The 57,550-nt window shown below is 71.9% G+C and carries 48 protein-coding genes (2 of these 48 only partly in view); 28 read left to right on the top strand and 20 right to left on the bottom strand.

Annotation, left to right across the window (positions count from 1 at the left end; genetic code table 11):
• The 3 genes in view from FLW16_RS45930 to FLW16_RS13790 are tightly spaced (at most 23 nt apart) and all read left to right on the top strand, a layout consistent with a single transcriptional unit that may run on beyond the window.
• Positions 1-4,651: the 3' portion of an SDR family oxidoreductase gene (locus FLW16_RS45930; protein ID WP_142560386.1), read on the top strand. The gene continues 950 nt to the left of window position 1, outside the view; the window shows 4,651 of its 5,601 coding nt (coding positions 951-5,601); the start codon falls outside the window, past its left edge; its stop codon occupies positions 4,649-4,651.
• A 23-nt stretch (positions 4,652-4,674) separates the two neighbouring features.
• A complete protein-coding gene (gene lat / locus FLW16_RS13795) occupies positions 4,675-6,009 on the top strand; it encodes an L-lysine 6-transaminase (RefSeq protein ID WP_142560385.1) in 1,335 nt (444 codons plus the stop codon).
• Positions 6,009-6,731, top strand: a complete 723-nt coding sequence (locus FLW16_RS13790) for a thioesterase II family protein (RefSeq protein WP_142560384.1) — start codon at positions 6,009-6,011, stop codon at positions 6,729-6,731. Before lat ends, FLW16_RS13790 begins: the two co-directional genes overlap by 1 nt.
• Here FLW16_RS13790 and FLW16_RS13785 read toward each other — a convergent pair.
• From FLW16_RS13785 to FLW16_RS13775, 3 genes are read right to left on the bottom strand one after another with little or no spacing between them, the layout of a single operon-like run.
• Positions 6,728-7,192 (bottom strand): hypothetical protein, encoded by a 465-nt coding sequence (locus FLW16_RS13785; protein WP_142560383.1) that lies wholly within the window; start codon positions 7,190-7,192, stop codon positions 6,728-6,730. The genes FLW16_RS13790 and FLW16_RS13785 overlap by 4 nt on opposite strands.
• Positions 7,189-7,896 carry a response regulator transcription factor gene (locus FLW16_RS13780; RefSeq protein WP_142560382.1) on the bottom strand — a complete coding sequence of 236 codons (708 nt, stop codon included), beginning with the start codon at positions 7,894-7,896 and terminating at the stop codon, positions 7,189-7,191. The genes FLW16_RS13785 and FLW16_RS13780 overlap by 4 nt, the downstream gene beginning before the upstream one ends.
• Positions 7,893-9,113 carry a histidine kinase gene (locus FLW16_RS13775; RefSeq protein WP_142560381.1) on the bottom strand — a complete coding sequence of 407 codons (1,221 nt, stop codon included), beginning with the start codon at positions 9,111-9,113 and terminating at the stop codon, positions 7,893-7,895. The genes FLW16_RS13780 and FLW16_RS13775 overlap by 4 nt, the downstream gene beginning before the upstream one ends.
• Positions 9,114-9,295: 182 nt before the next feature.
• Between FLW16_RS13775 and FLW16_RS13770 the strand changes: the two genes are divergently transcribed.
• From FLW16_RS13770 to FLW16_RS13760, 3 genes are all read left to right on the top strand, one after another.
• Positions 9,296-11,527: an MMPL family transporter gene (locus tag FLW16_RS13770; RefSeq protein WP_142560380.1), complete on the top strand. Its 2,232-nt coding sequence runs from the start codon at positions 9,296-9,298 to the stop codon at positions 11,525-11,527.
• A 133-nt stretch (positions 11,528-11,660) separates the two neighbouring features.
• On the top strand, positions 11,661-12,629 hold the full coding sequence (locus FLW16_RS13765) for a hypothetical protein (RefSeq protein ID WP_142560379.1): 969 nt from the start codon (positions 11,661-11,663) through the stop codon (positions 12,627-12,629).
• A gap of 106 nt (positions 12,630-12,735) precedes the next feature.
• Positions 12,736-13,680: a hypothetical protein gene (locus tag FLW16_RS13760; protein WP_142560378.1), complete on the top strand. Its 945-nt coding sequence runs from the start codon at positions 12,736-12,738 to the stop codon at positions 13,678-13,680.
• Positions 13,681-13,697: 17 nt separating this feature from the next.
• Here the strand turns inward: FLW16_RS13760 and FLW16_RS13755 are convergent, their stop codons facing one another.
• Complete coding sequence (locus tag FLW16_RS13755; RefSeq protein WP_142560377.1) at positions 13,698-14,624, bottom strand: TIGR03564 family F420-dependent LLM class oxidoreductase; 927 nt, start codon at positions 14,622-14,624, stop codon at positions 13,698-13,700.
• 98 nt (positions 14,625-14,722) lie between these two features.
• Between FLW16_RS13755 and FLW16_RS13750 the strand changes: the two genes are divergently transcribed.
• A complete protein-coding gene (locus FLW16_RS13750; RefSeq protein ID WP_260615238.1) occupies positions 14,723-15,448 on the top strand; it encodes a TetR/AcrR family transcriptional regulator in 726 nt (241 codons plus the stop codon).
• Positions 15,445-15,987 (top strand): MOSC domain-containing protein, encoded by a 543-nt coding sequence (locus FLW16_RS13745; protein WP_142560376.1) that lies wholly within the window; start codon positions 15,445-15,447, stop codon positions 15,985-15,987. The genes FLW16_RS13750 and FLW16_RS13745 overlap by 4 nt, the downstream gene beginning before the upstream one ends.
• A gap of 13 nt (positions 15,988-16,000) precedes the next feature.
• On the opposite strand, the gene FLW16_RS13740 is transcribed toward FLW16_RS13745, so the two are convergent.
• Positions 16,001-16,366, bottom strand: coding sequence for a MerR family transcriptional regulator (locus tag FLW16_RS13740; protein WP_142560375.1), 366 nt, complete (start codon positions 16,364-16,366; stop codon positions 16,001-16,003).
• 56 nt (positions 16,367-16,422) lie between these two features.
• Between FLW16_RS13740 and FLW16_RS13735 the strand changes: the two genes are divergently transcribed.
• On the top strand, positions 16,423-17,280 hold the full coding sequence (locus FLW16_RS13735; RefSeq protein ID WP_142560374.1) for a polysaccharide deacetylase family protein: 858 nt from the start codon (positions 16,423-16,425) through the stop codon (positions 17,278-17,280).
• A 101-nt stretch (positions 17,281-17,381) separates the two neighbouring features.
• On the opposite strand, the gene FLW16_RS13730 is transcribed toward FLW16_RS13735, so the two are convergent.
• The 6 genes from FLW16_RS13730 to FLW16_RS13705 all read right to left on the bottom strand — a co-directional run bounded on the left by FLW16_RS13730 (position 17,382) and on the right by FLW16_RS13705 (position 23,662).
• Positions 17,382-17,732, bottom strand: a complete 351-nt coding sequence (locus FLW16_RS13730) for a hypothetical protein (RefSeq protein ID WP_142560373.1) — start codon at positions 17,730-17,732, stop codon at positions 17,382-17,384.
• 24 nt (positions 17,733-17,756) lie between these two features.
• Complete coding sequence (locus FLW16_RS13725; protein ID WP_142560372.1) at positions 17,757-18,437, bottom strand: uracil-DNA glycosylase; 681 nt, start codon at positions 18,435-18,437, stop codon at positions 17,757-17,759.
• A gap of 183 nt (positions 18,438-18,620) precedes the next feature.
• A complete protein-coding gene (locus FLW16_RS13720; protein ID WP_142560371.1) occupies positions 18,621-19,508 on the bottom strand; it encodes a carbohydrate ABC transporter permease in 888 nt (295 codons plus the stop codon).
• The gene (locus tag FLW16_RS13715) at positions 19,505-21,055 is read right to left on the bottom strand and encodes an ABC transporter permease subunit (RefSeq protein WP_260615237.1); all 1,551 of its coding nucleotides are present in this window, start codon (positions 21,053-21,055) and stop codon (positions 19,505-19,507) included. Before FLW16_RS13715 ends, FLW16_RS13720 begins: the two co-directional genes overlap by 4 nt.
• Positions 21,056-21,068: 13 nt before the next feature.
• Complete coding sequence (locus FLW16_RS13710; RefSeq protein WP_142560370.1) at positions 21,069-22,397, bottom strand: ABC transporter substrate-binding protein; 1,329 nt, start codon at positions 22,395-22,397, stop codon at positions 21,069-21,071.
• A gap of 2 nt (positions 22,398-22,399) precedes the next feature.
• Positions 22,400-23,662, bottom strand: a complete 1,263-nt coding sequence (locus FLW16_RS13705) for an ABC transporter substrate-binding protein (RefSeq protein ID WP_142560369.1) — start codon at positions 23,660-23,662, stop codon at positions 22,400-22,402.
• A 135-nt stretch (positions 23,663-23,797) separates the two neighbouring features.
• On the opposite strand from FLW16_RS13705, the gene FLW16_RS13700 reads away from it, so the two are divergent.
• The 3 genes from FLW16_RS13700 to FLW16_RS13690 all read left to right on the top strand — a co-directional run bounded on the left by FLW16_RS13700 (position 23,798) and on the right by FLW16_RS13690 (position 27,400).
• Positions 23,798-24,304, top strand: a complete 507-nt coding sequence (locus FLW16_RS13700) for a PadR family transcriptional regulator (RefSeq protein ID WP_139575845.1) — start codon at positions 23,798-23,800, stop codon at positions 24,302-24,304.
• Positions 24,301-25,050, top strand: coding sequence for an ABC transporter ATP-binding protein (locus FLW16_RS13695; protein ID WP_142560368.1), 750 nt, complete (start codon positions 24,301-24,303; stop codon positions 25,048-25,050). The genes FLW16_RS13700 and FLW16_RS13695 overlap by 4 nt, the downstream gene beginning before the upstream one ends.
• A 76-nt stretch (positions 25,051-25,126) precedes the next feature.
• Positions 25,127-27,400, top strand: coding sequence for an FtsX-like permease family protein (locus FLW16_RS13690; RefSeq protein ID WP_142560367.1), 2,274 nt, complete (start codon positions 25,127-25,129; stop codon positions 27,398-27,400).
• Positions 27,401-27,413: 13 nt separating this feature from the next.
• Here the strand turns inward: FLW16_RS13690 and treS are convergent, their stop codons facing one another.
• From treS to FLW16_RS13675, 3 genes are all read right to left on the bottom strand, one after another.
• On the bottom strand, positions 27,414-29,153 hold the full coding sequence (treS, locus tag FLW16_RS13685) for a maltose alpha-D-glucosyltransferase (RefSeq protein ID WP_142560366.1): 1,740 nt from the start codon (positions 29,151-29,153) through the stop codon (positions 27,414-27,416).
• A gap of 209 nt (positions 29,154-29,362) precedes the next feature.
• Positions 29,363-31,051, bottom strand: coding sequence for an asparagine synthetase B family protein (locus FLW16_RS13680; protein ID WP_142560365.1), 1,689 nt, complete (start codon positions 31,049-31,051; stop codon positions 29,363-29,365).
• A gap of 75 nt (positions 31,052-31,126) precedes the next feature.
• Positions 31,127-31,426 carry a helix-turn-helix domain-containing protein gene (locus tag FLW16_RS13675; RefSeq protein WP_142560424.1) on the bottom strand — a complete coding sequence of 100 codons (300 nt, stop codon included), beginning with the start codon at positions 31,424-31,426 and terminating at the stop codon, positions 31,127-31,129.
• A gap of 316 nt (positions 31,427-31,742) precedes the next feature.
• Between FLW16_RS13675 and FLW16_RS13665 the strand changes: the two genes are divergently transcribed.
• Positions 31,743-33,764, top strand: a complete 2,022-nt coding sequence (locus tag FLW16_RS13665) for a glycosyltransferase family A protein (RefSeq protein ID WP_142560364.1) — start codon at positions 31,743-31,745, stop codon at positions 33,762-33,764.
• A gap of 22 nt (positions 33,765-33,786) precedes the next feature.
• On the opposite strand, the gene FLW16_RS13660 is transcribed toward FLW16_RS13665, so the two are convergent.
• Positions 33,787-34,713, bottom strand: coding sequence for a zinc-binding dehydrogenase (locus FLW16_RS13660; RefSeq protein ID WP_142560363.1), 927 nt, complete (start codon positions 34,711-34,713; stop codon positions 33,787-33,789).
• Between the two features lie 118 nt (positions 34,714-34,831).
• Here FLW16_RS13660 and FLW16_RS13655 point away from each other — a divergent pair, with 118 nt between their 5' ends.
• The 4 genes from FLW16_RS13655 to FLW16_RS13640 all read left to right on the top strand — a co-directional run bounded on the left by FLW16_RS13655 (position 34,832) and on the right by FLW16_RS13640 (position 39,089).
• Positions 34,832-35,500 carry a TetR/AcrR family transcriptional regulator gene (locus FLW16_RS13655; protein WP_142560362.1) on the top strand — a complete coding sequence of 223 codons (669 nt, stop codon included), beginning with the start codon at positions 34,832-34,834 and terminating at the stop codon, positions 35,498-35,500.
• Positions 35,497-36,201: a DALR anticodon-binding domain-containing protein gene (locus FLW16_RS13650; RefSeq protein ID WP_142560423.1), complete on the top strand. Its 705-nt coding sequence runs from the start codon at positions 35,497-35,499 to the stop codon at positions 36,199-36,201. Before FLW16_RS13655 ends, FLW16_RS13650 begins: the two co-directional genes overlap by 4 nt.
• Positions 36,202-36,329: 128 nt before the next feature.
• Positions 36,330-37,739: a diaminopimelate decarboxylase gene (gene lysA, locus FLW16_RS13645; RefSeq protein WP_185949404.1), complete on the top strand. Its 1,410-nt coding sequence runs from the start codon at positions 36,330-36,332 to the stop codon at positions 37,737-37,739.
• A 42-nt stretch (positions 37,740-37,781) separates the two neighbouring features.
• Positions 37,782-39,089, top strand: a complete 1,308-nt coding sequence (locus tag FLW16_RS13640; protein ID WP_142560361.1) for a homoserine dehydrogenase — start codon at positions 37,782-37,784, stop codon at positions 39,087-39,089.
• 73 nt (positions 39,090-39,162) lie between these two features.
• Here the strand turns inward: FLW16_RS13640 and FLW16_RS13635 are convergent, their stop codons facing one another.
• Together FLW16_RS13635 and FLW16_RS13630 are read right to left on the bottom strand one after the other, a co-directional pair.
• Positions 39,163-40,296, bottom strand: coding sequence for a virginiamycin B lyase (locus FLW16_RS13635; RefSeq protein ID WP_221891053.1), 1,134 nt, complete (start codon positions 40,294-40,296; stop codon positions 39,163-39,165).
• A 158-nt stretch (positions 40,297-40,454) separates the two neighbouring features.
• Positions 40,455-41,045: a hypothetical protein gene (locus FLW16_RS13630; protein ID WP_221891052.1), complete on the bottom strand. Its 591-nt coding sequence runs from the start codon at positions 41,043-41,045 to the stop codon at positions 40,455-40,457.
• 282 nt (positions 41,046-41,327) lie between these two features.
• Here FLW16_RS13630 and FLW16_RS13625 point away from each other — a divergent pair, with 282 nt between their 5' ends.
• Together FLW16_RS13625 and FLW16_RS13620 are read left to right on the top strand one after the other, a co-directional pair.
• The gene (locus FLW16_RS13625) at positions 41,328-41,924 is read left to right on the top strand and encodes a hypothetical protein (RefSeq protein ID WP_142560360.1); all 597 of its coding nucleotides are present in this window, start codon (positions 41,328-41,330) and stop codon (positions 41,922-41,924) included.
• Entirely contained in the window at positions 41,917-42,939 is a 1,023-nt protein-coding gene (locus FLW16_RS13620; RefSeq protein WP_142560359.1) for a hypothetical protein, read from the top strand. Before FLW16_RS13625 ends, FLW16_RS13620 begins: the two co-directional genes overlap by 8 nt.
• A gap of 38 nt (positions 42,940-42,977) precedes the next feature.
• On the opposite strand, the gene FLW16_RS13615 is transcribed toward FLW16_RS13620, so the two are convergent.
• Both FLW16_RS13615 and FLW16_RS13610 read right to left on the bottom strand, forming a co-directional pair.
• On the bottom strand, positions 42,978-43,340 hold the full coding sequence (locus FLW16_RS13615; RefSeq protein ID WP_142560358.1) for a GntR family transcriptional regulator: 363 nt from the start codon (positions 43,338-43,340) through the stop codon (positions 42,978-42,980).
• Positions 43,334-44,329: a hypothetical protein gene (locus FLW16_RS13610; RefSeq protein WP_142560357.1), complete on the bottom strand. Its 996-nt coding sequence runs from the start codon at positions 44,327-44,329 to the stop codon at positions 43,334-43,336. Before FLW16_RS13610 ends, FLW16_RS13615 begins: the two co-directional genes overlap by 7 nt.
• A gap of 215 nt (positions 44,330-44,544) precedes the next feature.
• On the opposite strand from FLW16_RS13610, the gene FLW16_RS13605 reads away from it, so the two are divergent.
• The 4 genes from FLW16_RS13605 (at position 44,545) to FLW16_RS13590 (ending at position 49,866) form a co-directional block, all read left to right on the top strand.
• Positions 44,545-46,026: a glycosyltransferase family 39 protein gene (locus FLW16_RS13605; protein ID WP_260615236.1), complete on the top strand. Its 1,482-nt coding sequence runs from the start codon at positions 44,545-44,547 to the stop codon at positions 46,024-46,026.
• Positions 46,027-46,113: 87 nt separating this feature from the next.
• Positions 46,114-46,971, top strand: coding sequence for a polysaccharide deacetylase family protein (locus FLW16_RS13600; RefSeq protein ID WP_185949403.1), 858 nt, complete (start codon positions 46,114-46,116; stop codon positions 46,969-46,971).
• A gap of 121 nt (positions 46,972-47,092) precedes the next feature.
• On the top strand, positions 47,093-48,208 hold the full coding sequence (locus FLW16_RS13595) for a family 2 glycosyl transferase (protein WP_260615235.1): 1,116 nt from the start codon (positions 47,093-47,095) through the stop codon (positions 48,206-48,208).
• Positions 48,205-49,866 (top strand): glycosyltransferase family 2 protein, encoded by a 1,662-nt coding sequence (locus FLW16_RS13590; protein ID WP_142560354.1) that lies wholly within the window; start codon positions 48,205-48,207, stop codon positions 49,864-49,866. The genes FLW16_RS13595 and FLW16_RS13590 overlap by 4 nt, the downstream gene beginning before the upstream one ends.
• A gap of 56 nt (positions 49,867-49,922) precedes the next feature.
• On the opposite strand, the gene FLW16_RS13585 is transcribed toward FLW16_RS13590, so the two are convergent.
• Positions 49,923-51,446 carry a glycosyltransferase family 2 protein gene (locus FLW16_RS13585; RefSeq protein WP_260615234.1) on the bottom strand — a complete coding sequence of 508 codons (1,524 nt, stop codon included), beginning with the start codon at positions 51,444-51,446 and terminating at the stop codon, positions 49,923-49,925.
• Between the two features lie 187 nt (positions 51,447-51,633).
• Here FLW16_RS13585 and thrC point away from each other — a divergent pair, with 187 nt between their 5' ends.
• The 5 genes from thrC to prfA form a co-directional block, all read left to right on the top strand.
• Positions 51,634-52,692, top strand: a complete 1,059-nt coding sequence (gene thrC, locus FLW16_RS13580; RefSeq protein WP_142560353.1) for a threonine synthase — start codon at positions 51,634-51,636, stop codon at positions 52,690-52,692.
• 43 nt (positions 52,693-52,735) lie between these two features.
• Positions 52,736-53,662 carry a homoserine kinase gene (gene thrB / locus FLW16_RS13575; RefSeq protein ID WP_142560352.1) on the top strand — a complete coding sequence of 309 codons (927 nt, stop codon included), beginning with the start codon at positions 52,736-52,738 and terminating at the stop codon, positions 53,660-53,662.
• 413 nt (positions 53,663-54,075) lie between these two features.
• The gene (rho, locus tag FLW16_RS13570; RefSeq protein ID WP_142560351.1) at positions 54,076-56,064 is read left to right on the top strand and encodes a transcription termination factor Rho; all 1,989 of its coding nucleotides are present in this window, start codon (positions 54,076-54,078) and stop codon (positions 56,062-56,064) included.
• 254 nt (positions 56,065-56,318) lie between these two features.
• Complete coding sequence (rpmE, locus tag FLW16_RS13565) at positions 56,319-56,537, top strand: 50S ribosomal protein L31 (RefSeq protein ID WP_142560350.1); 219 nt, start codon at positions 56,319-56,321, stop codon at positions 56,535-56,537.
• Between the two features lie 107 nt (positions 56,538-56,644).
• On the top strand, positions 56,645-57,550 hold the 5' portion of the coding sequence (prfA, locus tag FLW16_RS13560; protein WP_221891051.1) for a peptide chain release factor 1. The gene runs 141 nt beyond the window's last position; only the first 906 of its 1,047 coding nucleotides appear in the window; it begins with the start codon at positions 56,645-56,647; its stop codon lies beyond the right edge, outside the window.

Raw genomic sequence — 57,550 nt, 5'->3', positions numbered from 1 at the left:
CATGGGACTGCGCTGTCCCGGAGCGCGCGATCCGGAGGAGTTCTGGCGGCTGCGGGTCGAGGGCGGCGTGTGGTTCAGCGAACCCGGCGAGCGCTGGGACCTCGACTCGTTCTTCTCGGCCGACCCGGCCGCCCCCGACCGGACGTACTCCCGCAAAGCGGGATACATCCATGAGCAGGCGGGCGACGAGGAATACACGGTCACCTGGCTGCGGCAGGTGCTGGGACAGGCGCTCGACGGCGTCGGCAGGGCCGAAGGCGACCGCTTCGCCTGCTACGTGGGCTACACGGCCGACGGCACCCAGCACCTGGAAGAGCACCTGGTCGCCGCGGGTGTCCGCAGGCACGTCCCCGACCGCGAGGTCGCGAAGGCGATGCGCGCGTCGCTGCCACGGGCGGGGGCCCCCGCCTGGACGCACCTGCCGCACGTCATCGGCCGCCGCTTCACCGAGGGGCTGCTCCCCGCGGACACCCGCGTCGTCATGCTCGACACCGCCTGCTCCTCCTCCCTGTACGCGGTCGACCTGGGCATCAAGGACCTGCTGGCGGGCGACGCCGACGTGGCGGTGTGCGGCGGCGCGTACGCGCTGGGCCCCCGCAACCCGGTCATGTTCGCCAAGATCAACGGGCTGTCCAGGACCGATCAGGTGAGGGCGTTCGACCAGGCGGGAGACGGCGTGCTCTTCGCCGACGGCGCGGGGATCGTGGTGCTCAAGAAGGCCGGCCGGGCGAAGGCGGACGGAGACCGCATCCTCGGTGTGATCCGCGGCCTCGGCACCTCGTCCGACGGCAAGGGCAAGGCCATCTACGCGCCGAACAGCGAGGGCCAGCGGCTCGCGATAGAACGGGCGCTCCACGCAAGCGGCGTGAGACCGGACGACATCGACTGGATCGCCGCCCACGCCACCGGCACACCCGCGGGCGACCTGACCGAGTTCAGCACGCTCCAGCAGGTCGAGGGCAGGACCAGGCCCTGGTATGTGACCTCCAGCAAGTCCCAGATCGGGCACACCGGCTGGGCCGCGGGCGTCGTCTCCCTGATCGAGGTGCTGCTGGCCTTCGCACATGAGCGGATCCCGCCGCAGCACCAGTTCGAACGGCTGTCGCCGGAGATCGACCGCACCGGCGGCACACTGGTGGTTCCCAAGGAACCGCTGCCGTGGCCGCGGTCCGCGCGTCCGCGTCTCGCCGGGGTGTCCGGGTTCGGGTTCGGCGGCACCAACGCCCACGTGATCGTGGCGGACAGATCCGGTGGCGCCGGGGGCGGCGGCGACGGCGCGGACCGTGCCGCCGAGCGCGTCGCGGTCGTGGGATGGACCGCCCACGTCCCCGGGCTGACCTCCCAGGAGGAGGTGACGGCCTGGCTGCGCGGGGAGGGACGGGCGCCGGGGCTGTCCTTCGGCGAGCAGTATCCGCTGCCGTCGCTCAAAGAGGTCCGCATACCGCCCAAGACCCTGCGGAACGCCGACCGGGCGCAGCTCATGGTCCTGGAGTGCGCCCTGCGCCTGCGGCCGTCGCTGGAGCGCACCTGGACCGGCCTCAGGGACACCACCGGCGTGATCGTGGGGCACATGGGGCCGACCCGGCAGGCGGCCGCCTACTCCCTCCGCTGCTATCTGCCCTATCTGGAGGGCGCGGCTCGTGCGGACGGGCGGCTCGCGGGCCGCGCCGGCGCGGAGCAGGCCCTGGCCGGCCTGCGCGCCGCCGTGGACGGCACGTCCGCGCCCGCCAGCGAGGACTCCCTGCCCGGTGTGATGCCCAACATCATCCCGGCCCGGGTGGCCAACTACCTCGACTTCCGCGGCGTGAACCTGACCGTCGACACCGGCCTGTCCTCCTCGCTGGAGGCCGTCCGCACGGCCATGAGCTACCTACGGCACGGAGACCTCGACCTCGCTCTCGTCTGTGGGGTCAACGGCAACTCGGCGCTCGAGATGGCGGACATCCTGTCGGCCGAGCAGTGGCGCGGCGGCGACCTCGCCGAGGGCGCCTTCATGGTCGCCCTGACAAGAGAGTCCACCGCCCGGGCGGAAGGGCTGCCCGTGCTGGCGTACCTGGACGACGAGACGGACGGCGCGGGGGAGGCCAGGCGGCTGCAGCCCGACTGGCGGCGCGGGCGAAGCTACCTCGGCGGCGAGATGGCCAGAGCGCTGATCGAGGCCCTGGTGTCGGACAGCGCGAGGACCGACGTCACCTGTCGCGACCCGTTCACCACCCGGGAGGACCGCCTGATCGTCGATCGGCCCCCGGCGGGCGAGCCGCCTTCTGCGGCGGTCGAGCGGTACGTCGTCAGGCTCCGGGAACAGGACGGGCTGCGGGTGGGCGAGCCGTTTCCCGTCACCGCGGCCACGGTGATCCTCACCGGTGACGACGACGTGGCCGAGGCGTTGGCGGGCCGGGGCAGGGTCGTGCGGCCGGACACGGTCCTCGGCTCCGGCGGCGCGGACCTGTCCTTCGACACGCTGCTCGTCGTGGCCCGAGCGGGCGGGGAGACGGCCGAGGAGGAGATCCTCCGCCTGCACGACGCCGTGTTCACGCTGCTGCGCGCCGGTCGCGACCGGCTGACCCGGTGCCACATCGTCCTTCTCGACGCGGTCCGCGACGGCGTGCCCCACGCGTACGTCGGCCTGTTCACCGGTCTCGCCAAGAGCGCGGGATGGGAGATCCCCGGCTGCGCGACGGGTGTGTCGGTCGTGGCGGGTCACGACGTGGACGCCGCGCTGCGTACGGCGTGGGCGCAGGCCCGTCATGACGAGCCGGTGCCGGTCCTCGTCCACGACGGCGCGACGGCGCTGGCGCCTGTGGCCCGGCCCGAGCCGGCGCCGGATCGGGGCAGGCTCCCGCTCGGCGAGTCGTCCGTGGTCCTGGCGACGGGCGGAGCGCGGGGGATCACCGCGGAGATCCTGGTCGCCCTCGCCCGTGAGACGAAGGCGCAGATCTGGGTCATCGGCAGGAACCCTCTCGACGAGATGCCGACGTGGGTGTCGGAGGGCGACGACGCGGAGTTCGCCAGGCGGCGCACCGACTTCTGGCGGCAGGAGCGCCACGCCGACCCCGGGTGCCCGCCGTCGGAGCTGAAGCGCCGCGCCGACAGGCTCACCGAGGCGCGCGAGGCGAGGCGGAACCTCGCCAGGATGAGCGAGCACAGCGGCGAGGAACGGGTCCGCTACCTGGCCTGCGACGTCAGGGACGCCGGCGCCGTGGCGGCGGCCGTGGACGCCGTCGTCGCCGCGGCCGGCCGGATCGATCTGGTCGTGCACGGCGCCGGCGTCAACCACGCGGCGGCGCTGGAGGGCAAGCGCCTGGAGGACTTCCAGCGGGTGCGCGATGTGAAGGTGAGGGGATACCTGAACCTCAAGCGCGCCCTCGCCGGTCGTGCCCCCGCCCACTGGTGCAACTTCGGCTCGGTCATCGGCTTCGCCGGGCAGCCGGGCGAGCTCGATTACGCGGCGGGCAACGACTTCCTCGCCTGGGCGGCCCATCACGCCCGGACCACCGAGGGCATCGGCGAGTTCACCGTCGCGTGGACGCTGTGGAACTCCGTCGGCTTCGCGGCCGACGAGCTGACCAGCCGCTTCCTGCGACGGCACGGCGCTCTCAGCGGCATGGAGATCGAGGAGGGCGTCGCGCGGTTCCTCGACGAACTCCGCGCCGCACCCGGTGACCCCGTGGTGGTCCATCTCGAACCGGGGCAGCGCGATCTCCTGCGGCGGCACCGGCCCGCGCTGCTCGCCGCTGCCACCGGGGGATCTGCCGGATCTCCGGTCGCCCGTACGAGCCGGACCGAGGATCTCACGCTCGACGCCGATCCCTGCCTGGCCGGTCACACCGTGAAGGGCAGGGCCACCGTGCCGGGCGCCTTCCTGGCCGAAGCCGCCGCCCGGGCCGCGGCGGCGCTCGTCCCGGGCACGGCGGTGGCCGCCCTGTCCGGCACGGTCTTCTCGTCGTTCGTCCGGGGAAGGCCGTCCTCGGCCGAGCCGCCCTATCGGGTGGTCGCGGAGGCCCTGCCCGGCACCGCCGCCGAGACGCGGGTGCGGGTGCGGATCCTCTCCGACATGCGGGCGCCGAACGGCATGCTGCTGCGCCGGGACCACACGCATTTCGAGACGACCGTCCACCTGGCCGACCGCAGGACCGCGCCGCCGCTGGGGGAGACGACCGGCGACGGCGGCTGGCGCGCGCTGCCCGACCCCTACACGATCCCCAACGACATGATCCATCTGTCCGGCCTGTTCGACGTCAACCGGGAGTGCCGGGTGCGCGAAGGAGAGTCGGCGGCCCGCTTCCGGCTTCCCGACGCGGCGCGTCCGGCGGGATTCGGCGACTTCCTGCTGCCGGTGCTCCTGCTCGACGGCCTGTTCCGGGTGGCCGCCCTGCACCTCGCGGGCGAGGACGAGGCCGCGCTCGTCGTCCCGGCCCGCGTCGACCGAATCGAGTTCTACGACCCCGGAAACGACCTCGCTCTGGAAGCGGACCATCCGGACGGCATCGAACTGCGCGGCCTGGCTTCCGCCGCGGGAGACGGGAGCCGGACCCCGGCGGGCCGGCTCGTCGCGCACGCCGGGGACGGCACCGTCCTGCTGACGGTCCTCGGCCTGCACGGCGCCGTCCGAGGGCGAGTTCGGCTGCCGGCGCTCGCCGCTCGCACCTGACCCCACGACACCGGAGACGAACAATGCCAACCGACACCGCCTTGCGGGCCGATCAGGCCCTGCACACCCTGCGCGCACACGTGGCAGGCGACTACCTCGACCTCGTCGTCGACCTTCGCGCCAGCCAGGGGTCCTGGCTCGCCGACGCACGTGACGGCCGGCGCTACCTCGACATGATGGGCTTCTACGCGTCGGCGCCGCTCGGGCACAACCATCCCGCGCTCGCCGACCCGGGCGAGGACTATCTCGACGAACTGCGTTTCGCGGCCCGCTACAAGCCCTCCAACCCCGACTTCCCCACGGTCATCCAGGCGCGCTTCGTCGAGACGTTCCTGCGGGTGCTCGGCGACGACGACCTGCCCTATCTCTTCTTCATCGACGGCGGCGCGCTCGCGGTGGAGAACGCGCTCAAGGTCGCCTTCGACTGGAAGGCCTGGCACAACGCAAAACACGGCATCACCGCCTCCGCCTACCGGGTCCTCCACCTCGAACGGGCCTTCCACGGCCGATCCGGCTACACCATGTCGCTCACCAACACCGACCCTGCCAAGACCTTCGGATACCCGGCCTTCGACTGGCCCCGCCTGCCCAGCCCCGCCGCCGACGACATGGCGTCCTGGTCGCGGCCCGGGCTGTCGGCCGAGGAACAGGCCGTCGTCGGGGCGGCGGAGGAGGCGTTCGCCCGGCACCCGGGAGAGATCGCCTGCTTCATCGCCGAGCCCATCCAGTGCGAGGGGGGCGATCGCCATCTGCGGCCCGAGTTCCTCAGGGCCATGCAGGAGCTGTGTCACCGGCACGACGCGTTGTTCGTGCTGGACGAGGTGCAGACCGGATGCGGCGTCACCGGCAGGCCCTGGGCGTACCAGACCCTGGGACTCGCTCCCGACCTGGTGGCGTTCGGCAAGAAGACCCAGGTGTGCGGGGTGATGGGGGGGCGAAGGGTGGCCGACCACCCGGGCAACACGTTCCGCACCCCCGGCCGGATCAGCTCGACCTGGGGCGGCAACCTCGTCGACATGCTGCGGGCGACCAGAATCCTGGAGGTGATCGAGGCGGACCGGCTCCCCGAACGCGCGGCGGACCTCGGCACGCACCTGGTCGGACGGCTGCGCGAGTGTGCCGCGGAGTTCCCGGAAGTGTTCTCGCACCCGCGCGGGCGTGGCCTGCTGTGTGCCCTCGACGTGGCCGACGCCGACCTGCGGGACCGCATCGTCGCGATCGCCAGGGAGCGGCACCAGGTCCTGCTGCTCGGCTGCGGTGAGCGGACCCTGCGGATGCGCCCGTCTCTGACGGCGGCCCGGGAGGACCTGGATCTCGCGGTGGAGCGGCTCAGGGCGGCGGCGAAGGAGGCCCTGTAGTGGGGGCGGGCGACGCGTTGCTGCTGCACGGCGACGGCGCCGGCCGGCGGCGCCTCGTCTGCTTCAGCTTCGCCGGAGGCGGCGTCGCCCCCTTCCGTGCCTGGGGCGGGTCCGTCCCGCCCGGTCACGACGTCTGGGGCATCAGCTACCCGGGACGCGACGGGCGGTACGGCCAGCGCGTGCCCGGACAGTGGAGCGAGCTCGTCACCGACTGCGCGGCCCTGGTCGCCGGGTCGGTCGAACCCCCCTACGTCCTCTACGGCCACAGCATGGGCGCGCTGGTCGCCCATGCCGTGGCGGCCACGTTGCCCGGGCCCGCGGTCGACGGGCTCATCGTGTCCGGCCACGTCGCGCCGCACCGGCACATCGGGCCCGACCCGCGACTTCTCGACGTGAGTGACGCGGCGCTGGAACGCTGGCTCGGAGAGAAGGGGCAGGTGGCGCCGGAGGTGCTGGCCAACGCCGACCTGCGGGCGTTCGCCGTGCACCTGCTCCGCGCCGACATCTCGGTGTACGGCACCTTCCGCCACGAGGCCGGGCCGTTGCTGGAGACGGACGTCCACGTGCTGTACGGAGAGGAGGAGCCGCAACCGCGGGAGGACTTCGCCGCCTGGGCGGACGTCACGAAGGGCACGACGATCGTGCACGAGCTGCCCGGGGGGCACTTCTTCACACCGGAGATCTGGAGCGCCCTTCCCGGCCTGGTGCTCACCGGGGTCTAGGTACCTCGACGCGACACGACACTGCCGCGCGGCGTGCTCACCTGGACACGACCGCCCACACCGGAGACCGTCACCGTGCCGTCGCCGACGAATCCCGTGATCGAGGCGTCGCGCGGCACGGTGATGTCGTAGACGACACGGCACCGGCGGATGCGCGGCTGGCACGCGGAGACGATGCCGACCACGTCGCCCTCCCGCCTGCCGATGACGTCCGCGGGTTCCAGCACCCCCCGGGTCACCCGCCGGGTGACGACGACGTCGTTTCCGTCGTGCCCCGTCAGCCGCACGTCGCCGGTGGCCACGAACAGATCGAGGGTCTTGACCGGTCCCGGGACCGTACGCGTCGTGACGGTGGTTCTGTCCAGGAGCGTGTCGAGGATGAGGAAGACGCCGCACACCACCAGGCCGGCCGACAGCGTCGCGGCGAGGACGAGAACCGCCCGGCGTCTCACGGAGGTCACTGCGCCCTGTCCTCGGTCTTCACCGTCGAACCTCCGGCGGTCGCTTCGAGATAGTGCAGTACGGCCAGGACGCGCCGGTGATGCTCCTGCTCGCCGGGCGGCAGGTCGAGCTTGGGGAAGAGGCTGCGGATGTGCTTCTCCACCGCCCGTTCTGTGATGTACAGCCGCCGGGCGATCGCCCCGTTGCTGAGCCCTTCGGCCATCAGGGCCAGCACGTCGATCTCGCGTGGCGACAACCGGTCAAGCCGCTTGCGACCCGGGCTGCGGCCGGCGACCACCAGTTGCGCCACCACCTCGGGGTCGAGGGCGGTGCCGCCGCCCGCGACTCTGCGCACGGTCTCGACGAACTCCTCGACGTCGGTGACGCGGTCCTTCAGCAGATATCCCACGCCGCGCGGCGACGACGCGAGCAGCTCGCTGGCCGACTGCTCCTCCACGTATTGCGACAGCACGAGCAGCGCCACCTGCGGATACCGCCGCCGGAGTTCGAGTGCGGCGTGGATGCCCTCGCTGGTGTAGGACGGCGGCAGCCGCACGTCGATGATGGCGAGGTCGGGCCGGTGGGTCGCGACCGCGTCGAGGAGAGCGTCGGGGTCCCCCGCCTCGGCCACGATCGTCATGCCTTCGTCGGTGAGGAGATGGGCGACGCCGGACCGGAGAAGAGCGGAATCGTCCGCGATCACCACGCGAAGTTCCGAGGTCATGCCTGCCACGGCAGCTCAGCCTCGATGAGGGTGGGACCGCCTTCGGGACTTTTGATCGTCAACGCCCCGTCGACCGCCCGCAGCCGATCGGCGAGTCCGGCCAGGCCACCTCCTGGTCTCAACACCGCTCCACCTTTGCCGTCGTCAAGGATGCACAGGTGTAACCGTTCGCCACCACGCCACAGACGTATCTCCACCGACAAGGCGTTCGCGTGCTTGGCGATGTTGCTCAGGATCTCAGAGACGACATAGTAAGCCACCGCCTCGGTCCGATGGGAGGGCCGCTCGGCAAGCGTCAGGTGAAGGCGCACCGGCAGGGGCTGCCGCTGCGCCGTCGATGTCACCGCGGCTGCCAGTCCCCGTTCGGTGAGGATCGGCGGGTGTGCTCCTCGCGCGATCTCCCGGAGCTCGCTGACGGCCGTCCTGGCCTCCTGATGCGCCTCGTCCAGCAGTTCGAGCGCCTTGCGCTGGTCCTGCGTCAGAAGCTTGCGCGCCCTGGCGATCGCGAGGGCGACCGCGATGAGCCGTTGCTGGGCGCCGTCGTGCAGGTTGCGCTCGATGCGAAGTCGTTCGGCCTCCGCCGCGTCCACCATCGCCGCCCGGGTCGTCTCCAGGTCGATGACCCGCCTGCGCAGGATCGTGGCGAGCGCCGTCCCGGTCCAGTGGGTCGTCAGCCGCCCCTCCACCTTGGCCAGCGGAGCGGACATCCGCAGCGTCGTCCAGATGAGGAGCACCCCCACCGGGGGCGCGAGCGTCAGCGTCACCGGGGTGAGCCGCACTCCCGCGAAGGCGGCCTCGTCGGCCGGCGACATGAGCAGCACGAGAGGCAGGACGAGCAGCGCGGCCCCGAGAGACAGCAGCAGGAGCACGGACGCGCCTGCCCCGGTGCCCCAGACGGCGAGCACCGCGCAGTGGGCCATCGACCGCCAGGCCCGCCGTCCGAACAGCCTGCGCATCCATCTGCGGGGAGGCGGCTCCATCTTGACGGCGCCCCCGGTGAACGTGGCCAGCGACTCCGAACCGAGCCGGGACACACCGAGACCGAGGAACAGGGCGAGCGGGACCAGTGGCAGGCCGAGGAGGAACAGCGGCGTCGCGAGTACGCCGCCGACCAGCAGCAGGACGGGCACCCAGTACACCGGAGACAGCAGGAGGGTGATCAGAACCTGGACGACGGCCGTGCGTGAGCCGTCCCCGAACAGCGTGACGGGCCGCAATGCTCCCCCTTTCTCCGCGAGGGTAGGGGCGCGGCCGCACGGCTATCAACACGGTGGCGGCCGACTCGGCAGAAAGTGGTGCCTGTACCACCTTTTCCGAGGTGGTGCCGCGACAGACAGTCGCCCGGCGAATCCGTACTGTCAATGCACGCTTGGACGGATCCGAAGGGCGGAGTGGACGAATGACACGGGCCGAAACCACCAGACCGGCGCCCACGCGCGTCGGTGCCGACAGTTCGGGCCAGGCCGGGGGCCGGCCCGCCGCCAAGGGGGTCGAACGGCTCGCGGACTGGAGCATCCGTCACCGCCGGCTTGCGCTCAGCCTGTGGATCTTCGCCGTCGTCGTCGCCTTCGGCGGCAGCATGTTCACCGGAGTGGTGGAGCAGTCCGACGCCGACACTCTGAGCGGGCAGGCCGCGGTGGCGGAACGCCTTCTGGACGAGTCGGACTTCGGCGAGGGCGCAATCGAGAACGTGCTGATCCAGCCCAAGGCCGGCGTCTCCGCCGGAACGGACCAGATCGTGGCCGACCTCCGCGCGCGATATCGCGTGCTCAGCGAGGTGGAGCAGGTCGGGGACCCGGTCACCTCGCCCGACGGGCGGAGCGTGCTCCTGCCGGTCCACTTGGACCTCGGCAGCGGCGAGTCGCGGACCCTGCCGAAGAACGCGGTGGGCCCGATGATCGAGGCCACAGAGGCCGCCCAGAAGGCCCACCCGGACTTCTCCATCGCCCAGGTGGGGGCCGGATCGATCGGCAAGGAGTTCTCCGAACGGTACGGCCAGGAGTTCCAGCGGGCCGAGTACATCAGCCTTCCCGTCACCTTCGCCATCCTCCTGGTCACCTTCGGAGCGCTGGTCGCGGCGGGCGTGCCGGTGCTGCTCGGCATGAGCGCGGTGCTCTTCGGCCTGGGACTGGCCTCCGTGACCTCGTTCGTCCTGCCCGCCAACACCAACCAGCCCAGCCTGATCCTGCTCGTCGGCCTGGCGGTCGGGGTCGACTACTCGCTCTTCTACATCCGTCGGGTGCGCGAGGAACGCGCCCTCGGCCGCTCGCCGGGCGACGCGCTGCACATCGCCGCCGCCACCTCGGGGAGGGCCGTGGTCGTGTCGGGCATCTCCGTTGTCGTCGCCATGGCCGGCATGTTCTTTGCCGGCAACATGATCTTCTCCTCTCTGGCGCTCGGCACGATCCTGGTCGTCGGCGTCGCGGTGCTGGGGTCCCTGGTGGTGCTGCCCGCGGTGCTCTCGATGCTCGGTGACCGGATCAACTGGCCGCGCATCCCGCTGCTGTCCCGGCGCACCCGGGTCGATCGGGGAAGCAGGGTGTGGGAGGCCGTCCTGCGGCCCGTGCTGAAGGCGCCCGCTCTCGCGGTCGTCGTGGGTCTGATCGCACTCGGAGCCGCCGCCTGGCCGATCACCGACATGCGGCTGAAGATGCCGAGCGACGAGGACCTCCCGCGTTCCTATCCCGTCGTCCGTACGCTGCACGAGGTCGTCAAGGCCTTCCCCAGCGAGAGCACGAGTCACGTCGTGGTCGTCGAGGCGCCGGCCGCCCAGCACGATCGGGTCGTCTCGGCGCTCACCGAGCTGAACACCCGTGCCCGCTCGGCCGGCGGCTTCGCGGTGAGCGAGGAGGCGAAGACCGCCTCTTCCGTGGACGACCGCGTGACGAAGATGTACGTCGCGGTGCCGGACGAGGCCAACTCGCCGGAGGCCGAGCGCACCCTCGACCGCCTGCGCACCGACCTCATCCCCGCGACCGTCGGACAGATCCCCGGCGCGGTGTGGGCGGTCGGCGGGCCCACCGCCTTCAACAGCGACTTCTCCAGCGTGCAGGAGGAGCGGCTGCCCTACGTGGTCGGGTTCGTGGTCCTGCTGTGCCTCGTGGTCATGCTGGTCGCGTTCCGCTCGTTCCTCATCGCCCTGGTCACCGGGCTGCTCAACCTGATCTCCGTGGGGGCGGCCTACGGGGTCCTCGTGCTCATCTTCCAGAACGACTGGGCCGAGTCGGTTCTGGGGTTCGAGTCGAACGGCGCCATCGTCTCGTGGATCCCGTTGATCCTCTTCGTCGTCCTGTTCGGCCTGTCCATGGACTACCACGTGTTCGTGCTGAGCCGGATCCGCGAGGCCGTCGCCAGGGGCGAAGAGGTCAGGGACGCCGTGCGGAGCGGCATCGTCAGGTCCGCCGGCGTGGTCACCAGCGCGGCCGTCATCATGGTCGCGGTGTTCGCCCTCTTCGCGACCCTTTCGACGCTGGAGATGAAGCAACTCGGGGTCGGCCTGGCGGTGGCGATCCTGCTGGACGCGACCGTCGTCCGAGGCCTGCTGCTGCCGGGCTTCCTGGCTCTCCTCGGTCGTCCCGCCTGGCGAGAGGTGTCTTTCCTCCGCAGGCTCCCGTCGGTCGCGCACGACTGACGCCGTCTCGTCCACACGGATCACGCCGCTCTGTGGTTGCCTTCGCGGTTTTCCACAGAGCGGCGTTCGGGTCTGACGGGCGGGGCGCGGATCGCGCAGGCTGGGCCTTCCGGAAATCCGCGAAGGAGAGGCCATGACGATCACCTATCCCGTGCCCGCCCAGACCTCGTCGGTCTTCGTCGTCGTCACGGACCGCACGCCGACCGATCTCTCGTCGATCGTCCCCTGGCGGATGGGGCCGTCCCACCGGCGCGCCGCCAGGGACGCGCTCGGCACGCCCCGGCTGACGCTGCAGGCGTTCCGGTCGGCGCGGTCCCCATGGCGGCGGATGGACCTGAGCACCGAGGACCTCAGACGGGTGAGACGGGCCCGTCATCACGTGGTGCTGACGAGCACCGCCCGTGTGGAGGAACAACCCGAGGCCGCCCAGGTCGCCCGGGCGGCCGCGCGCGGGATCGCGGAGGCCTACCACGGCGCGGTGTACGACCCGCTCACGGGAGCGGCCGTCTACCACTGCGCCGAGTGCCCGGGGGAACGGCGTGACTTCCGCCTCGGCGACGACTGGCTGGGCTGGAGGGTGTCGTGCGCCGACGAGGAGCACGCCTGCGGCCTCGGCGCCGCCGCATCTGAGGGAATCGGCGCCGAGGCCGACGGGGGCTGCTCGTGCCTCGTCACGACCTCGCGCGGCCTGCGCCGTTTCGGTCTGCCGGAGATCACACTGACCGGCCTCGCCTGTGCGCACAGCCTGTGCGCGGTCACCGTCCTGCGCACGGTGGCCGAGTCGCTGCTCGCGGGCCATTTCGCCTGGCTGTATCGGCAGACGGAAACGCCGCCGCCCTGCCGCGGCGTCGCCCGCCGCCTCCGGGTGGTGGGGATGGACTACGCCGTGCTGTCGGGCGGAGCGGACCTGGAGGGCGGGCCCTTCCACGTTCCCCGTGCCGAGGACGGGTCCCCGCCCGGCATGCCCGACGAGGAGAGCGGGCTCCTGCGTGTACGTCTCACGCCGGCCGCCGCCGCCCGTTCCTGCCTCAGGCTCCGCCTGCCGGGCGGTCACGGCGGAAACCCCCGCCCGCACCACACTCCCGGCCTGCTGGTCGCCTGAGTCGGCTTATGGGCCTACCGGCAGGCACGATCGTGCTGGTCCCCTGATCAGGTGACCAGGCGGCGGGGCGGGAACGTTCGGGCGTCTGCTGGACGTCTGTTGGAGTGTGACCCTTTTCGCTGCTATCGACGACGAGATCCGGGACGCGCGGGACCGCGCCAGGCGCCGGGACCAGCTCACCCGGCAGCGTGCCACTCTCCTGACTCAGATCGAGGAGGTCCGTGGCATGCTCGCGGACCTGGAGCGGCAGCTCGCCAAGGAGGATCGCGACGTCGCCAAGCTGGAACAGGGCGGCTTCGCCGCCTTCCTGGCGGGCTTGACCGGGAGCAAGGAGGAGCGCCTGGCGCGGGAGCGGGCCGAGGCGATGGCGGCCCGCCAGCGGGTCACCGGTCAGCGCACCCGCCTGGAGTGGCTCACCGGGGATCTGCGGACCACCGACCAGGCCCTCGCGGAGCTCGGCAACCCGCATCACGAGCTGGAGGCGCTGCTCGCCCGCAAGGAACGGATGCTGGTCGAGTCGGGCGATCCGCGCGGGCGGGAGCTGGCCGACATCGCCGCCCGGCTGGCGAGCGTGAGCGCCGACCTGCGCGAGCATCAGGAGGCGCAGCAGGCCGGGGCCGCCGCGGGCGAGGCGGTCGGCTACGTCCTGCGGCATCTGGGCAGCGCCCGCGGCGCCTCTACCTGGGACATGTTCAGCAACGGCGGCGGCTTCGCCGACATGGTCGAGCACGGGCACCTGCGTCAGGCCGACGAGGCGGCCTGGCACGCGCAGGGTGCGCTCGACCGGTTCTCCCGGGAGCTGGCCGACATCGGCGTCGGCGCCGCGCCCCAGCTGCCGAAGGTGGACACGCGCTGGTTCGCCGACGTCTTCTTCGACAACATCATCACCGACGCCATCAAGCACCGGCGGATCGCCCGTACGGCGGAGGCGGTGCGCGAGGTCGCCGAGTGGGTCGCGGGGATGGTCAACCAGGTGTCCGCCCGCTGTGGCGAGCTGACCCGCGAGCAGGACTCCCTCGCCCGGCGGCGCCAGGAGGTCCTGAGCTCCTGACCGGTCCTGCCCGGCTCTCACATCGAGTATCGGGCTGATCGGGCGAGGCCGGCGAGCACAGCGAGGGTGCGTTCCTGCTCGCCCGCATCACCGTAGGGCGACGCGGCGAACTCGGTGACACCCGCCTCGGCGAGCCGCCCGATCCGGCGGACAACCGCCTGCTCGCCGCCGACGATCACGACGTCTTCGGGGCCTTCCACGCCCTCCCGGTCGAGCACGGCCCGATATTCGGGCACCTGGCCCGCCAGCCCGAACTCCCCGGCGATCCGCCGCCGGACGCCCTGTTCGTCGTCCGTCACGCAGACGATCAGCCCCGCGACGACGCGGGGGGACGGGCGCCCGGCGGCGTGGGCCGCCCGCGTGACCGTCGGGACGACGTGGCCGGCCAGGGTGCGGGGGCCGGTCATCCAGGTCACCACGCCGTCCGCGTGCTCGCCCGCCAGGCGCAGCATGGCGGGGCCGAGCGCGGCCAGCAGCACGGGCGGCGGCGCGGCGCCGGGAACGTTCACCGCGCCCTCCGCCGTGAACGTCTCACCCCGGTGGCTCACCTGCTCGCCCCTGAGCAGGGGACGGAGCACCGACAGATATTCGCGCATCCGGGCGACGGGCCGCTCGGCGGAAAGGCCGAACATCGTCCGCGTCATCATCGCGATCCCCACGCCGATGCCGAGGGTGAGCCGGTTCCCGGTCGCCGCCTGGACGCTCAGGGCCTGGCTCGCCAGCACCAGCGGATGACGCGCGGGCACCGGCACCACGGCAGAGCCCAGCGCGATGCCCGGCACGTGGGCGCCCGCCATCGCCAGCGCGGTCAGCGCGTCCCATCCGAGCGCCTGGGCGGACCAGGCGGTGGCGAGGCCGGCCTGCGCCGCCGCACGCACCTGGCCGGCGAACTCCTCCGCCGTCACGGCTCCCCGTACCTCCCCGACGAGAACACCGATCCTCATCGAACACCTCACCTCCCACGATCCCAACCGGAGAACTTCTCCGGTTGAGGTGCGGCTAGAATACGGAGAACCTCTCCGGATGGCAATGTGAGGGTGGGATGACGACCGAGAGCGCCAGGGCCCGTCGGCGGCAGGCGAACCAGACGGCGAGCGACGTGCCTGGGGCGGCGGGCGGCCTGACCTCGTCGAGCGCTCGGCGGCAGGCGGAGGCGGGCGCCGCGGGCCCGCCGGCCGATGCTTCCGGGAGCCGGCGGATGCGGGCCGACGCGCGGGACAACCGCGAACGCGTGCTTCGCGCCGCCAGAGCCGCCTTCGCCGAGCACGGAGCCCAGGCGTCGCTCAACAAGATCGCGCAGAGCGCGGGGGTGGGCCCGGGCACGTTGTATCGCCATTTCCCCACCCTCGGAGCCCTGCTCGTGGCGATCATCGGGGACGACGTGGCGGCGCTCTGCGAGAAGGGACGCGACCTGCTCGGCCACACGTCGCCGGCGGAGGCGCTGCGCACCTGGCTGCGGGCCGTGGCCGAGCACGCGACCGCGATGCGGGGCCTGGTGGCCGCCCGGATGGCCGTACCGCCCGCGCCCGACGCCGACGCGGCGCTCGCGGCCTGCCACGAGCGGATCCGCGCCACCGGCGTCGCCCTGCTCGAACGCGCGCAACGGGACGGCGCGGTGCCCGGCGACATCGAGATCGCCGACCTCCTCACGCTGGTCAACGCGATCGCGTGGGTCAGCGAGCAGGCCCCGTGTGACGAATATCTACTTGACCGCCTCCTCGCCCTCGTGCGCGGAATGGAGCCATCGCCCCAACAGGAGGAGACATGACGAGCAGAGTGACGGCGGTGAGCCGCAGCGCCACCCACACCTTCAGCAAGACTCCGCTGGAGTCGATCCGGCTGCTGGCGGGCCTGGGCGTCGAGGGGGACGCCCACGCCGGGGTGACCGTGAAGCACCGGTCGCGGGTCGCCCGCGATCCCAGTCAGCCGAACCTGCGCCAGGTGCACCTGGTCCACGCGGAGTTGCACGACGAACTGCGCGAGACGGGCTTCGCCGTACGGGAGGGGGACATGGGGGAGAACGTCACCACCAGGGGTGTCGATCTGCTCGCGTTGTCCACCGGGACCCGGCTGCACCTCGGCGAGACGGCCGTTGTCGAGGTGACCGGCCTGCGCAACCCCTGCGTGCAACTCGACGGCTTCCAGGACGGGCTGATGAAGGCCGTGCTGGGCCGGGACGAGGAGGGCAACCTGGTGCGCAAGGCCGGGGTCATGGGCATCGTCGTCGCCGGCGGCGAGGTCCGGCCCGGCGACCCCATACGTGTAGAGCCGCCGGCCGGACCCCACCAGCCTCTCCAGCCGGTCTGAGCGGGGCGGACTCCTATCCGCGGTCCTGCGACGCCGCGTTGATCACGTCGTCGAGGACCTCGCGTGAGGTGACCAGATCCGTGATCATGCGGTCGATGCGGTCCCGCTCGGCGACGAGGTCGGCGACCAGCCGGGGGGTGGCGACCGCGGAGGGGCCGCCGTCGGCGTCACGCATGCAGGGCAGCAGTTGTGCGATCTTCTTGCTGTGCAGGCCCGCCGCGAACAGTTCCTGGATCCGGATGACGCGATCGACCGCCTGCTCGGGATACTCCCGCTGGCCGCCGGGCGTACGCTCGGCCACCAGCAGCCCCTGCTGCTCGTAGTAGCGCAGCGACCGCTCGCTCACCCCGGTGCGCCGCGCCAGCTCGCCGATCCGCATCGCATCACCCCCGCGGGCTTGAACCTGACATTGATGTTAGCTTCTACCGTCGCGGCATGGAGAACACGCTCTTCGACTACAGCCCGATCACCGAACGTCCGACGATCAGCTGGCCCGGCGGCGCCAGGGTCGCCGTCTACATCGGCCTCAACATCGAGCACTTCCTGGTCGACCGCCCGTCCACCAGCATCTGGCCGGGGACGGCCGACCTCGTGCCCGACGCCCTCAACTACGGCTGGCGCGACTACGGGGCCAGGGTCGGCGTCTGGCGCGTCGCCGACATCCTGGACCGGCACGGCATCAGGGCCAGCGTCCTGCTCAACTCCGCCGTCGCCGAGCACTACCCCCAGATCATCAAGGCCGGTCTCGACCGCGACTGGGCCTGGCTCCTGCACGGCCGGACCAACTCGATCCTGCACGCCGGGATGTCCCTGGAGGAGGAACGCCGTCTCCTCACGGAGATGGCCGGCGCCGTCGCCGAGGCCACCGGCCGGCGGCCGCGCGGCTGGATGGGCCCCGGCCTGACCGAGACCTTCGACACGCCGGCGCTGCTCGCCGAGCTGGGGTTCGGTTACGTGCTGGACTGGACCAACGACGACCAGCCGTACCCGTTGAACGTGCCGGGGATGATCAGCGTCCCTTACTCGGTCGAGCTCAACGACCTGCTCCTGTTCGACAGGGGTGTCACGGGGCCGGAGTTCGTCCAGATCGTCAGGGACCAGTACGAGCAGCTGCACGCCGACGCCGAACACAGCGGCAGGGTCATGGCGCTGGCCCTGCACCCCTTCGTCATCGGGCAGGCGTTCCGGGCCAGGTATCTCGATCAGGCGCTGGCCTTTCTCGCCGCGCAGCCCGACGTCTGGCTCACCACCAGCGACGAGATCGCGGCGCACTACCAGCGCACGGTCTCATAGCGCACGGTCTACCGGCGCACGAGCGGCCGGCCCGCGTGAGGGGCCGGACGCGCCGGCCGGGCCGGCCCGACGCCCTCTCGTGGACCGGCCTCAGCGCGGCCTCAGTGGGTGTGGCCCGGCTCGTCGTGATCGTGGTCGTGGTCGTCCTCGTCCTCCAGGACGCCCTCCGACGGCTCCACGCCGAGCATCGCCTCCCGCGGCTCGATCTCGGCCACGTGCTCGACCAGGCCCAGCACGTGGTCGGGCTCGATCAGCCACTGCAGGGCCGCCGCGCCCGTTTCGTCGGAGTTGACCAGCTCGATCTGCTCCTGCCGCTCGGCGTCGTCCAGCTCGGCCTGGGGGTCGCGGATCTCGGCGAGCGCCGCCGCCTGCAGCGCGTCGACATCGAGGACCTCGACCACCAGGTCGACGGTGAGCCGCAGGTAGCGACCGGTGTCCGTTCCATCGCTCATGGTGGTGATCCTATCGGCAAGCCGTCACGGCAGTTTCCACTCGACCGGCGCCGCGCCCTGCTGCTCCAGCAGGGCGTTGGCCCGGCTGAACGGACGGGAGCCGAAGAACCCGCTGCGCGCCGACAGCGGGCTGGGGTGGGCCGACTCGATGCACGGCACGTCCCCCAGCATGGGCCGCAGGTTGCGGGCGTCACGACCCCACAGGATCGCCACGAGCGGCCCGCCCCGCTCGACCAGCGCCTTGATGGCCTGCTCGGTCACCTCTTCCCAGCCCTTGCCCCGGTGGGAGGCGGGCTTGCCCGGCATCACCGTCAGCACCCTGTTGAGCAGGAGCACACCCTGCTCGGTCCACGGGGTGAGGTCGCCGTTCGAGGGCGGCGTGGGGTGGCCGAGGTCGGCCATGTACTCCTTGAAGATGTTGACCAGGCTGCCCGGCAGCGGCCGTACATCGGGGGCCACGGAGAAGCTCAGCCCGACCGGGTGTCCGGGGGTGGGGTAGGGGTCCTGGCCGACGATCAGCACCCGGACCTCGCTCAGCGGCTGCTGGAACGCGCGGAGCACGTTGTTCCCCGCCGGGAGGTACTGGCGGCCTTCCGCGATTTCCTGCCTGAGGAAGTCGCCCATGGCGGCGATGCGCTCTGCCACGGGTTCGAGGGCCTCGGCCCATCCGGCTTCCACGATTTCGTGCAACGGACGTCCTGACATGTCCGCGCACTCTATCGGCTTTTCGGCCCCCGTACGGCCCGGCGGCGGAAAGATCGGATGCCCGCTTACCCCCGTGAAGCGGGCATCCGACGTCCTTTCGGCACGGCTTGCCACACACGGGACATTTCCCGTGTCGACCGCGGTGATGCCGGAGGCCCCGGACGATCCGGGGCCTCCGGCCGGTCATTTGACCGAGCCCGCGAGCATGCCCTGCACGAAATACCGCTGGAAGGCGAAGAACAGCACCAGCGGGATGATGAGCGACAGGAACGCGCCCGGCGCGAGGATGTCCACGTTCGTGCCGAACTGTCGCATCTGGGATTGCAGTGCCTTCGTCATCGGCTGGTTCTCGGTGTCGGCGAACACCAGCGCGACGAGCAGGTCGTTCCACACCCACAGGAACTGGAAGATGCCGAGCGACGCGATCGCGGGCTTGGCCAGCGGGAACACCACGGTGGCGAAGATCCGCCACTCCGGCGCGCCGTCCATCCGCGCCGCCTCGAGCAGCTCGCGCGGAATGCCCACGAAGAAGTTGCGCAGCAGGAAGATGGCGAACGGCAGGCCGAACGCCACGTGGAACAGCACGACCCCGAGAATCGAGCCGAAGATCCCGAGGAATCCGTACAGCTTGGCGATGGGGATCAGCGCGATCTGCACCGGGACGACCAGCAGGGCGATGACCACGAGGAACACCAGGTCCCTGCCGGGGAACTCGATCCAGGCGAACGCGTACGCCGCCATGGCCGCGATGCCGATCACCAGCAGCGTCGCCGGCACCGTGATGAGGACGGTGTTCCAGAACGACGAGCCGAAGCCCGACGCGAGCAGGTTCGAGTAGTTGTCGAACGTGAGCTGCGCGGGTTTGGTGAACAGCGTCCACCAGCCGGAGGAGTTGTTCTCGGTCTCGCCGCGCAGCGAGACGACGAGCAGCCCGAGAGTCGGGAGCAGCCAGAAGAGCGCGACCAGGATCATGAAGACCTGGACCAGGCCGCCGCCGAGGCGGTCGACCGCCCGCGTGAACAGGCCGCGCTGCAACGGCTGCGCGTGCCGGGGTTCGGCCAGGGTCGTCATCCCTCGTCCCTCCTGAACCGGCGGATGTTGAAGATCATGAACGGCACCACCAGCACGAGCAGGAAGATCGACAGCGCGCTGCCCAGGCCCTGGTTGCCGCCGCCGCCGAACGACACGCGCCACATCTCCAGCGCGATCACGTTGGCCTGCGGCTGCACCGAGCCGGGGGCGATGATGAACACCAGGTCGAACACCTTCAGCACATTGATGATCATCGTGACGAAGACGACGAGCAGCACCGGCGACAGCAGCGGCACGGTGATCCGGCGGAACACCTGCCACTCGGTCGCGCCGTCGATCCTGGCCGCCTCCAGGGCGTCACGGGGGATCGCCGACAACCCGGCCGCGATCAGCACCATCGCGAACCCGGCCCACACCCAGACGTACGCGCCGATGATCGCGGGAGTGATCAGCGACGGCCCCAGCCAGGTGAGCCCGTTGAAGGGCGCCGTGAAGTTCGACTGCGGCAGCCGCACGACGTAGGAGCCGGCCGGGAGGCCGGAGAAGCGGAACGTGCCGTCGGCGGCCGTCTCGGTCGTCGCCTTGACCGCGCCGCCGGAGACCGCCTCGACCGTGACGCCGGCCAGGCCCTTCTCCTGCGGGTCGATCTGGTTCAGCGTGCCTCCGCCGCCGCGGACGACGTCGAGCCAGACCGTGCCGCTCAGGCCGTCGCCGCCGGGCGCGGCCTTGGCGGGCGCGGCGCCCTTCACCGCGTCCTGGTTCAGGCCGACGAGCGGGATCAGCACCGGAGTGCCGGCCTGCACCTGCTGCCTCGTCACCACCGCGCCGCCCTGCACGACCGCGGGCGCCTGGTCGTTCTCCCGTGGCCGGGCCCCGGGGTAGCCCGCGCTGGAGGAGAACGCGTCATGGACGGTCGTGATGACGGCGTTGGCCACGCCCTTGTCCGGGTCCTGCTCGTACACCAGGCGGAAGATGACCCCGGCGGCGAGCAGGGAGACGGCCATCGGCATGAAGAGCACCAGCTTGAACGCCGTGGACCAGCGGATGCGCTCGGTGAGCACCGCGAAGACCAGGCCGAGCGCGGTGACGATGATCGGGGCCACCACGACCCAGATGACGTTGTTCCTGATCGTGGTGAGCGTCGAGGAGTCGGTGAAGATCGAGACGTAGTTGCCCAGTCCGACGAAGCGGTCGCCGGTGGCGTCGAAGAGGCTGCGCCAGATCGAGTAGATGACCGGATAGATCATCCACGCGGCGAGCAGCAGCACCGCCGGCAGCAGGAACGTCACCGCCAGTCTCGGCGACGGGCCGAGGCGCGGGGGCGCCGTCGCCGCGCCCGCCGTGGCGACCGCGCCGGGCGGGGCCGCCGTCGCGTACCCCGCCGCCGCCGGACCCGCCGGCGGCTCCTCGGAAGCGGTCAGGGAGTCCGAGGCGGCAGGGACGTCGGCGTCGGAGCCGGAGAGGGCCGCTCCCGGCTGGGGGGAGTCGGCGGAAGGATCTGCGGGAGTTTCGCTCGGGCCGGAGGAGGCCCCGGCGGCGGACTCTCCGCCGCCGGCGGCCTGCGGGCCGTCCAACCGTTCGGTCACGGCCGTCCTTCCTTTACTTCTTGAAGGCCTTGGCGGCGTCCGCCTCGAGCTTCTCCTGCGCGCCCTTCACGTCGGAGGGGTCGCGGAGGAAGTCCTGCAGGTCCTTCCACTCGCCCTTGCCGTCGGTGCCGCCGAAGGCGCTGGGCGAGAGGTCGGACATGTCGTACCGCACGGACTCACCGGCCGAGATGATCGTCTGGGCGAGCTGCTTGGTCAGGTCGTCCGGGTAGTTGTCGGGGGAGACGTTGCGGTTGGGGGACAGGTAGCCGGGCTGCTTGGCCCAGACCTCGCCGCCCTCCTTGGACGCCAGGTACTCCACGAGCGCCTGCGCGCCCTTGTTGTCCTTCATCACCACCGCGACGTCGCCGCCGAGGATGACCGGAGCGGTGTCGCCGGCCTTCGGGAACGGCATGATCTTGGCTTCCTCGCCGACCTTGGCGCCCGACTGGCCCAGGGAGGCGGCGACGAAGTCGGCCTCGATGACCATCGCGGCCTTCTTCTGGGCGTACACCTGGGTGACGCAGGTCGGGAAGTCGGTCTGCAGCGCGCCGGACGAGCCGCCGAGCATGAACTCCTTCTTGCCGAAGATCTGCGCCAGCTTCTCCAGGGCCGTCTTGACCGAGGCGTCGGTCCACGGGATCTCGTGCTTGGAGAGCTTGTCGTAGTTCTCCGGGCCCGCCGTGGACAGGTAGACGTTCTCGAACAGGTCGGTCAGCGTCCAGCCGGAGGCGGCGCACAGCGCGAACGGCGAGACGCCGGAGTCGGACAGCGTCTGGGCGTTCTTGATCAGGTCGTCCCAGGTGGACGCGGGCTGGGCGCCGGCGTCGTCGAAGGCCGACTGGCGATACCAGACGAGCGACTTGTGCGCCGCCTTGACGAGCACGCCGTACACCTGGCCCTTGGCGGAGCCGAGCTCCTTCCAGTACGGCGTGTAGTTCTGGTCGATCTGCGCCTGCACCTCGGGGGACAGCGGCTTGAGCGCGTTCTCGTCGGCGTACTGCTGCACCAGGCCCGGCTGCGGCAGGATCGCGACGTCCGGAGGGTTGCCGCCCTGGATGCGGGGGCCGAGGTAGGCGCCGGTGTCCTCACCGGTGGAGGCGTAGGTGACCTTGGCGCCGGTCTTCTCCTCGAACGCCTTGAGCACCTTCTCGAAGTTGGCCTGCTCGTCGCCGGTCCACTTCGCGGCGACCTCGACCTTCACACCCTCCAGGGGCTTGGCGGCGGCGCCACCGGCGGCCGAGGCGCTGCCCGAGGCCGCGGGCTCGCTGCCGGAGTCGCTGCCGCACGCGGCGGCGGCGGCGAGAGCGAGGCACGCGACCATGATGGGGGGGAGTTTCCGCATATCTATCCTCCGAACTGGATGACCTCGCCGAGCCCCTGTTTCAGGTCGGCGACGGTCTCGTCTACGGGTTTCGCGAGAGTGAGCGCGCCGGAGACGGCGCTGGAGATCAGCAGGCTGACCTGGTTGTAGTCGGCGGTGACCGGCCTGGGCCTGGCCGAGACGATCGCCTCCTTGAGCGCGGGCAGGTAGGGGAACCGCTCGATGAGCTCAGGGTCGTCGTACAGGTCCGCCCACACCGGGGGGAACGAGCCCTCGGTGAGCACGAGCCGCTCGTTGTCCCTGCCGGTGAAGTAGCGGATGAAGTCGAGTGCCGACTTCTGCCGCTTGGAGAAGGCGCTGATGGCCAGGTTGTAGCCGCCCAGCGAGCTGGACCCCGGCCCGTTCAGGCCGGGCAGCCGGGCCACCGAGAACTTCCCGGCCAGTTTCGAGTGGGCGGCAGGTCCGTACGCGTGCGGCCAGTTGCGGGCGAACAGCAGCCGCCCCTCCTGGAAGGCGAGCCGGGACTCCTCCTCCTTGTACGTCAGCGCCTCTCGGGGGATCCACCCCTCCTTGACGCCGCCGACGAGGAAGTCGAGCGCGGCCCGCGCGCTGCCGAGGTCCATCGTGACCGTGCGGGCGTCCGGGCCGAGGATCGACCCGCCCGCCGACTGGACGGCCTCGGCGAAGTTGACGGTCAGTCCCTCGTACGGCAGGAACTGCCCGGCATATCCCCCGATGTGATACTTCGCGCTCAGGCGGGAGGCCTGCTCGCGCAGCTCCGCCCAGGTCTTGGGCGGCTTCAGGTGCTCCTTCTTCAGGATGTCCGACCGGTAGTAGAGCAGGCCGGCGTTGCTGGTGTACGGCGCGGCCCACAGCCTGTCGCGGTAGATGGCGGTGTCCGCGACGCCCTTGAGCAGCTTGTCCAGGGGGAACAGGCTGCGGTCGAGCGGCACGATCCAGCCGGCGTCGGCGAACTCCGCCGTCCATATCACGTCGAGCGCGAGCACGTCGTAGACGCCGTTGTGCGCCTGCAGGTTGGCCACCATCTGGGCGCGCTGCTCGTCGGCCGCCTCGGGCAGTTCGAGCAGCGACACCGGCTCGTCCGGGTGCGCCTGGTTCCACCGGTCCAGCAGTGGGCGGAGGTAGGCGGTGGTGTCCCTGCCGATCGCCAGCGTGATCGGCCCGGTGCCGTCGCTGCCCACGGCGGACTCGCCGCCGGTGTCGGCGAGCCCCGCGCACCCGGCCACCAGGAAGGTGGCCAGAACGGCGAGGGCTCGGCGAACCATGTGGCCTCCGTATGAAAAGCGGGTTACATACGTGTTAGGTAGGTGCATGCATGTTATGCATAGCGATAATGTGAGCGTCAACGGATGAGCTCGTAACGCTCCGATAACTGCTCGATACGGCTTGGGGGTGGGCGCGTGCGGCAGTCGCTGCTGGCGCTCCTGGCGAAGGAACCTGCCCACGGATACGAGCTGAAACAGGCACTCGAAACGATCTTCGGTGGTGCCTACCCGTCGCCCAACATCGGCCAGATCTACGTGACCCTGGGCCGGCTGGAGAAGGACGGGTACGTCAGGTCGGTCGACGTCGAGCAGGCCAACCGGCCGAACAAGAAGGTCTACTACATCACCGCCGCCGGCCGGGAGGCGCTGGAGACCTGGGTCGAGGAGCCCACCGAGGGGCCCCGGGTGCGTGACGAGTTCTTCATGAAGCTCGTGCTGGCTCCGATGACCGGGCTGTCCGACCGCATGGCCTTGGTGAACCGGCAGCGGCGGCACTACCTTGCGCTCATGAGAGACCTCCGCGAGCTGGCCGAGCGCACCGACCCGGCCAACCGCGTCGCGCTGCTGCTCATCGAGGGGGCCATGCTCCACCTGCAGGCCGACCTCGACTGGCTCGAACGCTGCCAGGAGGACCTGCCATGACCGCCGACGCTCCCGTCGTACGGGCCGTCAACCTGGTGAAGATCTACCAGACCGGCGGGCTGCCCGTGCCCGCCGTACGCGGGGTCGACCTCACGGTCGAGGCGGGGGAGTTCGTCGCCGTCATGGGCCCGTCCGGGTCGGGCAAGTCCACGCTCGTCCACATGCTCGGCGGCCTGGACACGCGCACCAGCGGCGAGATCTGGCTGGACGGCAGGCGGGCGGACACGCTCTCCGAGAGCGGGTGGGCGGTGCTCCGCCGGGAGAAGATCGGCTTCGTCTTCCAGTTCTTCAACCTGGTCGCCAACATGACCGTGGCCGACAACGTCGAGCTTCCCGCGCTGCTGGGCGGCGTCTCGCCCCGGCAGGCCAGGGAGCGGCGCGAGTATCTCCTCGGCGAGCTCAACCTTGCCGACCGCGCCGAGGCGTCGCCCGCGCAGCTCAGCGGGGGCGAGCAGCAGCGGGTCGCGCTGGCCCGGGCGCTCGCGAACCAGCCCCGGCTGCTGCTGGCCGACGAGCCGACCGGCAACCTCGACAGCCGCAACACCCGCGACGTGCTGCGCCTGCTCGGCAAGGTGCACGGGCAGGGCCAGACGATCGTGCTGGTCACCCACGACGCACGAGTGGCGAGCATGGCCGACCGCGTCGTCAGCCTGCTGGACGGCCAGATCGTCGACGACGGCGCGATCCCGAAGTCGCGCCGGCGCCCCCTGGGAGGGGCCGGAGACGTCGTGGAGCTGCGCAGTTGAGATCGTCCGGCCACCATGCTCCCCCGGCCACACGTCCTGAGAGTTCGGAAAGCCCGGACCGGCACGAGGGGGCGCCTTGATCACGACGAGGACCGCGGAGCTGCGCTGGATCCGCGCGGACCTGCGGGCACGCCGGGGCCAGGCCGCGCTCACGGTCCTCGCGGTGGCGGGGATCGTCACCGCCCTGATCATCGCGGCCACGCTGCTGGAGGACGGCACCAACCCCTGGCGCGGCCTGTTCGAGCGCAGCAACAGCGCGCACATCTGGATCCACAGCAAGGACGTCCCCGACGTGTCCGCGCTGCGCCGCCTGAACGGTGTGACCGACGTCGCCGGGCCCTACCACAGCGCGCCCGCCACGCTGGTCACCCGCGGCCGGCGGGTGCCGATCACCCTGCAGGAGACGCCGGCGGCCTTCCCCGCCGTGGCCCGCCCGCTCCTGCGTGAGGGCCGCTGGCTCGACGTGCGCACCCCGAACGGCGTGGTCGTCGAACGGTCGTTCGCCCGCGCTCTCGGCCTGCGGCCCGGCAGCCCGTTCACCGTCACCGGACTGAACGGCGCGACCCACGCGCTGACCGTCGCCGGGCTGGCGGAAAGCGGCGACCAGGGGTTCTACCCGGAGTGGACCCCGGGCCTGGCCTGGACGCTCGCGCAGACGCTGAACGTGGTCGAGCCCGCGCCCGGCCGCACCGAGACCGTGACCGGGCTGCGGCTGGCCGACCCCGCCACCACCGATCTCGTCGTCCAGAGGGCCGTCTTCACGATGCGCAACCAGGTGCAGCGGGTGACGACCTGGCGCGAGGTGCGGGCCTCCATGGAGCTGGACAACCGGCTGCTCGGCCTGCTGCTCGCGCTGTTCGGCGGCGCGGGCCTGGCCGCCGCCGCGCTGGCGCTCGCCAACGCCGCCGGAGGCCGGGTGCTGATGCAGTTGCGCGACATCGCCACGCTCAAGTCGCTCGGCTTCACCCGGGGCCAGGTGGTCCGGATGCTCGTCACCGAGCACGGCACGCTCGGGTTGCTCGGCATCGCCGCCGGCGCGGTCGCCGCCCGGCTGATCACTGCGTACGCCATGGGGGAGACGGTCGTCGTGCCGCTGTCGGCCGGCCCGCTCGCCGCGATCATCGTGGGGACGTCGCTGACGGTGCTCGTCGCGGTGCTGATCCCGGCCTGGCGCGGCGGGCGCACCCCGCCGATCCCGGCCGCCCCGGCGGCGCCGCCGCGCGGGCACCTGTCGCGGCTGGCCCGGGTCGCCCTGCTCGTACGGCTGCCGCCCGCGCTCGTCCTCGGGGCCAGGGACGCCTTCACCCGAAGGACGCCCGCCGCGCTCACGGTGTGCGGCGTCGCCATCCCCATGATGATGATCACGATAGGGCTCGGCTGCTGGACGACCCTGGACGACTTCATCCGCCATCCGGAGAGCGTGGGCCAGGCGGCGGCCCTGACCGTCCGGCCGGGCGAGCTGACCGCCGAGGAGGCACGCCAGCGCGCGATGGCCGACCAGGACGTGGTGGCGGCCTACCCGGGCGCCGAACTCGACGCGCTCGTCCCCTGGCAGACCAGGACCGTGCGGACCAGGGCCCTCGGCCTGTCCTCCGACCCGTACCCCTTCCCGGTCGTCGAGGGCCGGATGTTCGCCGACCAGGGCGAGGCGGTCGCCGGGCAGGGCCTGCTCGACCTCCTCGGCGTACGGATCGGCGACCGGGTCCGCATGACGATCGGTGGCACCCCGCTGATCGTGCGGATCGTGGGCCGGGTGGTCGAGCCCGAGCAGGACGGCGAGGTGCTGTCGTTCGGGGTGGACAGCCTGGCGGCCAAGGACGCGCTGCCGCCGCAGTTCTACGCCCTGGTGCTGCGGCCCGGCGCCGACGCGGCCCAGGTGCGGGCCCGCCTGCAGGGGCAGGGGCTGGAGGTGTCCCAGGCGGTGAACCCGGCCGACCGGCTCGCGGTCATCCGTGTGATCATCGTCGCGCTGGTCGCCGTGCTGGCCCTGATCGGGCTGGCCAGCCTGCTGACGGCGAGCGCGCTCGGGCTGCGCGACCACGTCTTCGACCTGGCCGTGCTCAAGGCGATGGGCCTGACCCCCCGTCAGGTGATGGCCACGCTGGTCACCGCCACCGGCCTGCCCGCGGCGGTGGGGGTCGTGCTGGGGGCCGCGGCGGGGGCGTCCTGGTCGCGGTGGCTGATCGACCTGGAGGGCCGCGGCAGCGGCGTCGGCGCCGGCATCGGCCGCGCCCCGACGCCCGGCATGCTCGCGGCGACCCTCCTGATCGCGATCGGCGCGGCGTTGCTGGTGGCGCTGATCCCCGCCAGGCGGGCGGCGCGGGCGCAGGTGCCCGTCACCGCCCGCTGAGGCGTGCGGCCCCTCAGGCGTCCGGGGACCTGCGCAGGGACAGCCAGTAGAAGCCGTAACCCGGCAGCGTGAGCAGGTAGGGCAGGTCGCCGACCGTCGGGAAGGAGACGCCGCCCCGGCACTCGACCGGGGTGACCCCGGTGAAGCGCCGCAGGTCGAGCTCGACCGGCTGGGCGAAGCGCGACAGGTTGTTGACGCACAGGACCACGTCGTCGCCCTCCTCCCGCAGGAAGGCCAGCACGCTGGGGTTCGGCGACCACAGCTCGGTGTAGTCGCCGGTGCCGAAGATCGAGTGCTCCCGCCTGATCTGCAACATCCGCCGGGTGAAGTGCAGCAGCGACGACTCGCTCTTGGTCTGGGCCTCGACGTTGACCGACTGGTAGCCGTACACCGGGTCCATGACCACCGGCAGGTAGAGCCGGCCGGGGTCGGCCTCGGAGAACCCGGCGTTGCGGTCCGGGGTCCACTGCATCGGCGTGCGGACCGCGTCGCGGTCCTCCAGCCAGATGTTGTCGCCCATGCCGATCTCGTCGCCGTAGTACATGACCGGCGAGCCCGGCATGCTGAGCAGCAGCGCGGTGAACAGCTCGATCTGGTCCCTGTCGTTCTCCAGCAGGGGGGCCAGGCGCCGCCGGATGCCGAGGTAGGCGCGCATGCGCGGGTCCTTGGCGTACTCGGCGTGCATGTAGTCGCGCTCTTCCTCGGTCACGGTCTCGAGCGTCAGCTCGTCGTGGTTGCGGAGGAAGATGCCCCACTGGGCGCTTTCCGGCAGCTTCGGGGTACGCGACATGATCTCGGAGATCGGCTCACGGCTCTGCCGGCGCACGGCCATGAAGATGCGCGGCATCAGCGGGAAGTGGAAGGCCATGTGGCACTCGTCGCCGCCCACGGTGGGGTCGCCGAAGTACTCGACCACGTCCTCGGGCCAGCCGTTGGCCTCGGCGAGCAGCACCCGGTCGGGGTAGAGCCGGTCCACCTCGGCGCGGATCTTCTTGAGGTAGTCGTGCGTCTCCGGCAGCCCGGCGCAGGAGGTGCCCTCGCGCTCGAACAGGTAGGGCACCGCGTCCAGCCGGAACCCGTCCACACCGAGGTCGAGCCAGAAGCGGATGACCTCCATCATCGCGTCCTGGACGGCCGGGTTGTCGTAGTTCAGGTCGGGCTGGTGGTGGAAGAACCGGTGCCAGTAGTACTGCTTGCGCACCGGGTCGTACGTCCAGTTGGACTCCTCGGAGCCCACGAAGACGATGGGGACGCCCGAGTATTTGTCCGGGTCGTCCGACCAGACGTAGAAGTCGCCGTACGGGCCGTCCGGGTCGGTGCGGGACGCCTGGAACCACGGGTGCTGGTCGCTGGTGTGGTTCATGACCAGGTCGGTGATGACCCGCAGGCCGCGCTCGTGCGCGGCCTCGATCAGCTTCACGAAGTCGCCGAGGTCGCCGAACTCCGGAAGGATCTTGAGGTAGTCGGAGATGTCGTAGCCGCCGTCCTTGAGCGGGGACTCGTAGAGCGGCAGCAGCCAGAGGCAGTCGACCCCGAGCCAGTTGAGGTAGTCGAGCTTCTCGATCAGCCCGCGCAGGTCGCCGGTGCCGTCGCCGTTGGAATCCTTGAAGCCGCGGACCAGTACCTCGTAGAAGACCGCGCGCTTGTACCAGCGCGGGTCCTGTGAGGTGAAATCGGTGATCTCCGGGAGATCGCCGGTGGTGGCGCCGAACGACCCGGGAACCGGGTCAGGGCAGGGCGCAGCAGCGTTCATCTGGTTCTCGCTTGAGGAAAGAAGGAGCGTGTTGTCAGGTCACACCCGAGCTTTGAAGCTCTCGCCATGATGTTTGGCTCTATTTGACCAAAACTACCACTAGAAGTGGCCTGACCGAAAAGGCTGACGCCGGTCTGACATGCAGTTTTTACCTGTTTTCAGGTGATCACGGACTGCTACCTCACACACGCGCCCCAGAACTGTGCGGGCTACCCGCCCAACGGCGCAGGCCAGGGCGGGGTGAGGTCGCCGAGCACGTCCTCGTAGTCGGCCAGCCAGGCCCCGAACGCCACCAGGGCGCGCAGCCAGAACCGCGAGTTCCACGACCCGAAGGCGGTCAGCGCGTCCGGCCCGCCGGCGATCGCGTCCAGCATCTGGGGCGACACGAGCCCGGGGATCCGCGCGGCCTTGACCAGCATCCGATGGTTCCACTCGCGGGCGACCGGCCCGTTCGAGCGCAGCGGCACCCGGCGGTTCGGCAGCAGCGGGGTGTTGGTCGAGGGCAGCGCCGCCACGCGGGGGTTGGCGGCCCGGAGGACCTCCCGGTAGAACTTGCCGCCCTCCTTGCGGGCGACCGGCACCGACAGCGCCGCGTCGAAGAACTCCGGGTGCAGGAACGGGAAGACCGGGGTCGCCTCGGGGCCGACGAGGTTGACCGGGGACCGGGCGATGCCCCGCACGGTCCGGGTGTGGAGCACGCTCAACGGCAGCTCGGCCCGGTGCCCGTGCAGCATCGAGGTCGCCCGGGTGAACGCCGTACGGACCCGGTCGTCCATCCACGCGGCGGCGGCCTCGCCGAGCACGGGGATGTGGGCGTCGCCGGTCGCCAGCGCCTTCAGCAGCGCCTCGCGGCGGGACGCGCCCGTCCCCGCGCCCACGGCGTCCGCCGTGATCAGGAAGTTCTTCATCAGCGGGCCGCCCGCCAGGCCGTCCACCAGCGCCCGGCCGGCGCCGTGCACCTCGCGGGCGAAGGGGGAGTACCACGCGTGGTGGCTGGTGAGGAACTCCAGGCGCCGGGCCGCCCACAGCGCCTCCTGCGGGTAGGCGGCCGGGTCCTGCGGCATGATCCGGTGGGGGATGCCCAGCTCGCGGGTGATGTAGCGGGCGAAGTCGATGTCGTTGTCCAGCCCGTCGTCGGGGCTGGTGGTCCACGACTCGACGTCCATCTTCCTTTCCATCGCCACGCTGGCCAGCAGCCGCGAGTCGTACCCGCCGCTCACCGGCACCAGCACCCGCTCGTACGGCTTGAGCGCGTCGTGCAGCAGCGCGACCAGGTCGCCGCCCGTCACGCCCCGGTCCACCGGCTCCTCCCGCACCCAGCGCGGGGCCCGCCGATCGGTCCTCAGCCTGCGCTCGCGCCGCGACCAGGTCAGCGCGGTCGCGCCGGGCAGGCGCCGGATCTGGCGGTAGGGCGTGTCCTCAAGCAGCGGGTAGGTCAGCGTGAGGATCGCCGCCCACGCATCCCAGTTCACCTCGTAGGGCCGCCGGGCCAGCGCGAGGAGCGGCTCGATCAGCGAGGAGAAGTAGACGGCGTCGCCGTCCTGGAGGTAGTAGACGTCGACCAGGCCGAGACCGCCCGTGTGCAGGCTCACCGTGTCCGGCTCGTCCACCAGGCCCGGGGTCTCGTACGTCTCCGCGACGCGCAGCCACGCGTTCACCCGGGGCTCGCCCCCGGTCTCCGGCCGCCGGCCGCCCCACGCGTACGCGGTCGTCCGGGCTCCCGTGGCGTACGGCGCCAGGGGGGCCGATGCGAGCAGCGCGGCCTCCGGGGCGGTGTGCACGGCCTGGACGGCCGGCCCCGACCGTGCCAGCAGGTCGAGCGTTGCCTGCTCGTAGGGCCCGACGGCCCCGCAGACGTACGGCCTGGCCTGGAATCGCGGCCACTCACCCTTGCGCACGGTTTGCCCTCCCTTGAACCCCAGCCGAGTCTACGGACCTCCCGGCCGCCCGGGGGCGACGCCTTACCGCTGGGGCTAACTCGCTTGGCGAAGAGGCTGAAATTGGACACTGAGCCGGACCTCGAGGGCTTCGGCGAGGCGTTCCAGCATGGGAATGGTGGGCATGGTGCCGCCGGCCTCGAAGCGGGCGACCGCGGGTTGCTTGAGGCCCGCGCGTTCGGCCAGCTCCGTCTGCGTCAGGCCGAGTTCCTCGCGACGTCGCCGCACCGCGTCGCCGAGTTCGAAGCGGAGGCGAGCGGCCTCGTAAGCGGCCCCGGCACCGGGACGATTCATGATCTCGGCGCGTTTGTCCGACCATGCCCTGCGCTCGCCCATGTCGATCACTACTCGTCCGCCGTGTGCGCTTCCGCGATACATCGCCGCATTGCCCGCACAGCTCGCTCGATCTCGGCCGTCTCCCGCACGACTCAAGATCCTGCTCCATAAGGTTCGCCTGTGGTCAGGGCGAGTGACGAGGGTGGTTGAGCAACGACAGCGGGCACCGCGCTTTGGTCTCGGGTCCGTGGGTCGCGGGTCGCCGGGGGATGTGGCGGACGAGGTGGACGAGGTCTCGGCTCTGCCTGAGAGCGATCAGGGCGTTCTGCGAATATTGTGACTCTGGTCCTGAAGGTCTACCGCGGAGTCACCCCCTATGAGCGAGGTAAGCGAGCCGGCAGCCGGACAGCCCGAGCGGAGCGACCCGGCGGCGCTGCGGCAGGCGCTGGCGGAGGCGGTGGAACGGGCCTCCGGCGCGGCGGAGCTCGCCCGGCTGATCAGCGACTACCAGCGGCGGCTGGAGGAGGTGGCGCGCTCGGAGGCCGAGGCCCTGACCAAGATGCGTGAGGCCGAGGCGCGGCTGAAGACGGCCGAGCGGCAGAACGCGCAGCTCGCCAAGCAGCTCGCGGAGCAGAAGTACCAGACCGAGGTCGCCAACTGGAAGCTCGCCTCGCTCCAGGAGAGCCGGTGGAGCAAACTCGGCGACGCGATCCACAGCAAGAACCCCGGTTCGGTGGCCAGGACGCTCAAGGCGCCGATCAGGAAGCGCCCCGCGCCCAAGCGCTCGGACTTCAAGCCCGAGATCCCCGCCGTGCCCGAGGTGAAGGCGGCCCCCGCCGCGCCCGAGCCCAAGGCCCCGCAGGTCTCCGCGCCGCTCGCCGAGTCGTTCGTGGTCCCCAAGGGCCCGACGGCCCGGCCGTACATGACGGTCGCGGCGATCGTGGACCGGCAGACCGAGGCGCTGCTGCGGTACGAGTGGCGGCTCGTGACCAACTTCGGCCCGGACAACTGGGAGGCCATGCTCGACCAGCAGCGGCCGCACGTGCTGTTCGTCGAGTCCGTACGGCCCGGCCCGCGGCAGGGCAACGGAGGGCGCTGGCTGGAGGCGCTGGCCGGGGAGACGCGGGCGCTGCGCGACCTGGTGGCGGCCTGCCACAAGCGGGGGGTGAAGACGGTCTTCTGGCACTCCGGCGGCGCGGTGTCGCGGGCGGTGCCGGCGGCCGAGCACTTCGAATACGTGCTGGCCACCACCGAGGCCCGGGCCCGCGAGTGGCGCTCGGCGCTGCGGCACGACCGGGTCGGCGTGCTCCCGCACGCGATCCAGCCCCGCGTGCACAACCCCATCCCCGCCGAAGGCGGCAGGACCGGGGAGATCGTCACCCTCGGGACGGTCACCCCTCCGGCCGGCGGCGCGGCCTGGCAGCCGCTGGCCGGGCAGGACGACGACACGACGGCGTACGACGACGTGCTGACGGCATACCGGCAGCCGGCCCTGGTGATCGCGGGCGCCGACGCCGAGCCGAGAGTGATAGGAGAGGTCGCGGCCTGCGGCACCCCGGTGCTCCAGGTGCGGGCCGGGGCCAAGGGCGAGGAGATCCTCGCGGCGGCCGAGATCCTCATGGCCGACGCGGGACGGCTGGCCAGGGAGGCCCATCTCGCCTGGCGGGCCCGCACCAGCGTCACCCCGCTGCTCGACCCGGTCCTCGACACCCTCGGCGTGCCGAGCGTGCGGAACAGCGGCGTGATCACGGCGATCACCGCCGTCTCCGACCCGGCGGAGCTGGACCGCCTGCTCGCCCAGGTCACCCGTCAGGTCGAACGGCCCGGCCAGATCGTGATCGTGGCGGACGGCCTGGACGCGGGCCTGGTGGACAAGACGGTCCGCCAGGCATGCCCGGACCTCGACGTCGTGGTCCGCGCCACGCAGGAGCCGATCACCCGGGGCGCCGCCCTCGACCGCGCGATCAGGCTCGCCGACGGCGACTACGTGGCCGTGCTCGACGCCAGGGACCTGTACGGCGAGCACTACCTGGCCGACCTCGTGCGGCACTTCGCCTCCACCGACGCCGAGGTGCTGGGGAAGGCGTCGTTCTACGCCCACCTGCCGGAGACCGGGGCGACCCTGCTGCGCCAGCCGGGGGCCGAGCACCGGTTCCTGCCCGAGGTGGCCGGCGGCACCGTCCTGGCCCGCCGCCAGATCCTCACCGACCTCGGCTTCGCCGACGTCTCCGAGGAGTGGGGCGAGGTTCTGATGCGGCAGTGCCGTACGGACGGGGTGCGGGTCTACTCGGCCGACCGCTACTCCTACGTCTGCGTCCGCGACTCGGCGGAGGGCTCGCTGCTCGGCTCGGCGCAGATGGAGGGATACGTCCCGGCCGAACCCCTGGCCCTGCTTTGATCACTCCAGATCACTTCGCGATTCAGCCGAGGTCGAGCACGGCCTTGCCGTGGAGGCGGCGGCCGAGGAGGAGCCCCACCGCCTCCTGCGCCCTCTCCCAGCCGCCGCGCCAGGAGATCCCCGGATCGAGACGGCCGGAGGCGACCTGTCCGGCGAGCCAGGTCAGGTCGGGAGCGAGTCCGCCGCAGGCGAGCAGGAAGAACGTGACCATCGAACGGTCATGACCCCGGTCGCCGAAGAGCGCGCCGAACGGGAAGGTCTCCGGCTCGCCGGTCACATGCCCGACGGCCACGAGCGTTCCGCCCTCGGCCAGCCTGTCGTACGCCTCCACGAGGGTGGGCCCGCCCACCATGTCGAGCACGCCGTGCACCGGGTCGCCGAGGGCGGACGGCCGGTCCACCACCTCGTGCGCGCCGAGCGCCCGCAGGCCGTCGCCGTGCGCGCCGAGGTCGCCGGTGGACGCGATCACGTGGGCCCCGCCGAGCCGGGCCAGTTGCACGGCGTACCTGCCGACCCCGCCCGTGGCACCGGTGACCAGCACCCTCCTGCCGAGGATGGGGCCGAGCCGGTGCAGGGCGCGCAGCGCGCTGGTGGCGGCCACCGGGATCGTGCTGACGGCGCCGAGATCGGCGTTCGCCGGGAGCGTGCCGATATAAGAGGTGTCCACGGCCCGGTACTCCGCCCACGCGCCGTCCACGCCGAGCGTCACCACGGGGGTTCCCGCGGCGGGGCCGGACCCGTCGGCGGCGGCCCGTTCGACCACCCCGGCCGCGTCCCATCCCGGCACCGCGCCCTCGTGGGCGTTCTCGATGCCGGAACCGACCTCGCCATAGTTGAGCGAGGTCGCCGTCACCCGCACCAGCGCCTGATGCGGGGCGGGCTCGGGGTCCGGGGCCTCGCCGAGCCTCAGGCCGGCGGGCGCGGACCGGTCGACGAGCAGAGCACGCATGGGGAGTCCCCTCCTGAAAATGTGCCACTCGGTGGCAGAATCGCTGAGACCGTTCACTATGCCACTCAGTGGCATATGCCAACAAGGCGCATCTCGGACCGGAGCTAGACTTGCCGCGATGACCACCACCGCCGTCCCGGCCGACGAGCTCCCGCTGCGTGAGCGCAAGAAGCTGCGCACCCGCCGGGCGCTGGTCGACGCGGCCCTGGAACTGTTCACCGATCGGGGTTTCGAGGCGACGACCCTCGACGATCTGTGCGCGGCCGTGGAGGTCTCCAAGCGCACCTTCTTCCGCAACTTCGGCAGCAAGGAAGACGTCGCGCTGACGCCCACGCAGGACATGTGGGCCGCGTTCCTCGACGAACTGGAGCGGTTCGAGCCCGACGCCGGACGTCCCGTCATCGAGGTGGCGCAGGACTGCCTGCTCGCCGCCGTCGGCCGGATGACCGCGGGCGGCTGGGCGCGCCAGGTCAGGCTCAGCGAGCGGCTGGCCGCGCGGACCCCCTCGGTGGGGGCGCACGGCCTGCACTTCTGCGACCGCACCACCCGTGAGGCGCTCGCGATCCTGCGCCGCCGTCTCGGCCTCGGGGGCGTGGACGACCTGCGGGCGAGGCTCGTGCTCGACCTGCTCGTCGCGGCCTGGCACGGCGCGCTGGAGTCCTGGACGTCCAGGCCGGGTGAGCCCACGTCCGAGGATCTGGCCGCGTGCCTGCGCGAGGCGTTCGCCGCGATCCCCGGGTGCCTCACGCTGACCGCCGCGCCCAAGGACGGCCCGGCCGCGCGATGATCATGGAGGCGCTCCGCGGCGTCCTCGGCGCGCCGCCGGTGCCGCAGGGGTCGTGGGAGCGGGAGGCGCGGTTCGTCTCCACCGCGGCGCTGCGAGGGACGGCCGAACCCGCGGCCGAGGCGGCGGAGCGGCTGGCCGAAAGGCTGCGCGCGACGCCCGGGGTGCGGCAGGTGGACGTGCGGCCGAACGGTTTCCTGGTCATCGGGATCGCCGCGCCGGGGGAGATCGTCCACGACATCCTCGCCGCGCCGCCCGCCGTGTCCCCGCCGGAGACGGGCCCGGAGGCGGACTCCCCGGCGCCGTGGCCGGACTTTCCCCGTACGTGGGACAACCCGGGCTTCGCCGTGCGGTACGCGTACGTGCGCGCGGGCGCCGTACAGCGGTGGGCGCGCGACCTCGGCGTGCCGGCCGGTGCGGCGGCACGGCCCGAGCTCCTCGACGGCCCGTTCGACCGGGCCGTGCTGCGGGTCCTGGCCGAGCTGCCGAGCAGGAGGGACAGTCGCGATCCGGGATGGGCGGCCTACCTCGAACGGCTGGCCGAGGTCTACCACGCCGCCGTCGAGCGCGCGTCCCCGATCCCCAAGGGCGACGAGCCGCCGACGGAGGTCCACGCGGCGCGGGTGCGAATGGGGGAGGCGGTGCGCCGGGTGCTCGGCGAGGGACTGGCGGAGCTCGGCATGGCCCCGCCCGGCAAAATCTGAACAAAACCAGCGGTTGGCTGAAAGTGCTGTCGCCGATGACCTGCGGTTGTGAATATCTTCCGTCGAGGCCGTCTCGCAGGGTGAACAGCGGGCGCGAGTGAATCGCCGGGTCGGCTAGCCTCGTTCGGGTGAGTCGATTCGCCCACCCTGCCGGCGACCTGCACGCCGCTTCATCGATCGTCGCCGTGACCGCCGGACTGCCCGAGGAGCGTCCGCAGCAGCACGTGCCGGCCGACCTCAACGCGCTCGAACCGGCCATCTGGCCGCGAACGTCCGGCCGGGCCGACGGCGCCGTCACCATCGGCGGAATCGACGTGCGCGACCTGGCGCAGGAGTTCGGCACGCCTCTGTACGTCATCGACGAGGAGGACTTCCGCTCACGCTGCCGCGAGTACCGGTCCGCCTTCCACGACGGCGAGGTCCACTACGCCGCCAAGGCGTTCCTGTGCCGCGAGGTCGCCCGCTGGATCGACCAGGAGGGCCTCGGCCTCGACGTGTGCAGCGCCGGTGAGCTCGCCGTGGCGCTCAGCGTGGGCTTCCCGCCCGAGCGGATCACGCTGCACGGCAACAACAAGTCGCTCGCCGAGCTGGAGAAGGCCGTCCAGGTCGGTGTGGGCCATATCGTGGTCGACTCGTTCGAGGAGATCGCCCGCCTCGGCTTCCTCGCCGACGAGCACGGTGTGCGGCCGAAGGTGATGATCCGGGTGACCGTGGGCGTCGAGGCCCACACCCACGAGTTCATCGCGACCGCTCACGACGACCAGAAGTTCGGCCTGTCGCTGAGCAGCGGCGCCGCCGCCGAGGCGGTGCGGCGCATCCTCGCGCTGCCGCAGCTCGAACTGGTCGGCCTGCACTCCCACATCGGGTCGCAGATCACCGACACCGGCGGTTTCGAGGTCGCGGCCCGCCGCCTGGCCCGGCTGCTGGTCGAGATCAAGGAGGAGCACGACGTGGTGCTCCCCGAGCTGGACCTCGGCGGCGGATACGGCATCCCCTACGTCGTGGGCGACGACTCCCTGGACGTCAAGGTCATCGCGGACGGCCTGCGGGAGATCGTCACGAAGGTGTGCGAGTCGGCCGGACTGCCGGTGCCGCGCCTCACGGTCGAGCCGGGCCGGTCGATCGCCGGAGTGTCCGGCGTGACCCTGTACGAGGCCGGTACGGTCAAGGACGTGGAGGGCCTGCGCACCTACGTGAGCGTCGACGGCGGCATGAGCGACAACATCCGCACGGCCCTGTACGGCGCCGAGTACACGGCCGTGCTCGCCTCCCGGACGAGCCAGGCGGCGCCGATGCTGTCACGCCTGGTCGGCAAGCACTGCGAGAGCGGCGACATGGTCGTGCGCGACCTGTACCTGCCGGGCGACCTGGCCCCCGGAGACCTGATCGCCGTCGCCGGCACCGGGGCCTACTGCCGGTCGCTGGCCAACAACTACAACTATCTGCCCAAGCCCGCCGTCGTCGCGGTGTCCAACGGCCAGGCGCGGGTCATCATCCGCAGAGAGACCGAGGACGACCTGCTCAGGGGGCAGCTGTGACCGGCCGTCCCGGGCAGTCCGGCGGCGAAGCGAGGAGGGGTCGTGAGTAAAGCCAAACCGGCGCTCAGGGTCGCGCTGCTGGGCTGCGGCGTCGTCGGATCGCAGGTCGTGCGTTTGCTCCGCGAACAGGCCGACGACCTGGCCGCCCGCGTCGGCGCCCCGCTCGAGCTGGCCGGCGTCGCCGTACGCAGAATGGGCCGCAAGCGGGACACCGACGTCGACCCCGCCCTGCTCACGACCGACGCGGAGGCCCTGGTCACCCGCGACGACGTGGACATCGTCGTCGAGGTGATCGGCGGCATCGAGCCGGCCAGGTCGCTGATCCTCGCCGCGATGGCGCACGGCAAGTCCGTGGTGAGCGCCAACAAGGCGCTGCTGGCCGAGGACGGCGCGACGATCCACCGGGCCGCCCGCGAGAACGGCGCCGACCTGTACTTCGAGGCGAGCGTCGCCGGGGCGATCCCGCTGCTGCGCCCGCTGCGCGAGTCGCTGGCCGGCGACCGGGTGCGCCGCGTGCTGGGCATCGTCAACGGCACCACCAACTACATCCTCGACAAGATGGACTCCACCGGCGCCTCGTTCAACGACGCGCTGGAGGAGGCCCAGGCGCTCGGGTACGCCGAGGCCGACCCCACGGCCGACGTCGAGGGCTTCGACGCCGCCGCCAAGGCGGCGATCCTGGCCGGCATCGCCTTCCACAGCAGGGTGACGGCCGCCGACGTGCACCGCGAGGGCATCACGGAGATCACCGCGGCCGACGTCGCCTCGGCCAAGGGCATGGGCTACGTCATCAAGCTGCTGGCCATCTGCGCCCGCTCCGACGACGGCCGGTCGGTCGGCGTCCGGGTGCACCCCGCCATGATCCCGAGGTCGCACCCCCTGGCCGGTGTGCGCGAGGCGTACAACGCCGTCTTCGTGGAGGCCGAGTCGGCCGGGCGGCTGATGTTCTACGGCGCGGGCGCGGGCGGCGCGCCCACCGCCAGCGCCGTGCTGGGCGACATCGTCGCCGTGGCGCGCAACCGCATCGCCGGCACCCGCGGGCCGGAGGAGTCGACGTACGCCGACCTCAAGGTCCACCCGATGGGCGACAGCGTCACCCGCTACCACGTGTCGCTGGACGTCGCGGACAAGCCCGGTGTGCTCGCCCGGGTGGCCGAGATCTTCGCCGGCCACGACGTGTCGATCCAGACGGTGCGGCAGGAGGGTCGCGGCGACGACGCCCAGCTCGTGCTGGTGACCCACCGGGCCAGCGACGCCGCCCTGTCGGGCACGATCAAGGATCTGCGCGACCTGAACATCGTCCGCGCGGTCGCGAGCGTCATGCGGGTCGAGGGCGACGACACGCCCTGACGCCGGGGGCCGCCATGGCTGAAGGCACTCCCGGGCGCGCTGCCCGGGAGTGCCTGTCGCCGCATCGGTCCAGCTAGAGGGTGACCTTCGCGATCTGGTCGACGTAGTTCTCGGTGAGCCAGACGTTGTCGTCGGGCCCGCTGGTGATGTCGAAGGGCCCGGCGAGGCTGGTCGGCATGTTGTACTCGATGATGATCCCCGAGGTGGTGACGCTGGCCGCCGCGTTGCCGAGTTGCTCGGTCACCCACAGCCTGCCGTCGGAGCCGCTGGTGATGCCCCAGGGGAAGGCGTTGGGGTCGTCGATCGAGTACTCGGTGAAGTCGCCGTCCGTGGTGACGGAGCCGACCTTCCCATTGGCGTCGGCGTACCACAGGTCGCCGTCCGGCCCGGTGGTGATCCCTATGGGCGTCGCCCCCGAGGAGGGGATGGCGAACTCGGTGATGTCCCCGTCCGGGGTGATCTGGCCGATCTTGCCGACGAACGATTCGGTGAACCACAGGTTGCCGTCGGGTCCGGCCGTGATCCGCATCGGGTAGGCGTCACTGGTCGGCAGGGCGTACTCCGTGATGGTCCCCGAGGTGGTGATCCGGCCGATCTTGTTGCCGATCGTCTCGACGAACCACAGGGCGCCGTCGGGACCCGCGGTGATGCCCCAGGGGTAGGACCCGGCGTTGGGCAGCGCGTACTCGGTGATGACACCGGAGGTGGTGATCCGGCCGATCTTGTCGCCGGTCGCCTCGGTGAACCACAGGGCGCCGTCCGGCCCGGTGGTGATGTGCCCCGGCTCGGCGTCGTCGGTCGGCACGGCGAACTCGGTGAAGTCGCCGCCGGTGGTGACGCGTCCGATGTTGCCGGCGTAGTTCTCGGTGAACCACAGCGCGCCGTCGGGACCCGAGGTGATGCCGATGGGCCCGGACGTATGGGTCGGGGTGTCCAGCTCCGAGACCGTGGGGACCCGCGCCGCCTCGCCGGAGCCGGACGACCTGGGCCGCGGGCGCGGCGGGTGGACGGGACACCGCATGTGCCGGTGCTCCGGCATCCGCTTCAGCTTCTGGCAGATCCGCACCCACGGCGGCGGCGGCTTCGGACGCTCGCCCGGCCCGGCGGCGGCACCGGCGGGCAGGCCGGTGAACAGGGGCGCGGCCGTCGCCAGGGCCAGCGCCATCGCCGCGAGCGGGCGGCGGAGGTGTCGTGAGAATCGGGGCATGGCAGTCCTTCGGCTGAGGAGCGACGCGAGACGCCGGACCGGAAGCCGTGCCGCCGGCCCGGCGGGGCTCACTATGGCCGACCTGCCTGATCGGCCGCCGAGCCGCCGCGTCCGTGGCGGGTCACGAGACCCCCAACTCCTGTACGGAGTGGGGACGGTCAGGCGACCGAGTGGGTGATGGTCCCGGTGTAGACGCCGGCGGCGGCGTTGGACGGGATGGTGATGACCAGGGTGGGCTGCCAGCTCGTCGACATCGACGGGGCCTGCTTGCGCCCGCTGAACGCGGTGACCGGCGAGGTGAGGGCCACCCGGCTGGCCGCGGTGGGCTGACCGGGGTTGCGGGTGCCCACGCCGGACGACGCGGTGACCGGTCCCGACCAGTAGAAGACGTTCGCCGTCGTGATCGTCTGCGTGGGGGTGCCGCTGCCGGTGGTGAAGTTCGTGGCGGAAACGGTCGCCGTCCAGGGAGGGATTCCTCCCCTGGAGTCGGCCACGGTCACCGTGCCCATGGAAGCGCTGATCGTGCCACCCTGCGCGACGCTGCCGAGGTTCGCCGAGCCGGGCACGGTGATCGTCAGCGGGTCGGCCCGCAGGGGGACCAGCGCCATTCCCGTGTCGGCCCGCGCCGCCTGCACGAGGCCGGGCACAGCGGACAGCGAGGCGGGCAGCGAGGTGGGCAGCGCGACCGGCGCAGCGATCGACGCGGCCAGCGTCGCCGTCACGATCATGCCCGCACCGACCTGCCGCATCTGTGGCCTCCTCGCCGCCCTGCCGTCGTTCCGCCGCCACGCGGCCGATCTCGCCCGTGAACGACCCACGGCAGGTTAGGGCGCCGAAGCGGCGTCCGGCCGTCGCCGCGCCGAGACCAGCCGTAACCGTGGACATCGGGCCGCACGTCTCCGCCGGTCGTCATCTGATCACAAAGGGTCTCCAGATGCCGGCGGAAGAACCGTGTCGTACGCCCCTGACCGGCCAGGATGTCACCGACCGCGGGCCGGACGGGGCATCGCATCAAGGGAGGAGATCGGCAGATGGGCAAGAGGAGTGTCGCCGCGCCGGCGGCGGGTGCCGCAGGACTGGCGCTGGTCGCGGCGCTGATGATTACGCCGGCGGCGCAGCCCGCTCTGGCGGGGACGTGCCCCGCCTCCACCACCTGTCCCACGACGGTCACCTTCACCGTCAACGCCCCCGACGGCCTGACGATCACCGTGCCCGACGGCCCCGTCAACATCGGCAGCGGTGCGCCGGGAGGCCAGATCAGCGGCTTCCTGGGCCCGGTGACGGTGTCCGACCAGCGCGCGGCGCTCACCGCGACGTGGGTGGCCACGGTGTCGGCCGCTGTAGGAGGCTTCACCACCGGCGGCGGCACCCCCGCGGAGACCGTTCCCAACACCGCGGTCCTCTACTGGTCCGGTCCGGCGACGGCCACCACCGGCACCGGCACGTTCGTGCCGGGGCAGGTGGACGCGGCGGCCGCCCAGTCGCTCGATGTGTCGCGCACCGCGTTCAGCAAGACGAGCGGCTCCGGCGACAACTCCGCCACGTGGGACCCGACCATCGTCGTCAATGTGCCCGCGCAGGCCGTGGCGGGCACCTACACCGGCACGGTGAACCACTCCGTTGCCTGACCGCTCGGCCCGCGGGGCCATCGCCTCCGGCCTGTTCGCGATCGTGCTGCACGCGGCGGTCGCCGCACCGGCGGCCGCCGCCGGCGACCCGCACCGGCACCGCCCGGAGAGGTTCGGCATCCGGCTGCTGGAGATTCCCGAGAACCGCCTGGACGATCCGCGCTCGCACGCGTTCATCGTCGACCACGTGAATCCCGGCACCACGTTCACCCGGCGTCTCGAGGTCTTCAGCACCTCGTCGGAGCGGCAGCACGTGAACGTGTATCCCGCCGCGGCCCGGGTCGGCGACGAGGGCTTCACGTTCGCCCCCGCGCGCACCGGTAACGAGCTGACCTCGTGGATCACGCTCGACCGGACGGCGGTGGACCTGCCGCCGCACGGTCACGTCCCGGTGACGGCCACCGTCGCGGTGCCGCCCACCGCTTCCAAGGGCGAGCGTTACGCCGTCATCTGGGCGGAGATCTCCTCGGCCTCGCCCGGCCCGTCGGGCAACGTCGCGCTCGTCAACCGGATCGGCGTCCGCACCTACCTGGACGTGGGCCCGGGCGGCGAACCGCCGACGAGCTTCCGGATCGGCGAGGTGACCGCCGGGCGCACCGGCGCGGGGCAGCCGCGGCTGGTGGCCGAGGTCGGCAACACGGGGGAGCGCGCCGTCGACCTGGAGGGCGAGGTGCGGCTGTCGGAGGGGCCGAGCGCGCTCAGCGCCGGGCCGTTCCGCAGCACCCGCGCCACCACCCTGCCTCCGGGTGGCCACGGTCAGGTGACCGTGCTGCTGGGCGACGACCTGCCCGCCGGGCCCTGGAGGTTCCGGCTCACCCTGCGCAGCGGCCGCGTCAGCCGTACGGCCACCGGGACGATCACCTTCCCGGCGGCCGGAGAACGGGCGGCGGCGGAGGGCGGCCCGAGTCCGGCCGTCCTCGCCGCCTGCGCCGCCGCGGCCCTCGCCGCCGCGGCCCTCCTGGTCGTGAACCTGCGCCGGTTCCGCCGCCGCCCCCTGGACGGCGAGGCGGCCTGACCTCGTACGAGGGCCATGCCTCCCGGGTGTGGAGCGGATCAGCGCCCGGCCAGGGCCCTGCGGACCGCGTCGAGGGCCTCCTCCTCGGAGGCCCCGAGGTGGCGCACGGCGCCGGCGAACTCCTCGGCGGCCTCGCGCAGGCGCAGACGGCCGCCCTCGGCCGCGAGCTCGGTGATCGTCGCCGCGCGGCCCCGGCGCAGTTCTACCAGGCCCTCGTCGCGCAGTTGCTGGTAACCGCGCAGCACGGTGTGCAGGTTGATGCCGAGCGCCGCGGCGACGGCGCGTGCCGAGGGCAGTTTGTCGCCGGGGACCGCCGCGCCCCTCGCGACCGCCGCGCGCACCGAGGCCGCCACCTGGTCGGCCAGGGGCTGGGCCGAGGACGGGTCGACGACGATCAGCACCCGGCGGCTCCCCTGGCACGGGCGAGGGACGCGTTCACCAGAGCGGCGGCCGTATCGGCGTCCCGGGTCGAGTACAGGAACTCCCGGCCGTCGGTGAGCCGGAGGGCCAGCACCGGACCGCGGCCGCTGACGTACCCCCACCCTCTGCTACTGCCGACCATGCCGAGCCCCCTGGCGGACGCCTCCGGCCGCACCGAGGCGAAGAGCACCGTGTCGTACGGCACGACCCGCCGCAGGCCGCCGAGCCCCGGCAGGCTGACCTCGACGCCGCTGCCGTCGATGCGGAGCCGGGTGCGCGCCGAGAGGATCGCGATGAGCCCCATCAGCGCCATCAGCGTCGCCCCCTGCCAGGAGCGTGAGAGGTTGAAGAGCCCGAACCAGCCGAAGGCGAGCATCGCCGCCCCTTGCAGGAGCGAGCGCGGATACCAGGAGGACACGGCGTAGACGGCCCGCTGGGCCGGCGCGAGCGGCAGCAGGGGCACCCCGGGGGGCGGTGCGGTGCGCGCACCTGGCGCGGGCGGCAGGGGACCCGCCAGCCACCAGCCCGCGGCGCCTCCGAGAAGGGTGAGGCCGATTTCGGCCGGAACCTCCCACGCGGGCAGGACCACGGGCCGCGCGGAGTCGATCAGTGCCACCACCGCGACACCGTTCCCCGCCGCCATCGGGACGCTCATGGCGAGGGAGCACGCGACCAACCAGCGCTGCAGCTCGGGCCAGCGCCAGTAGTGCGTGAACGCGGCGAGGAACATCACCTCGAAGACCCCTACGGAGAGGGCGACCGACCTCAGCCACTGACCCCATCCAGGGGCGTACCGCGGCTCCCAATCGGAGACGTAGGCCCGGTCGGGCAGCCGGTCCCGGAAGACGGCGAAGAGCAGCAGGAGAAAGAGGAGGACGAGAAGCGGTGGCACGGTGGTCAGGACCAGGCGGCGCGGCCGGCCGGGTCGCCCGGCGTCGTACTGGGCGTCGTACTGGGGGGAGTCGTACACGAGCCACCTCCCAAACTGTTTGTATGTCACTATAACAAGCAAACAGTTCCGCGAGGAGTCCCCGCTGAGATCTCGTACGGTGGAGCCCGGCATGTCCGGAGGCGCGGGGCGGCCGCGGGCAACGACTCGATCGGATAACGGCCCGCCGATCCGCGCGTCCGTGCGTGTTCGATGTCCTTGACGCGGCCGAAATGATCAGTTCTGTGGGGGGAAGCGTGGTTACGGGCGAGGCGGTCCGGACGTCCGGCCAGAGGACGGATGCGGGAGCGCGCGACTGGCCCCGCTGGACCCCGCTGCTCGCGGGCCTGCTGACCACCTGCGTCGCCATCTCCGGCACCACGGCGTCGCTGTCGGGCGACGAGGTGGCGACCTACAGCGCCGCGGTGGCCCGGCCACTGAGCGGGCTGTGGGGACTCGTCCAGCAGATCGACGGCCACTTCCTGCCCTACTACCTGCTCATCCATGTCTGGTCGTGGCTGGGGGAGGCCGAATGGTGGCTGCGCCTGCCCTCGGCCCTCGCGGCCGGTGTGGCGGCGGGCTTCCTGGCCGACCTCGGCCGCCGGCTGGCCGGTCCCCGGGCGGGCGTGCTGGCCGCGGCGCTGTTCGCCGTACTGCCGTCGGTGTCCTACCACGGCGCGAACGCCCGGCCCTACGCGTTCGCGGCGGCGGCGGCCGTCGTCTCGGCCTGGGCGCTGCACCGGGTGGCCGAGGCGCCCACAGGCTCCCGCGTCCGCTGGTACGCGGCGTCGGTGGCGCTGCTCGGCTGCACGCATCTGTTCTCGGTCCTGGTGCTCCCGGCCCAGTTCCTGGCCGCCCTGCTCGTCCTGCCCCGCCGTACGTTCCTGACCCGGATCGTCCCCGCGATGGCAGTGGGGTGCGTCCCCCTCGCGATCCTCGCCCTGGTGGGCTGGGGCGAGCGGCACGCGATCAGCTGGATCCAGCCGCACGGGCCCGACGTGCTGCTGAAGTTCCCCAAGCACGCGGCGGGCTCCGATTTCGCCGGGCCGCCGCTGTTCGCCCTCGCGGTCGTGGGGGTGGTGATCCTGCTGCGCAGATCGATCCCCTGGGGCGTCCTCGCCGGCGGCTGGCTCGTCCTCCCGCCCGTGCTGCTGCTCGTGATCGACGCGCTGGTGACCCCGGCGTACGTGGACCGCTACGTGTTCGTCGCGGCGCCCGCCCTGGCCCTGGCGGGAGGCGTGGCCCTGGCCGCGGTCCGCCTGGCCCCCGTCCCCTTCGCACTGGTCAGTGCGCCCGTCGTCCTGGCCGTCGCGCTGCTGGGGCTGCCCGCGCAGGCCGACTACCGGCAGCGCAACGGCCACTACGACGACTTCCCCGGCGCGGTCGGCGTGATCCGGGCGCGGGAGCGCCCCGGCGACGCCATCGTGTACGGCCAGAGCCGGCTGCGCACCGGATTCGTCTACTACGGCCGCGAGGGCCTCCCCGAGGACGTGCTTGTCAGGGGGCAGGGCCCGGCCTTCGAGTACGCGGAGCGGGACGACCTCGCCGCGGCCCTGGCGGGACGCCGCCGGGTCTGGGTGGTCTGGCGGGGGACGAAGCAGGCCGGGCTGACGGGGAAGAAGATCCCCAAGGTGGCCGCCGTGCGCGCGGCCGGATATCGCCTCTCGACGGCCTGGCATTCCGCGGAGTTGCCGGGCCTGACCGTCGCACTGTTCGAGCGCGTGCGCGGCAAGGGCTGAGAATTGTGGACCGTTTCATCACGGTTGGACATCACGCGCAAGAGTAATTGCCAATTGTGAGTAAAGTTTCTCTCCATGCGACTTACGGTGAAGAGACTTCTGCCGGCCTGTCTCCTAACCGCGGCGTCGATCGCGGGACTCCAGCATCCGGCCGCGGCGACGGCCGGCTCGGCCGTCCTCGGGCAGGCGGCGGCCCCCGCGCATGTGGCTCGACAGAAGGCGCGGGCGGCGACGGTGCCGACCGTGGTCCTCACCTTCGACGACGGCACGGCCGACCACCTCGCCGTCGCCAGAATGCTGAGCAGGCGCGGTCTCAAGGGCACCTTCTACGTCAACAGCGGCCGCCTCGGCAAGCGCGGCTTCCTGAGCGTCGCCGCGCTGCGGGCCATCGCGAAGGAGGGCCACGAGATCGGCGGCCACACCCTTCGGCATCCGCACCTGCCGGAGATGTTCGACGCGGCGCAGCAGACGGAGATCTGCGACGACAGGCGGGCGCTGCTGAAGATGGGCTTCGCCGTGCGGTCGTTCGCCTATCCGTTCGGTGCCTTGGACGAGTCGAGCAAGCGGATCGCGATGGGCTGCGGCTACAACAGCGCGCGCGACATCAACGGCCTGTACCGGCCGGACAGCTGCAGCGCCTGCCCCGTCACCGAGACGATCCCGCCCGCGGACCTCGCCGCCGTACGCGCGACGAGCCAGACGCGTCTGCCGCGTACGGCCCGCACGCTGCGTGAGTTCGTCACCCGCGCCCAGCGGGAGAGCGACCCCGGCATGGTGACCTTCGTGTTCCACGAGATCAAGGACGACCCGCGGGACAAGTACGCCACGGCGCCCAAGGAGTTCGCCGCCTTCATCGACTGGGTGGCCCAGCAGCGGAAGGCCAAGAAGATCGACGTGAGGACGCTGGGCGACCTCGTCGGCGGGGGTGTGTCGCCCGTTCCGTGATCCCGGCTGCCGCGCCAGGTCACAGCGAGTCGTCAGCTTGACCGCAAGGGTCACAGGGATTCACAAGGTTCGGCTGATAAGAGTTCACCAGCCTGTAAAACGGACGCGCGGGAGGGACACCGTGACGGTGACGACCGGCATCTGCTCGCCGTACGGCTTCACGCGCAGTCCCACCGAGGAGACCGCGACGCTGTCCTGGAACGACGGCCGGTGGACGATGGGAGGCCGGCCGTTGGCCGTCCCCCCGGAGGCCGCCGACGTCGCCGCCCTCCGGCCGCTGCGCGGGCTTCGGGTGGACTGGCCGGAGGAGCCCGCCGCCGAGGCGCTGGACGCGGTCGGCAGCCTGGCCGCCGCGGGGGTGCCGCTCACCTTCCACGATCCGCCGAGGTGGGTGCGTGAGGCCGATCCCGTGCTCGCCGGCCTGGCCGCGGCCTGGACCCCCGAGGCCGACGACGGCAGGCCCGACTCGGTCGCCGACCTGCGCAGGGAAGAGCACAGCGTGCGCCTGCGCAGGCACGCGCTGCGGGCCAGGGGCGTCGGCACCGGCCTCGCCCCGGTGACCGTCGTCATGGCCACGCGGCGGCCCCACTACGTGGGCCACGCGCTGCGGCAGCTCGCCCGCCAGCGCGGCGTCGGCCTGGAGGCGGTCGTCGCCCTGCACGGGTTCCCGGCAGCGCGGGTGCGCGAGGCGGTCGGGGAGTTCCCCCACCCGATAACGGTGATCGAGGCCGAGCCGGCCGCGCCGCTCGGGACGGTGCTCAACATGGCGGCGGCACGGGCGTCCACCGGCATCGTCGCCAAATGGGACGACGACGACTGGTACGGCCCCGAGCACCTGGCCGACCTGCTGCTGGCCATGGCCTATTCCGGGGCGGAGCTGGTCGGGACCGCGCCGGAGTTCTTCTACCTCCAGCCCCTCCACACGACGATCCGCCGCGTCGACTACAGCAGCGAGGCGTGGGCCGACCACGTCGCGGGCGGCACGATCCTGCTCGGCCGCGACATCTTCGAGCAGGCCGGCGGATTCGGGCCGCGGGAGCGCGGGGAGGACGCGCACCTCCTGCGCGCGGTCGAGGCGGCCGGGGGCCGTGTCTACCGCACCCACGGCCTGGGCTACGTCCTGCGGCGATCGGTCGGCGCCGACCACACCTGGAACCTTCCTCTTGCCCACTTCCTGCGAGTCGCCGCGAACCAGTGGCGCGGCTTTCGCCCGAGTGTGATTTTGGAAGCACCATGACGCCACGCATCAGGGGAAACGACTACACCGTCCTGCGGCCGCCCGCCCTCGGGTCGTCGTGGACGCCCCGCCTGCGGGTCAGCGTGGTGATCCCCGCCTACGCCGACCAGGTCAAGCTCGATCTCACGCTCGCCGGGCTGGCCAAGCAGACGTACCCGGCCGACCTTCTCGAAGTGATCGTGGTCGACAACGGCAGCGAGCCGCCGCTGCGCCTTCCGGAGATCCGGCCCCGCGACACGCGGCTGCTGGTCTGCGCCGCGCCGGGCCGGGCCAGGGCGCGCAACACCGGGCTGGCCGCCGCGACGGGCGACGTCATCCACTGGATGGACTCCGACGTCGTGCCCGAACCGGAGGAGGTGGAGGCGCACATGCGCTGGCACCACCTCGCGCCCTATCTGTCGGTCACCTCCTACCTGCGCTTCACCACCGTCCCGCTGCCCTGCCCCGCGGACGTCGCGGGAGCCGACGACCTGGCGAAGCTCTTCGAGCCGGCGGAGCCGCACTCCTGGATCGAGGACCTGGTGCAGCGGTCGGACGGGCTGCTCCGCTCGCCGCGGCCGTTCAGCATCCACATCGGCGGCGCGTCGTCGGTCTCCGCCCGGCTGTTCGAGCGGGCCGGGCCGATGGACCCCGAGATGATCCTCGGCCAGGACACCGAGATGGGCTACCGGCTCGCGCAGGCGGGCGCGGTCTTCATCCCCGACCCGCAGGCCAGGGCCTACCACCTCGGCCCGTCCATGCGCATGCGCGACAGTGCGCCGATCAGCCGGGTCAGCCACGCCCTGGTCACCGACCGGGTCCCCGGCTACCGATGGCTGCGCACCCACCCCTCCCGGCAGTGGAAGGTGCCGCAGGTGGAGGTCCTCGTGGACGCCACCGCGGGCTCGTACGACGACGTCAGGGCCACCGTGGACGGCGTGCTGGCCGGCACGGTGACCGACCTCGCCGTGGTGCTGACCGGTCCGTGGGACGAGCTCGCGCCCGAGCAGCGCGCGCCGCTCAAGGACCCGCGCCTCGACCTCGTGCTGCTGCGGGCCCACTACACCCACGAGGGCCGGGTGCGGCTGGCCACGGCGGCGTCCGACACCCACTCGCCGTACCGCCTGCGCATCCCGCCCGGCTGGGTGCCGGAGGAGGACAGCCTCGGACGGCTGCTCGACGTGCTGCGCGGGCGGGAACGCGGACTGGTGAGCGTGCTCCTGGCCGAGGACGCCGAAGGCGTCACCGCCGCCCGCCTGGAACGCACCGAGGCGTTCTCCCGCGCCGCCCTCGTCGCGGAGGAGGGCGAGGACCTCGACGACGCCGTTGACGAGATGTTCGGCGCGTACTGGGTCGACGGCGAGACCTTCGGCTTCCGGGCCGCCGCGGAGGCTCCGGCCTATGTGAATCCGCGCACCGCCTATCGCACGCGGGTGCAGGCGCAGGCCGAGGTCGAGCGGCTGACCAAGGAGGTCGAGCGGCTGCGCGGACAGGTGACCAGGTGGCGCGACGAGGCGGCGCGGTGGCGCAAGTCCGCCGTCGAGTTCCGCCGGGAGATCGGCACCCTGCGGCGGCAGGTCTCGGCGCTGCGCGGGCAGATCTCGGCGCTGCACCGCGACCGGGGCCTGCGTGGCATCGCCCGGGGTATCGGCCGGCCCTTCACGTTCAAGAAGACCTGACCGCCCCGGCCCCGCCGACGTGGGTCGCGAAGCCGGAGGGCCGGTCACCCGACGGGTCAGGAGCGGCGGAACAGGCCGCGGCGGCGCGCCGACGTGGCCTCCGGTTGGGGGGCCTGTGCCGCGGCCGGTTTCGGTGCGGTCTGCGGCGCGGCGGGCGCGGCCGGTTTCGCCGGCGTCTTGGGAAGCTCCTCGAACTCGCTCGCCGCGGCGTGCCGCACGCCGTGGGTCTGGGCGATCACGCCGGCCGGGTCCTCGCCCGGCGTGGCGAGCCTGCGGGCGCGCGCGACGGCCTCGGTCCGCTCCAGGGTGGCCGTGCCCCCACCGGGCAGATCCAGGACCAGCAGGCCGATCCGCTCCTCGAGCATCGCCTTGACCGCCCGCTCCAGCAGCGCCGGAGCCGGCGGGGCGTCGACGGGCGCCGTGTAGCGGAAGGGGACGGGCGCGGCGGTCGGCGCCGCCCGCTCCGCGAACCGCACCCGCGCGTCGTGCCCGAACGCCGCCCTGACCAGGGCGAGGTCGAACGCCCCGGTCCCCGGCGCCCACCTGCGTCCGCCTTCGAGCGACGACCAGGGGCCGGCCAGCGTCACCACGACGTCGGTGAGCGTGCCGCGCAGCACCGCGTCGACCGCCGCGACGATCCGCCGCTCGTCCGCCCCGGCCACGTCGAAGACGACCTCGACGTACGGCACGAGCCAGCGCCGGCCGGGCTCCTTGCGCAGGTCGCGGCGGAGCGGGACCCGATGCGCCAGGTGGGCCTCGACGAGCCGGACGATCGACTTGCCGTGTTCACCGCGCTGGGCCGGCAGGCCGAGATGCACGGCGCGGGCCTCCATGTCGGGGACGAACACCGCCCCCGCCTGGGCGAGCCGGTAGGCGAACTCGGTGTCCTGGCCGCGCACCACCTCGGGATCGAAGCCCCGGACCTCGTCGAGCAGGGCCCGCCGCAGGGAGACCGTCGGACCGGTGCACACCTGGTAGGGATTCTTGCTGGCCCGCAGGCCGTCGAGGCGGCGGATGGTCTCCTCGGTCGAGCTGGACACCAGCGCCGACGGGTCGAACAGGTCCTCGGGCGAGCCGTGCCGTACGGCCTCGTGGACCTGCCCGGGGGTGAGGGCCGGCTCCTCGGCGAACCTCTTGCCGCCGATGGTGACGAGGTAGTCGGTGAGGTGATGCCAGCGGAACAGCGCCTCCAGGTGCTCTCGCGAGATCACCATGTCGGCGTCGAGACGCTGCACGATCTCGCCCTCGGCCGCCGCGATGCCGGCGTTCATCGCGTGCCCTGCGCCCCATCCGCCGGGCGGGACGACCACGACGCGGGTGTTGTCGGGCCGCAGATCGGGCAGGCGCAGCGGAGGGTCGCTGCGGTCGTCCACCACGATCACCTCGGTGAGGTGCGCGGGATAGGTCTGCGCGGCCAGCGCGGCCAGCGTCAGGTCGAGGCGGTGCTGCCCGCCGTGCGCGGGGATGACGACACTCGCGCTGAGCGTGGGCGTCCAGCCGCCGATGGGTGGCGGCGTGAGCGGAGAGTAGTCGTTGTGGCGAATCCTCGGCCGGGGCTCCACGCCCGTCAGGTGGGCCAATCCTCGTCCTCTACAGCGATGGTCAAAGGGCTGCTCCACACTAGCGAAACCCACAGACGGTTCCCTAAGGTGACGCCCAATATGTCCATTTGGTGGACAACGGAGTCCGCACGTCAAACGGTTGGCCGTAGACTCGGTGACCGATACCCCTGGTGACACGCGCGTGCGCGCGTGGGAGGAGCGACCAATGTTCAGGGCTTGGCGTGGCCTGATCGAGGAGTACCGCGACCGTCTGCCGGTCTCCACGACGACGCCCGTGGTGACCCTGCTCGAGGGCGGCACGCCGCTCGTCCCGGCCAGGCGGGTGTCCCAGATCACGGGCTGTGACGTCCATCTGAAGGTCGAGGGCCTCAACCCGACCGGCAGCTTCAAAGACCGCGGCATGACCCTGGCGATCAGCAAGGCCGTGGAGGAGGGCGCCCAGGCGGTCATCTGCGCGTCCACCGGCAACACCAGCGCCTCGGCCGCCGCCTACGCCGTACGGGCCGGGCTGACCTGCGCCGTCCTCGTGCCGCGCGGGAAGATCGCTATGGGCAAGCTCGCCCAGGCCCTGGTGCACGGCGCCAGGCTGCTCCAGGTCGAGGGCTCGTTCGACGACTGCCTGGAGATGACCAGGAAGCTCGCGGAGACCTACCCGATCGCGCTGGTCAACTCCGTCAACCCGCACCGCCTGCAGGGCCAGAAGACGGCGGCCTTCGAGATCGTCGACGCGCTCGGCGACGCGCCCGACGTCCACTGCATCCCGGTCGGCAACGCCGGCAACATCTCGGCCTACTGGATGGGCTACAAGGAGTACGCCGACGACGGCGTGGCCACCAAGCGGCCGCGCATGCTGGGATTCCAGGCGAGCGGCGCGGCGCCGCTGGTCGGCGGCAGCCCCGTGACCCACCCGCAGACGATCGCAACGGCGATCAGGATCGGCAACCCCGCCTCGTGGCGGCTCGCCGAGGCCGCGCGCGACGAGTCCGGCGGCGACATCCAGGCCGTGACCGACCGCCAGATCGCCGCGGCGTACAAGCTGCTCGCGCAGGAGGAGGGCGTGTTCGTCGAGCTCGCCTCCGCCGCGAGCGTCGCCGGCCTGCTCCAGGCGCACGAGCAGGGCCTGCTCACGCCGGGGCAGCGGGTCGTGTGCACCGTGACCGGCAACGGCCTGAAGGACCCCGACTGGGCCATCTCCGGCGCTCCGGCGCCCGTGACGATCCCGATCGACGCCTACGCCGCCGCGGCCGCGCTGGGACTCGCCTGACCGGCCCTCTCATTCCCGCCCATCAAAGGGTTCAGGTGACGAATTGACGGATAGTCACGGCGTCGTCGTCCGCGTGCCGGCGACGAGCGCCAACCTCGGCCCCGGCTTCGACAGCCTCGGCCTCGCGCTCGATCTGTACGACGAGGTGGAGGCCGAGATCTCCGGCTCGCCCGGCGTGCGGATCGCCGTCGAGGGCCAGGGCGCCGGTGAGCTGGACGAGGGCGAGGGCCACCTCGTCGTCAGGACGATGCGCGCGACGTTCGACCGCATGGGGGTCGCCCAGCCGGACGGCATCGCGCTGCGCTGCCGCAACCGCATTCCGCACGCGCGGGGGCTCGGCTCGTCGTCGGCGGCGATCTGCGCCGGCATCCTCGCGGCCCGCGCCCTCGCGCGCGGGCGAGGCGCGGGGGATCTGCCGGACGCCGAGGTGTTCGCGCTGGCCACGGAGCTGGAGGGGCATCCCGACAACGTGGCGCCGTGCCTTGCGGGCGGTCTCACCATCGCCTGGACCGACCAGTCGGGGGCGGCGAGTATGGTGAAACTGACTCCGCACGAGGACGTCCGGCCGGTGGTTGTGATCCCGGATTTCCGGTTGTCCACCGAGGAGGCTCGGGGGCTGCTGCCGAAGGACGTACCGCATTCGGACGCGGCGGCCAACGCGGGGCGGGCGGCTCTGCTCGTCGCGGCGCTCACGCAGAGACCGGAACCGGATCTCCTGCTCGCCGCCACCGAGGACCGCCTGCACCAGAGGTACCGCGCTCCCGCGATGCCCCGCACCGCCGAACTGGTGCGACGGCTCCGCGAGGCCGGGGTGCCCGCCGTCGTCTCGGGAGCCGGTCCGACGGTTCTCGCGTTGACGACACGGGATACCAAGGATTTGATCGCGCCAGAAGTGGGTACTGACTGGCACATCCAGCCAATGAACGTCGACCCGCTTGGTGCGTACGTTCGGTTTCCCGAGACACGCTGATGCTTCTTCGACCTTCAGGGAATAGCTGTGCGCGCTGGTGATGTTAGGCTGATAGCCGCACCAGGTGCCCCCGTGTTGGGTGCGTGCTTGTCATTCGCACATCGCTGCACTTCGCCTCGCGTCCTTCGACGCGGGCAGGGCGATTTCCCCGAAACCGTTTCCTCCAGTCGGCACACCCTCGGGTGGCGTGGCCGGAGGCGGCGTTCTCGGAGACATGCGCGTTCGAACCACCAAGACATCTGGTCGGTGGCGGCAATCCGGGGGATCGCCCCCGGGCACCTACCGCTCGCGAATCCCGAGGGTCACCGACACATGAGATTCGCGAAGCCCGACCCGGTCTGTCCCGCCGGGTCGCATCACCGGGACGCCTGGACGCACGATTCTGGCGCCCGACCCCTGGGAAGGACCCTTAGTTGAGCGACACCACCGAACTCCTCTCCGACGGCCAGGCCGCCGGCGACACCCCCACTTCCGCCCCGGCCCGTCCGCGACGTCGCTCCGGCACCGGCCTGGCCGGCATGGTGCTCCCCGAGCTTCAGGCCCTGGCGACCAGCCTCGGCATCACGGGGACCGGACGGATGCGCAAGAGCCAGCTCATCGCGGCCATCCAGGAGAAGCAGGGCGGACCGGGAGAGGCCGCGGCCGAGCCGAAGGCCGCCGCCGAAGCGCCCGCCGTCGCCGAGCGCCCCGCCCGTGGCCGCCGGGAACGTTCCCGCGCCGCCGCGGCGCCCGCACCCGAGGCCGCGCCCGCCGTCGAGCCCGTCGTCGCGGCTCGTGAGGAGCGTCCCGTGGTCGAGGCCGCGCCGGCCGTGGCCGCCGAGGCCACGCAGAACGGCGTCGCCGCCGTCGCCGAGCCGCAGGCCGAGGCCGCGCAGTCCGAGACCCGCGCCGAGCGGCCCGAGCGCGGCGAGCGCCGCGAGCGCCGCACGCGGGGCGAGCGCGGCGAGCGGGGTCGCGAGCGCGACGGCCGCGGTGACCAGCGCGGTGACCAGCGCGCCGCCGACGCGGGAGACGGCGGCCAGGGCCGTCGTGACCAGCAGGGCCGCGGCGACAACCGCGGCGACAACCGCGCCGACGGTCGTGACGGCCGTGACGGCCGTGACGGCCGCTCCGACGGGCGCGGCGACAGCCGTACCGACAGCCGTTCCGACGGCAAGGGCGACCAGCAGGGCGAGGACGGCCGCGGGCGCCGTGGCCGCTTCCGCGAGCGCGGCCGCCGCGGGCGTGACCGCTTCGAGAGCAACGAGCCGGTCATCGGCGAGGACGACGTCCTGATCCCGATCGCCGGCATCCTGGACATCCTCGACAACTACGCCTTCGTGCGGACCAGCGGCTACCTGCCGGGCTCGAACGACGTCTACGTCTCGCTCGCCCAGATCCGCCGCAACGGCCTGCGCAAGGGCGACGTCATCACCGGCGCCGTGCGGCAGCCGAGGGACGGCGAGCGGCGCGAGAAGTTCAACGCCCTCGTCCGCCTCGACACCGTCAACGGGATGGACCCGGAGCAGGCCCGTCAGCGGCCCGACTTCAACAAGCTCACGCCGCTCTACCCGCAGGAGCGCCTGCGCCTGGAGACCGAGCCGAACGTCCTGACCACGCGGATCATCGACCTCGTCTCGCCGATCGGCAAGGGCCAGCGCGGCCTGATCGTGTCGCCGCCCAAGGCCGGCAAGACCATGGTGCTCCAGGCGATCGCCAACGCGATCACGCGCAACAACCCCGAGTGCCACCTGATGGTCGTCCTCGTGGACGAGCGTCCTGAAGAGGTCACCGACATGCAGCGGTCGGTCAAGGGCGAGGTCATCCACTCGACCTTCGACCGCCCGGCCGAGGACCACACCACCGTCGCCGAGCTCGCCATCGAGCGGGCCAAGCGCCTGGTGGAGCTGGGCCACGACGTCGTCGTCCTGCTCGACTCGATCACCCGTCTGGGGCGCGCGTACAACCTGGCGGCGCCCGCGAGCGGCCGCATCCTGTCCGGTGGTGTCGACTCGACCGCGCTCTACCCGCCGAAGCGGTTCTTCGGCGCCGCCCGCAACATCGAGAACGGCGGCTCGCTGACGATCCTCGCCACGGCGCTCGTCGAGACCGGCTCCAAGATGGACGAGGTCATCTTCGAGGAGTTCAAGGGCACTGGCAACATGGAGCTCAAGCTCAACCGGTCGCTCGCGGACAAGCGCATCTTCCCGGCGGTGGACGTGGACGCGTCCGGCACCCGCAAGGAGGAGATCCTCATGGCCAAGGAGGAGCTGTCCATCGTCTGGAAGCTCCGCCGCGTCCTCCACGCCCTCGACATGCAGCAGGCGCTGGAGCTCCTTCTCGAGAAGATGAAGGAGACCAAGTCCAACGCCGAGTTCCTGCTCCAGGTGCAGAAGACCACGGTCAGCAACGACCGCGACTGACGCCCTTCCGACCGACGCCCCGGACGGCCCCGCCGTCCGGGGCGTCGGCGTGATCCGCCGATCCGCCGCCCCGGCCGCCACGGTGGCCGGCCCCGGGAATAGCCCATGGCCTGGGATGGTTGGAGGATCTGGCACACTGGTAGCCGAACCGCAGCGGTACCGGTTCCCGCACCGCGCATCACAGGTGTGCTGATGCGCGCAGGCCGTGACAGACGGAGCGACCCGGCGACCGCGCCTAGCGTTAGGACTGAGACATGAAGCCCGACATCCACCCGGAGTACGTGGTCACGCAGGTGACCTGCACCTGCGGGAACACCTTCACCACGCGTAGCACCGCCAAGAACGGTGCGATCCACGCCGACGTCTGCTCCGCCTGCCACCCCTTCTACACGGGCAAGCAGAAGATCCTCGACACCGGTGGCCGGGTGGCGCGCTTCGAGGCGCGCTTCGGCAAGAAGGCCCAGAGCAAGTAGCTCCTCCAGGACGCCGGCTCGGGGGCGCCCCTCTCTTGGGGCGTCTCCGGGTCGGCGTTCTTGGTGATTACGGCCTTTACCGAGGAGCTTGAGCAAAGGAGCGTGCGGTGAACCTCGACGAGATCATGAGTGAGTACGCGGATCTGGAACTGCGGCTCGCCGACCCCGCCGTGCACGCCGACCAGGGCAAGGCGCGGACGTATGGCAAGCGTTACGCGGAGCTCACGCCGATCGTCGCGACCTACCGGGAGCTCGAAGGCGTACGGCAGGACCTCACGGCCGCGCGCGAGCTGGCGGCGGAGGACCCGGCGTTCGCGGAGGAGGCGGCCGAGCTGGAGGGCCGCATCCCGGTGCTGGAGGAGAAGCTCACCCGTCTCCTGGTCCCGCGCGACCCCAACGACGACAAGGACGTCATCATGGAGATCAAGGCGGGCGAGGGCGGCCAGGAGTCGGCCCTGTTCGCCGGAGACCTCCTGCGGATGTACCTCAGGTACGCCGAGCGGATCGGCTACAAGACCGAGATCATCGACGCGCAGCACTCCGACCTCGGCGGCTACAAGGACGTCACCGTCGCGATCAAGGGCAGGGAAGGCGTCTGGTCGCGGCTCAAGTTCGAGGGCGGCGTGCACCGCGTCCAGCGGGTGCCGGTGACCGAGTCGCAGGGCCGCATCCACACCTCGGCGGCCGGAGTGCTCGTCTATCCCGAGGCCGAGGAGGTCGACGTCCAGATCGACCCCAACGACCTGCGCATCGACGTGTTCCGCTCCAGCGGCCCCGGCGGCCAGAGCGTCAACACGACCGACTCGGCCGTGCGGATCACCCACCTGCCGACCGGCGTCGTCGTCTCCTGCCAGAACGAGAAGAGCCAGCTCCAGAACAAGGAGTCGGCGCTGCGTATCCTGCGCGCCCGGCTGCTCGTGATGGCGCAGGAGGAGGCCGAGGCGGCCGCGATGGCCGAGCGCAAGTCGCAGGTGCGCACGGTCGACCGCTCCGAGCGCATCCGCACCTACAAC

The sequence above is a fragment of the Microbispora sp. KK1-11 genome (assembly GCF_006874435.1).
Taxonomy (GTDB): Bacteria; Actinomycetota; Actinomycetes; order Streptosporangiales; family Streptosporangiaceae; genus Microbispora; species Microbispora catharanthi.
Note: the sequence above shows the minus strand (reverse complement) of the source record. Positions and strands in the feature narration are given on the sequence as shown.

What these genes read in the sequence shown, in the direction of transcription:
- thrC (WP_142560353.1), top strand. Translation starts at nt 51,634, where the DNA reads ATGTTCAGGGCTTGGCGTGGCCTGATCGAGGAGTACCGCGACCGTCTG.
- FLW16_RS13755 (WP_142560377.1), bottom strand. Translation starts at nt 14,624, where the DNA reads ATGAGGATCGGTGTTCTCGTCGGGGAGGTACGGGGAGCCGTGACGGCG.
- FLW16_RS13635 (WP_221891053.1), bottom strand. Translation starts at nt 40,296, where the DNA reads ATGCCCCGATTCTCACGACACCTCCGCCGCCCGCTCGCGGCGATGGCG.
- FLW16_RS13665 (WP_142560364.1), top strand. Translation starts at nt 31,743, where the DNA reads ATGAGCGAGGTAAGCGAGCCGGCAGCCGGACAGCCCGAGCGGAGCGAC.
- FLW16_RS13710 (WP_142560370.1), bottom strand. Translation starts at nt 22,397, where the DNA reads ATGCGGAAACTCCCCCCCATCATGGTCGCGTGCCTCGCTCTCGCCGCC.
- FLW16_RS13780 (WP_142560382.1), bottom strand. Translation starts at nt 7,896, where the DNA reads ATGACCTCGGAACTTCGCGTGGTGATCGCGGACGATTCCGCTCTTCTC.
- FLW16_RS13660 (WP_142560363.1), bottom strand. Translation starts at nt 34,713, where the DNA reads ATGCGTGCTCTGCTCGTCGACCGGTCCGCGCCCGCCGGCCTGAGGCTC.
- FLW16_RS13725 (WP_142560372.1), bottom strand. Translation starts at nt 18,437, where the DNA reads ATGTCAGGACGTCCGTTGCACGAAATCGTGGAAGCCGGATGGGCCGAG.
- lat (WP_142560385.1), top strand. Translation starts at nt 4,675, where the DNA reads ATGCCAACCGACACCGCCTTGCGGGCCGATCAGGCCCTGCACACCCTG.
- FLW16_RS13735 (WP_142560374.1), top strand. Translation starts at nt 16,423, where the DNA reads ATGGAGAACACGCTCTTCGACTACAGCCCGATCACCGAACGTCCGACG.
- FLW16_RS13695 (WP_142560368.1), top strand. Translation starts at nt 24,301, where the DNA reads ATGACCGCCGACGCTCCCGTCGTACGGGCCGTCAACCTGGTGAAGATC.
- FLW16_RS13750 (WP_260615238.1), top strand. Translation starts at nt 14,723, where the DNA reads ATGACGACCGAGAGCGCCAGGGCCCGTCGGCGGCAGGCGAACCAGACG.
- FLW16_RS13770 (WP_142560380.1), top strand. Translation starts at nt 9,296, where the DNA reads ATGACACGGGCCGAAACCACCAGACCGGCGCCCACGCGCGTCGGTGCC.
- FLW16_RS13675 (WP_142560424.1), bottom strand. Translation starts at nt 31,426, where the DNA reads ATGGGCGAGCGCAGGGCATGGTCGGACAAACGCGCCGAGATCATGAAT.
- treS (WP_142560366.1), bottom strand. Translation starts at nt 29,153, where the DNA reads ATGAACGCTGCTGCGCCCTGCCCTGACCCGGTTCCCGGGTCGTTCGGC.
- FLW16_RS13705 (WP_142560369.1), bottom strand. Translation starts at nt 23,662, where the DNA reads ATGGTTCGCCGAGCCCTCGCCGTTCTGGCCACCTTCCTGGTGGCCGGG.
- FLW16_RS13765 (WP_142560379.1), top strand. Translation starts at nt 11,661, where the DNA reads ATGACGATCACCTATCCCGTGCCCGCCCAGACCTCGTCGGTCTTCGTC.
- FLW16_RS13745 (WP_142560376.1), top strand. Translation starts at nt 15,445, where the DNA reads ATGACGAGCAGAGTGACGGCGGTGAGCCGCAGCGCCACCCACACCTTC.
- rpmE (WP_142560350.1), top strand. Translation starts at nt 56,319, where the DNA reads ATGAAGCCCGACATCCACCCGGAGTACGTGGTCACGCAGGTGACCTGC.
- FLW16_RS13650 (WP_142560423.1), top strand. Translation starts at nt 35,497, where the DNA reads ATGATCATGGAGGCGCTCCGCGGCGTCCTCGGCGCGCCGCCGGTGCCG.
- FLW16_RS13720 (WP_142560371.1), bottom strand. Translation starts at nt 19,508, where the DNA reads ATGACGACCCTGGCCGAACCCCGGCACGCGCAGCCGTTGCAGCGCGGC.
- FLW16_RS13730 (WP_142560373.1), bottom strand. Translation starts at nt 17,732, where the DNA reads ATGAGCGATGGAACGGACACCGGTCGCTACCTGCGGCTCACCGTCGAC.
- FLW16_RS13625 (WP_142560360.1), top strand. Translation starts at nt 41,328, where the DNA reads ATGGGCAAGAGGAGTGTCGCCGCGCCGGCGGCGGGTGCCGCAGGACTG.
- FLW16_RS13655 (WP_142560362.1), top strand. Translation starts at nt 34,832, where the DNA reads ATGACCACCACCGCCGTCCCGGCCGACGAGCTCCCGCTGCGTGAGCGC.
- FLW16_RS13740 (WP_142560375.1), bottom strand. Translation starts at nt 16,366, where the DNA reads ATGCGGATCGGCGAGCTGGCGCGGCGCACCGGGGTGAGCGAGCGGTCG.
- FLW16_RS13630 (WP_221891052.1), bottom strand. Translation starts at nt 41,045, where the DNA reads ATGCGGCAGGTCGGTGCGGGCATGATCGTGACGGCGACGCTGGCCGCG.
- FLW16_RS13590 (WP_142560354.1), top strand. Translation starts at nt 48,205, where the DNA reads ATGACGCCACGCATCAGGGGAAACGACTACACCGTCCTGCGGCCGCCC.